The organism is Dietzia sp. B32 (genome assembly GCF_024732245.1).
Taxonomy (GTDB): Bacteria; Actinomycetota; Actinomycetes; order Mycobacteriales; family Mycobacteriaceae; genus Dietzia.
Genome location: NZ_CP093845.1, coordinates 1885266 through 1940321 on the forward strand (window position 1 = coordinate 1885266; position 55056 = coordinate 1940321).

Annotated in this window: 59 protein-coding genes and 1 pseudogene (1 of these 60 cut by a window edge); 29 read left to right on the plus strand and 31 right to left on the minus strand. The window is 71.0% G+C overall.

Annotated features, from left to right (window positions below):
- From L8M95_RS08975 to L8M95_RS08985, 3 genes and pseudogenes are all read left to right on the plus strand, one after another.
- Positions 1-588 carry the 3' portion of an alpha/beta fold hydrolase gene (locus L8M95_RS08975; protein WP_260485807.1) on the plus strand. 216 nt of this gene lie to the left of the window's left edge, so 588 of the gene's 804 nt are visible here — the last part of the coding sequence; the start codon falls outside the window, past its left edge; its stop codon occupies positions 586-588.
- A 37-nt stretch (positions 589-625) separates the two neighbouring features.
- Positions 626-1444 (plus strand): annotated as a pseudogene (gene nadE, locus L8M95_RS08980) (ammonia-dependent NAD(+) synthetase); the annotation flags it as partial.
- Complete coding sequence (locus L8M95_RS08985; protein WP_260489211.1) at positions 1424-2026, plus strand: cysteine hydrolase family protein; 603 nt, start codon at positions 1424-1426, stop codon at positions 2024-2026. The pseudogene nadE and the gene L8M95_RS08985, both read left to right, overlap by 21 nt.
- On the opposite strand, the gene L8M95_RS08990 is transcribed toward L8M95_RS08985, so the two are convergent.
- The 3 genes from L8M95_RS08990 to L8M95_RS09000 form a co-directional block, all read right to left on the minus strand.
- Positions 2023-3030: a pirin family protein gene (locus tag L8M95_RS08990; protein ID WP_260485808.1), complete on the minus strand. Its 1008-nt coding sequence runs from the start codon at positions 3028-3030 to the stop codon at positions 2023-2025. The two genes, L8M95_RS08985 and L8M95_RS08990, sit on opposite strands and share 4 nt — an antisense overlap.
- A 57-nt stretch (positions 3031-3087) precedes the next feature.
- Complete coding sequence (locus L8M95_RS08995; protein ID WP_260485809.1) at positions 3088-3693, minus strand: DedA family protein; 606 nt, start codon at positions 3691-3693, stop codon at positions 3088-3090.
- 74 nt (positions 3694-3767) lie between these two features.
- On the minus strand, positions 3768-4400 hold the full coding sequence (locus tag L8M95_RS09000) for a YdcF family protein (protein ID WP_260485810.1): 633 nt from the start codon (positions 4398-4400) through the stop codon (positions 3768-3770).
- Between the two features lie 112 nt (positions 4401-4512).
- Between L8M95_RS09000 and L8M95_RS09005 the strand changes: the two genes are divergently transcribed.
- The 3 genes from L8M95_RS09005 to tpx all read left to right on the plus strand — a co-directional run bounded on the left by L8M95_RS09005 (position 4513) and on the right by tpx (position 6562).
- A complete protein-coding gene (locus L8M95_RS09005) occupies positions 4513-5181 on the plus strand; it encodes a DNA-3-methyladenine glycosylase (RefSeq protein ID WP_260485811.1) in 669 nt (222 codons plus the stop codon).
- A gap of 12 nt (positions 5182-5193) precedes the next feature.
- The gene (locus tag L8M95_RS09010) at positions 5194-5997 is read left to right on the plus strand and encodes an adenylate/guanylate cyclase domain-containing protein (protein WP_260485812.1); all 804 of its coding nucleotides are present in this window, start codon (positions 5194-5196) and stop codon (positions 5995-5997) included.
- A 67-nt stretch (positions 5998-6064) separates the two neighbouring features.
- Positions 6065-6562, plus strand: a complete 498-nt coding sequence (gene tpx, locus L8M95_RS09015) for a thiol peroxidase (RefSeq protein WP_260485813.1) — start codon at positions 6065-6067, stop codon at positions 6560-6562.
- Positions 6563-6649: 87 nt separating this feature from the next.
- Here the strand turns inward: tpx and L8M95_RS09020 are convergent, their stop codons facing one another.
- Together L8M95_RS09020 and L8M95_RS09025 are read right to left on the minus strand one after the other, a co-directional pair.
- On the minus strand, positions 6650-7213 hold the full coding sequence (locus L8M95_RS09020) for an NADPH-dependent FMN reductase (RefSeq protein WP_260485814.1): 564 nt from the start codon (positions 7211-7213) through the stop codon (positions 6650-6652).
- Positions 7214-7282: 69 nt separating this feature from the next.
- Entirely contained in the window at positions 7283-8095 is an 813-nt protein-coding gene (locus L8M95_RS09025) for a PaaI family thioesterase (RefSeq protein ID WP_260485815.1), read from the minus strand.
- A gap of 78 nt (positions 8096-8173) precedes the next feature.
- Between L8M95_RS09025 and L8M95_RS09030 the strand changes: the two genes are divergently transcribed.
- The gene (locus L8M95_RS09030; RefSeq protein ID WP_260485816.1) at positions 8174-9670 is read left to right on the plus strand and encodes a cell wall metabolism sensor histidine kinase WalK; all 1497 of its coding nucleotides are present in this window, start codon (positions 8174-8176) and stop codon (positions 9668-9670) included.
- A 55-nt stretch (positions 9671-9725) separates the two neighbouring features.
- Here the strand turns inward: L8M95_RS09030 and L8M95_RS09035 are convergent, their stop codons facing one another.
- Together L8M95_RS09035 and L8M95_RS09040 are read right to left on the minus strand one after the other, a co-directional pair.
- Positions 9726-10412, minus strand: coding sequence for a response regulator transcription factor (locus L8M95_RS09035; RefSeq protein WP_260485817.1), 687 nt, complete (start codon positions 10410-10412; stop codon positions 9726-9728).
- Between the two features lie 11 nt (positions 10413-10423).
- A complete protein-coding gene (locus L8M95_RS09040; RefSeq protein ID WP_260485818.1) occupies positions 10424-11263 on the minus strand; it encodes a serine O-acetyltransferase in 840 nt (279 codons plus the stop codon).
- A gap of 92 nt (positions 11264-11355) precedes the next feature.
- On the opposite strand from L8M95_RS09040, the gene L8M95_RS09045 reads away from it, so the two are divergent.
- Complete coding sequence (locus L8M95_RS09045; RefSeq protein ID WP_260485819.1) at positions 11356-11679, plus strand: putative quinol monooxygenase; 324 nt, start codon at positions 11356-11358, stop codon at positions 11677-11679.
- Between the two features lie 115 nt (positions 11680-11794).
- Here L8M95_RS09045 and L8M95_RS09050 read toward each other — a convergent pair whose 3' ends face one another.
- Positions 11795-12613: a DUF1906 domain-containing protein gene (locus L8M95_RS09050; RefSeq protein WP_260485820.1), complete on the minus strand. Its 819-nt coding sequence runs from the start codon at positions 12611-12613 to the stop codon at positions 11795-11797.
- Between the two features lie 163 nt (positions 12614-12776).
- Between L8M95_RS09050 and L8M95_RS09055 the strand changes: the two genes are divergently transcribed.
- Positions 12777-13691 carry an SDR family NAD(P)-dependent oxidoreductase gene (locus L8M95_RS09055; protein WP_260485821.1) on the plus strand — a complete coding sequence of 305 codons (915 nt, stop codon included), beginning with the start codon at positions 12777-12779 and terminating at the stop codon, positions 13689-13691.
- 92 nt (positions 13692-13783) lie between these two features.
- Here the strand turns inward: L8M95_RS09055 and dapA are convergent, their stop codons facing one another.
- On the minus strand, positions 13784-14671 hold the full coding sequence (gene dapA, locus L8M95_RS09060) for a 4-hydroxy-tetrahydrodipicolinate synthase (RefSeq protein ID WP_260485822.1): 888 nt from the start codon (positions 14669-14671) through the stop codon (positions 13784-13786).
- A 152-nt stretch (positions 14672-14823) separates the two neighbouring features.
- Here dapA and L8M95_RS09065 point away from each other — a divergent pair, with 152 nt between their 5' ends.
- Genes L8M95_RS09065 through L8M95_RS09075 form a run of 3 tightly spaced genes read left to right on the plus strand, consistent with a single transcriptional unit; the run spans position 14824 to position 17580 of the window.
- On the plus strand, positions 14824-15141 hold the full coding sequence (locus tag L8M95_RS09065) for a hypothetical protein (protein ID WP_260485823.1): 318 nt from the start codon (positions 14824-14826) through the stop codon (positions 15139-15141).
- Positions 15142-15152: 11 nt separating this feature from the next.
- On the plus strand, positions 15153-16526 hold the full coding sequence (locus L8M95_RS09070) for a hemolysin family protein (protein ID WP_260485824.1): 1374 nt from the start codon (positions 15153-15155) through the stop codon (positions 16524-16526).
- Complete coding sequence (locus tag L8M95_RS09075; RefSeq protein WP_260485825.1) at positions 16519-17580, plus strand: hemolysin family protein; 1062 nt, start codon at positions 16519-16521, stop codon at positions 17578-17580. The genes L8M95_RS09070 and L8M95_RS09075 overlap by 8 nt, the downstream gene beginning before the upstream one ends.
- A gap of 66 nt (positions 17581-17646) precedes the next feature.
- On the opposite strand, the gene L8M95_RS09080 is transcribed toward L8M95_RS09075, so the two are convergent.
- The gene (locus L8M95_RS09080) at positions 17647-17772 is read right to left on the minus strand and encodes a hypothetical protein (RefSeq protein WP_256821000.1); all 126 of its coding nucleotides are present in this window, start codon (positions 17770-17772) and stop codon (positions 17647-17649) included.
- 237 nt (positions 17773-18009) lie between these two features.
- Between L8M95_RS09080 and L8M95_RS09085 the strand changes: the two genes are divergently transcribed.
- Positions 18010-18792, plus strand: coding sequence for a pirin-like bicupin family protein (locus L8M95_RS09085; protein ID WP_260485826.1), 783 nt, complete (start codon positions 18010-18012; stop codon positions 18790-18792).
- On the opposite strand, the gene L8M95_RS09090 is transcribed toward L8M95_RS09085, so the two are convergent.
- The 4 genes from L8M95_RS09090 to L8M95_RS09105 form a co-directional block, all read right to left on the minus strand.
- On the minus strand, positions 18789-20522 hold the full coding sequence (locus tag L8M95_RS09090; RefSeq protein ID WP_260485827.1) for a BCCT family transporter: 1734 nt from the start codon (positions 20520-20522) through the stop codon (positions 18789-18791). The two genes, L8M95_RS09085 and L8M95_RS09090, sit on opposite strands and share 4 nt — an antisense overlap.
- A gap of 70 nt (positions 20523-20592) precedes the next feature.
- A complete protein-coding gene (locus tag L8M95_RS09095) occupies positions 20593-21201 on the minus strand; it encodes a CAP domain-containing protein (protein ID WP_260485828.1) in 609 nt (202 codons plus the stop codon).
- Between the two features lie 118 nt (positions 21202-21319).
- Complete coding sequence (locus L8M95_RS09100; RefSeq protein ID WP_260485829.1) at positions 21320-22261, minus strand: diacylglycerol kinase; 942 nt, start codon at positions 22259-22261, stop codon at positions 21320-21322.
- A complete protein-coding gene (locus L8M95_RS09105; RefSeq protein WP_260489212.1) occupies positions 22258-23865 on the minus strand; it encodes an FAD-binding oxidoreductase in 1608 nt (535 codons plus the stop codon). The genes L8M95_RS09100 and L8M95_RS09105 overlap by 4 nt, the downstream gene beginning before the upstream one ends.
- Positions 23866-24021: 156 nt before the next feature.
- Here L8M95_RS09105 and L8M95_RS09110 point away from each other — a divergent pair, with 156 nt between their 5' ends.
- Together L8M95_RS09110 and L8M95_RS09115 are read left to right on the plus strand one after the other, a co-directional pair.
- Positions 24022-24618 (plus strand): TetR/AcrR family transcriptional regulator, encoded by a 597-nt coding sequence (locus tag L8M95_RS09110; protein WP_260485830.1) that lies wholly within the window; start codon positions 24022-24024, stop codon positions 24616-24618.
- Positions 24615-26261, plus strand: a complete 1647-nt coding sequence (locus tag L8M95_RS09115) for a glycerol-3-phosphate dehydrogenase/oxidase (protein ID WP_260485831.1) — start codon at positions 24615-24617, stop codon at positions 26259-26261. Before L8M95_RS09110 ends, L8M95_RS09115 begins: the two co-directional genes overlap by 4 nt.
- 34 nt (positions 26262-26295) lie before the next feature.
- On the opposite strand, the gene L8M95_RS09120 is transcribed toward L8M95_RS09115, so the two are convergent.
- Positions 26296-27072 carry an acetoacetate decarboxylase family protein gene (locus tag L8M95_RS09120; protein ID WP_260485832.1) on the minus strand — a complete coding sequence of 259 codons (777 nt, stop codon included), beginning with the start codon at positions 27070-27072 and terminating at the stop codon, positions 26296-26298.
- A gap of 101 nt (positions 27073-27173) precedes the next feature.
- Positions 27174-28637 carry an aspartate ammonia-lyase gene (gene aspA, locus L8M95_RS09125; RefSeq protein WP_260485833.1) on the minus strand — a complete coding sequence of 488 codons (1464 nt, stop codon included), beginning with the start codon at positions 28635-28637 and terminating at the stop codon, positions 27174-27176.
- A 107-nt stretch (positions 28638-28744) separates the two neighbouring features.
- Here aspA and L8M95_RS09130 point away from each other — a divergent pair, with 107 nt between their 5' ends.
- The 3 genes from L8M95_RS09130 to L8M95_RS09140 all read left to right on the plus strand — a co-directional run bounded on the left by L8M95_RS09130 (position 28745) and on the right by L8M95_RS09140 (position 30962).
- Positions 28745-29566, plus strand: coding sequence for a phosphatase PAP2 family protein (locus tag L8M95_RS09130; RefSeq protein ID WP_260485834.1), 822 nt, complete (start codon positions 28745-28747; stop codon positions 29564-29566).
- Positions 29563-30255 (plus strand): O-acetyl-ADP-ribose deacetylase, encoded by a 693-nt coding sequence (locus L8M95_RS09135; RefSeq protein WP_312027406.1) that lies wholly within the window; start codon positions 29563-29565, stop codon positions 30253-30255. Before L8M95_RS09130 ends, L8M95_RS09135 begins: the two co-directional genes overlap by 4 nt.
- Before the next feature lie 131 nt (positions 30256-30386).
- Positions 30387-30962 carry a hypothetical protein gene (locus L8M95_RS09140; RefSeq protein WP_260485835.1) on the plus strand — a complete coding sequence of 192 codons (576 nt, stop codon included), beginning with the start codon at positions 30387-30389 and terminating at the stop codon, positions 30960-30962.
- Positions 30963-31100: 138 nt separating this feature from the next.
- Here L8M95_RS09140 and htpG read toward each other — a convergent pair whose 3' ends face one another.
- Positions 31101-33152: a molecular chaperone HtpG gene (gene htpG, locus L8M95_RS09145; RefSeq protein WP_260485836.1), complete on the minus strand. Its 2052-nt coding sequence runs from the start codon at positions 33150-33152 to the stop codon at positions 31101-31103.
- Between the two features lie 108 nt (positions 33153-33260).
- Here htpG and L8M95_RS09150 point away from each other — a divergent pair, with 108 nt between their 5' ends.
- From L8M95_RS09150 to L8M95_RS09160, 3 genes are all read left to right on the plus strand, one after another.
- Positions 33261-33833, plus strand: a complete 573-nt coding sequence (locus tag L8M95_RS09150; RefSeq protein WP_260485837.1) for a maleylpyruvate isomerase N-terminal domain-containing protein — start codon at positions 33261-33263, stop codon at positions 33831-33833.
- An 86-nt stretch (positions 33834-33919) separates the two neighbouring features.
- Positions 33920-34348: a VOC family protein gene (locus tag L8M95_RS09155; RefSeq protein ID WP_260485838.1), complete on the plus strand. Its 429-nt coding sequence runs from the start codon at positions 33920-33922 to the stop codon at positions 34346-34348.
- 97 nt (positions 34349-34445) lie between these two features.
- Positions 34446-35222 (plus strand): SDR family NAD(P)-dependent oxidoreductase, encoded by a 777-nt coding sequence (locus tag L8M95_RS09160; RefSeq protein WP_067718885.1) that lies wholly within the window; start codon positions 34446-34448, stop codon positions 35220-35222.
- 129 nt (positions 35223-35351) lie between these two features.
- Here the strand turns inward: L8M95_RS09160 and L8M95_RS09165 are convergent, their stop codons facing one another.
- From L8M95_RS09165 to L8M95_RS09180, 4 genes are all read right to left on the minus strand, one after another.
- Complete coding sequence (locus L8M95_RS09165) at positions 35352-36182, minus strand: amino acid ABC transporter permease (protein WP_260485839.1); 831 nt, start codon at positions 36180-36182, stop codon at positions 35352-35354.
- Positions 36179-36841 carry an amino acid ABC transporter permease gene (locus L8M95_RS09170; protein ID WP_260485840.1) on the minus strand — a complete coding sequence of 221 codons (663 nt, stop codon included), beginning with the start codon at positions 36839-36841 and terminating at the stop codon, positions 36179-36181. Before L8M95_RS09170 ends, L8M95_RS09165 begins: the two co-directional genes overlap by 4 nt.
- Before the next feature lie 112 nt (positions 36842-36953).
- Positions 36954-37769, minus strand: coding sequence for a glutamate ABC transporter substrate-binding protein (locus tag L8M95_RS09175; RefSeq protein WP_260485841.1), 816 nt, complete (start codon positions 37767-37769; stop codon positions 36954-36956).
- 59 nt (positions 37770-37828) lie between these two features.
- On the minus strand, positions 37829-38563 hold the full coding sequence (locus tag L8M95_RS09180) for an amino acid ABC transporter ATP-binding protein (RefSeq protein WP_260485842.1): 735 nt from the start codon (positions 38561-38563) through the stop codon (positions 37829-37831).
- Between the two features lie 112 nt (positions 38564-38675).
- Between L8M95_RS09180 and L8M95_RS09185 the strand changes: the two genes are divergently transcribed.
- Together L8M95_RS09185 and L8M95_RS09190 are read left to right on the plus strand one after the other, a co-directional pair.
- Entirely contained in the window at positions 38676-39914 is a 1239-nt protein-coding gene (locus L8M95_RS09185) for a fatty acid desaturase (protein ID WP_260485843.1), read from the plus strand.
- 2 nt (positions 39915-39916) lie between these two features.
- Positions 39917-40390, plus strand: a complete 474-nt coding sequence (locus L8M95_RS09190) for a hypothetical protein (RefSeq protein ID WP_260485844.1) — start codon at positions 39917-39919, stop codon at positions 40388-40390.
- 43 nt (positions 40391-40433) lie between these two features.
- Here the strand turns inward: L8M95_RS09190 and L8M95_RS09195 are convergent, their stop codons facing one another.
- The 3 genes from L8M95_RS09195 to L8M95_RS09205 all read right to left on the minus strand — a co-directional run bounded on the left by L8M95_RS09195 (position 40434) and on the right by L8M95_RS09205 (position 42556).
- Complete coding sequence (locus tag L8M95_RS09195) at positions 40434-40712, minus strand: WhiB family transcriptional regulator (RefSeq protein ID WP_260485845.1); 279 nt, start codon at positions 40710-40712, stop codon at positions 40434-40436.
- 238 nt (positions 40713-40950) lie between these two features.
- On the minus strand, positions 40951-41982 hold the full coding sequence (locus tag L8M95_RS09200; RefSeq protein WP_260485846.1) for a glycosyltransferase: 1032 nt from the start codon (positions 41980-41982) through the stop codon (positions 40951-40953).
- A 13-nt stretch (positions 41983-41995) separates the two neighbouring features.
- On the minus strand, positions 41996-42556 hold the full coding sequence (locus L8M95_RS09205; protein WP_260485847.1) for a type 1 glutamine amidotransferase domain-containing protein: 561 nt from the start codon (positions 42554-42556) through the stop codon (positions 41996-41998).
- Positions 42557-42666: 110 nt separating this feature from the next.
- Here L8M95_RS09205 and L8M95_RS09210 point away from each other — a divergent pair, with 110 nt between their 5' ends.
- Complete coding sequence (locus L8M95_RS09210) at positions 42667-43404, plus strand: DUF2993 domain-containing protein (RefSeq protein ID WP_260485848.1); 738 nt, start codon at positions 42667-42669, stop codon at positions 43402-43404.
- 6 nt (positions 43405-43410) lie between these two features.
- Here the strand turns inward: L8M95_RS09210 and L8M95_RS09215 are convergent, their stop codons facing one another.
- Entirely contained in the window at positions 43411-44967 is a 1557-nt protein-coding gene (locus L8M95_RS09215) for an adenylate/guanylate cyclase domain-containing protein (protein WP_260485849.1), read from the minus strand.
- A gap of 248 nt (positions 44968-45215) precedes the next feature.
- Here L8M95_RS09215 and L8M95_RS09220 point away from each other — a divergent pair, with 248 nt between their 5' ends.
- Complete coding sequence (locus L8M95_RS09220; protein WP_260485850.1) at positions 45216-46871, plus strand: DEAD/DEAH box helicase; 1656 nt, start codon at positions 45216-45218, stop codon at positions 46869-46871.
- 118 nt (positions 46872-46989) lie between these two features.
- Here L8M95_RS09220 and L8M95_RS09225 read toward each other — a convergent pair whose 3' ends face one another.
- The 3 genes from L8M95_RS09225 to L8M95_RS09235 form a co-directional block, all read right to left on the minus strand.
- Positions 46990-47814 (minus strand): thioesterase family protein, encoded by an 825-nt coding sequence (locus L8M95_RS09225; protein WP_260485851.1) that lies wholly within the window; start codon positions 47812-47814, stop codon positions 46990-46992.
- 22 nt (positions 47815-47836) lie between these two features.
- Positions 47837-49039, minus strand: a complete 1203-nt coding sequence (locus tag L8M95_RS09230; RefSeq protein ID WP_260485852.1) for an acyl-CoA desaturase — start codon at positions 49037-49039, stop codon at positions 47837-47839.
- 92 nt (positions 49040-49131) lie between these two features.
- Positions 49132-50145 (minus strand): LLM class flavin-dependent oxidoreductase, encoded by a 1014-nt coding sequence (locus tag L8M95_RS09235; RefSeq protein WP_260485853.1) that lies wholly within the window; start codon positions 50143-50145, stop codon positions 49132-49134.
- A gap of 70 nt (positions 50146-50215) precedes the next feature.
- Between L8M95_RS09235 and L8M95_RS09240 the strand changes: the two genes are divergently transcribed.
- The 3 genes from L8M95_RS09240 to L8M95_RS09250 all read left to right on the plus strand — a co-directional run bounded on the left by L8M95_RS09240 (position 50216) and on the right by L8M95_RS09250 (position 52330).
- Positions 50216-51106 carry a hydroxyethylthiazole kinase gene (locus tag L8M95_RS09240; protein ID WP_260485854.1) on the plus strand — a complete coding sequence of 297 codons (891 nt, stop codon included), beginning with the start codon at positions 50216-50218 and terminating at the stop codon, positions 51104-51106.
- Positions 51103-51834 (plus strand): thiamine phosphate synthase, encoded by a 732-nt coding sequence (locus L8M95_RS09245; protein ID WP_260485855.1) that lies wholly within the window; start codon positions 51103-51105, stop codon positions 51832-51834. Before L8M95_RS09240 ends, L8M95_RS09245 begins: the two co-directional genes overlap by 4 nt.
- Positions 51835-51976: 142 nt before the next feature.
- Positions 51977-52330 (plus strand): VOC family protein, encoded by a 354-nt coding sequence (locus L8M95_RS09250; protein ID WP_260485856.1) that lies wholly within the window; start codon positions 51977-51979, stop codon positions 52328-52330.
- Between the two features lie 66 nt (positions 52331-52396).
- On the opposite strand, the gene L8M95_RS09255 is transcribed toward L8M95_RS09250, so the two are convergent.
- A complete protein-coding gene (locus L8M95_RS09255; RefSeq protein ID WP_260485857.1) occupies positions 52397-53236 on the minus strand; it encodes a sigma-70 family RNA polymerase sigma factor in 840 nt (279 codons plus the stop codon).
- Positions 53237-53358: 122 nt separating this feature from the next.
- Positions 53359-53859: a carboxymuconolactone decarboxylase family protein gene (locus L8M95_RS09260; RefSeq protein ID WP_260485858.1), complete on the minus strand. Its 501-nt coding sequence runs from the start codon at positions 53857-53859 to the stop codon at positions 53359-53361.
- Positions 53860-53971: 112 nt separating this feature from the next.
- Here L8M95_RS09260 and L8M95_RS09265 point away from each other — a divergent pair, with 112 nt between their 5' ends.
- A complete protein-coding gene (locus L8M95_RS09265; protein ID WP_260485859.1) occupies positions 53972-54598 on the plus strand; it encodes a DUF1707 domain-containing protein in 627 nt (208 codons plus the stop codon).
- 1 nt (position 54599) lies between these two features.
- Here the strand turns inward: L8M95_RS09265 and L8M95_RS09270 are convergent, their stop codons facing one another.
- Positions 54600-55025 (minus strand): hypothetical protein, encoded by a 426-nt coding sequence (locus tag L8M95_RS09270; protein WP_260485860.1) that lies wholly within the window; start codon positions 55023-55025, stop codon positions 54600-54602.
- Positions 55026-55056 lie beyond the last annotated feature (31 nt).

Consider the following 55056-nt stretch of genomic DNA (forward strand, 5'->3'; position numbering starts at 1 on the left):
ACCGATCCGGACGACTACACATGGCCGGCGCTGGCCCGCGACCTCCTGGGCCTCCTGGACGAGGAGTTCCCCGGTCAGCGCGTGCACGGGGTGGGGCAGTCGATGGGGTCGGCGACCCTGATCACCGCGGCGGTGGCCGAGCCTGGGCGGTTCGCCTCGCTCACCCTGGGCATCCCGCCGACGGTGTGGCGGTGGCGGCGCGAGCAGTCGCGGCTGTACGACCTCGCCGCGCGGCAGGTGGAACGCTGGGGCGGGGCCCGCTGGTCCGAGCTGACCCGGCAGCCGCCCACCTCGCCGGCCATCGACCCCGACCGGCCCGTCACCGCCCCCGACGTGGCGGACGAGTGGCTCCCCGCCGCGTTCCGGGGCGCGGCCGCCACCGACCTGCCGTCGCCGGAGGAGATCGGTCGGCTGGGGATGCCGGTGCTGTTGCTCGCGTGGCCGCAGGACGCCTCCCACCCGCTGGAGGTGGCCGAGGAACTGCTCGACCTGCTGCCCCACGCCCGGCTCGAGGTGGCACGCACGCCCGCAGAGGTGGCCGCGTGGCCGCGGCTGGTGGGCGACTTCGTGCACGACTGCAGCGGGTAGCGGTGGCATAGCGTCCCGGGCCTCGCACAATGGGGCCATGCGCGAACTACAGCGGACGATCATCGACACACTCGGGGTCAAGCCCGACATCGACCCCGCCACCGAGGTGGAACGTCGGGTCCGGTTCCTCGTCGACTACCTCGCCACGAGTGGCGCCAAGGGCTACGTGCTGGGCATCTCCGGCGGCGTCGACTCCTCGCTGGCCGGGCGGTTGGCCCAGCTCGCGGTCGAGCGGATCCGCGCGGACGGCGGTGACGCGGTGTTCGTGGGGATGCGTCTGCCCTACCGTGTGCAGCACGACGAGGCCGACGCCGCGGCCGCGGTGGAGTTCGTCGACGCCGACGAGACCGTGACCGTGAACGTCGCTCCGGGGGTCGACGCGCTCAACGCCGCGATCCGGGAGGGCACGGGCGCCGAGCTCACCGACTTCACCAAGGGCAATGCCAAGGCACGTCATCGCATGGTGGCCCAGTACGCGCTGGCCGGGGACCGCGGGCTCCTGGTGATCGGTGCCGACCACGCCGCGGAGAACGTCACCGGGTTCTTCACCAAGTTCGGGGACGGCGCCGCGGACGTATTGCCACTGGCGGGGCTGAACAAGCGGCAGGGCCGGGCCCTGCTCCGTCAACTGGGGGCGCCGCAGCAACTGTGGGACAAGGTCCCCACCGCCGACCTCCTGGACGAGAAACAGGGTCAGACCGACGAGGACGAGCTCGGCCTGCGGTACGACGACATCGACGACTACCTCGAGGGCCGCGACGTCCCCGGGGAGGTCGCGGAGACGATCGAGTCGGTGTGGCACCGCAACCGGCACAAGCGCACCACCCCGGTGGAGATGGCCGACACGTGGTGGCGGCCGGGTGAACAGACGGCCCTGGTGGTGATCGACATGCAGAACTCGTACTTCGAGTTCCCCGCCCTGGCCGAGGTGCGTGACGAGCTGGTCCCGCAGGTCAACGAGCTGATCCACGCCGCCCACGACGCCGGCCGCCCAGTGATCCTCGTGCGCACCGAGCACGCCCGTGACAGGTCCACGTGGACGATCAACATGTGCGAGGACGACCAGGGGTTCGCCTTCCCCGGCACCGAGCAGGCACGGTTCCTCGACGAGCTGGCCACCGGCGACCACGTGGAGGTGATCAAGACCCGCGACAGCGCCTTCTTCGAGACCGACCTCAAGGCCCGGCTCGACCAACTCGGTGTGGACCACCTGCTGCTGTGCGGGGTGTCGACGCACAGCTGCGTAGCGCAGACGGCGATCGACGGGTTCGCCGAGAACCTCCACGTGGCCGTCGCCCGCGGGGCCATCTCATCGGACAACTCGGCCCTCTCCGAGGCGCTGCTCGACTTCTGCGCCGACCAGATGCGCCAGCCGATCATCGATCAGGAGGCGAGCCTGGCGTTGCTGCGGACGGGCGAGTGGCCCGACGCCGATTAGCCCACCGGCCGCGTCAGGGTGCCGTCCGGGTAGCGGGCGAACCGGGTCTCGTCCCGTGCGTGGACGGGATCGTTCTGCGGCAGGTCCCAGGTGCCGAACACGCCGGCGCGATACTCCTGCATGGCGGTGACGATGTCCTCGCGGGTGTTGCCGACGAACGGCCCCTGCTGGACGACAGGGGCGCCGATCGGCCGGGCCTGCAGGACGAGGAACTCCGCGCCCTCGTCGCCGGCGGTCACGGCGACCGTCTCCGGGGCGAGGACAGCGGCGTCGTACCCCAGCTGCTGGTCGTCGACGGTCGCCGGGCCGCCGTAGTTGTAGAGCACCCGGTTCACGGAGGGGTCGGCGCCGGGCAGCTCCGTGGTCACGCCCGGGTCGACGGTGACGATCCAGATGGCCAGGTGGTTCTCCAGCCGTGCCGCCCAGGAGTGCGGCGGCGGGTCGAGGGCGCGCACGCCGTCGACCTCCCCGGCGATCACGCGGAACCGCGCGGCGGCGCCGTCGGCGCCGCGGACGACGACCGGGGTCTGCTCGGACCAGAACATGTCGAAGTGCGGCTCGGCGGACTTGTCCTCGGGGGCGAGGTTGAGCCAGATCTGGAACAGCTCCATCGTGTTGGGCCCCTCGGTGTCCAGCAGCGGGAACATCTCCGAATGCGAGATGCCGGAGCCCGCGGTGAGCCACTGGGTGTCGCCGTGGCCGAAGCGTGCGGCGGCTCCGAGGGAATCAGCGTGGTCGACCACCCCGTCGAGCACCACGGTCACCGTCTCGAAGCCGCGGTGCGGATGCTGGGGGAACCCGGGGACGGTCTCCCCGTGGTACATCGACCAGCCGTCCTTGCCGGAGAAGTCCTGCCCCAGTGAGCGGCCCGCGAGCGAGGCGGCGGGGCGCATGGTCTCGCCGTCGGCCGGCGGGAACTCGTCGCGGTGGTGGACGGCGAACAGGAACGGGTCGAGGCCCGGCCACTGGCCTCCGAGCGGGACGACCTGACGGATGGCGGACATGGGTTCCTCCTGCGGGACGCGGGTGCGATGACGAGAGACGTTTTGCTGTCACATCATTTACCCGCGCGTGGCGTCCCGGTGTTCCCGCCGCTCCTTCCGCTCCAGGTGGGCGCGCCGACCCAGGAACACCGCCACCAGCACCACGATGACCGCCACGACGGCGTTGGAGAACCATCCGGCCACGGACTCGATCCGGTGCCACTGGCCGCCCAGGAGGTAACCGCCCACCACGAACAGCGAGTTCCAGAGCAGACTGCCGGCGGTGGTGAGCAGCAGGAACAGCGCCGGGTTCATCCGCTCCACGCCCGCCGGGATCGAGATGAGGCTCCGCACCACGGGCACCATCCGACCGAAGAAGACCGCGCTGTTGCCGTGGCGGGAGAACCAGCCCTCGGCCTTGTCGAAGTCCTCGACCTGGATCAGCGGGACCCGGCGGAACAGCGTGCGAACCCGCTCGGCGCCGAGCCAAAACCCCAGGCCGTAGGCCAGGAGCGCGCCCAGCACGGACCCGAGGGTGGTCCAGAAGATCGCGCCGGCCAGGGTGAACGTGCCCTGCGCCGCACTGAACCCCGCCAGCGGCAGGATGACCTCGCTCGGGATGGGCGGGAAGACGTTCTCGAGGCCCACGATGATGGCCGCGCCGGGACCACCGAGGGCGTCCATGACCCCCACGGCCCAGCCGGCGATCCCGCCGAGGTCCCCCTCGGCGGCCAGTACGACGGGAGCAGCGACCTCGATCAGCCCCGCGCCACGACGCCGGTGACCGGGATCCGGCCGTCCACGGCCTGGCGGAAGTTGAGCACCGCGCGCTTGACGTGGTCACCGGTGGTCACCACGACGGCGCCGGTGGTGCCGCGCTCGCGGAAGATCCGGTCGGTGAACTGGGCGTTCTGCACCGTGGAGGCGGAGTCCCCCTCCTCGGTGATCCGGTGCGCGGCGATCCCTGCGCCACGCAGCCAGTCGCCCATCGCGCGCGCCTCGGTGCGTCCGTTCTGCGGCACGCCGCCGGTGACGATGATGCGGGCGGTCGGGTACGCCTGCGCCAACCGGTAGCCCGTCCGCAGTCGCTCCTCGAGCACCGGGCGGATGCCGCCGTCGGGGAACAACCCCGCGCCGAGGATGACGATGTCGGTGGTGAACGGGTTGACGGTGAGCACCGCGGGATCGTCCACGGTGGGGATCTCGAAGTCGCCACACAGGGCCAGCATGGACGGATCGATGTTCTGGCAGCCGAGCATCGTCAGCCCGCCGTAGAGCGCGACTCCGGACGGCATCTCGGCCGAGCCGGCGGAGGCGGTGCCCGCTCCGGCACCCAGCGCGAGAGCGGCGGCGGCCGCCACGGCGGCGAGACGCCTCTGAGTTCTACGCACGATAACGGTCCTCTCCCAAGCAGTGTCGTGACCAGATGGTTATCGCATTGTGCGTGAAGGTCGTTACCCGAGGCACGGAGCGGTCACGAACGACCCGCGTACCCTTCACGTCATGCCGGAAGGATACGACAAGGTCACGGCCGTGCGGTACCTCCACGGTGCCGACCCACACCTACGCGCGCACATCGACGCCGTGGGCCCGTGCACGCTCACCCCGGCGCCGGACACCGGGCCGCACACGCTCTTCGACCGGCTGGCCTCGTCGATCCTGTCCCAGCAGCTCTCGGTCAAGGCCGCCGCGACGATCGCGGGGCGGCTGCGCGGGCGGGCGTCGAGCCGGGCGCAACTCGACCCCGCGCTCGTGGCCGCGTTGTCCGACGAGGAACTGCGGGCGTGCGGGATCTCGCGCCCGAAGGTCGCGGCCCTGCGCGACCTGTCCGACGCGGTGCGTTCGGGTCGGATCCCGACGCTGACCGAACTGAGGGACTACGACGACGACGAGGTCATCACCTCCCTGACGACGGTCCGCGGGATCGGCCGATGGACCGTGGAGATGCTGTTGATCTTCCTGTTGGACAGACCCGACGTGTTCCCCGTGGCGGATGTCGGGGTGCGGCGGGGATTCGAACGGGTGCTGGGCCTGGACGACAAGGCCTCCCCCGCGATGATGCTCGACCACTCGGCCGGCTGGGCCCCGTACCGGTCGGTGGCGTCCTGGTACCTGTGGCGGGCGGTGGACCAGACGGGCGAGGCGGCCCCTGCGCCCGCCCCCGCGTCCTAGGCTCTGCAGGCCATGGCGAACCTCAACTGGGAGCGGGTGCGGGCGACGGCGGCCCGCGCCGCGGCGGGCGCGCGCGACGTCAACCGTCATCCCACATCGGTCGAGATGCTGCGGCGCGCCCGGCGGGCCCTGCCCGGTGACGCCGGATTCGGTGACCCGCTCTCGGCCGCCGGCCGCGACAGCGCGGGAACCATCGCCCGCGTGGCCGGGCGACTGTTCGACGAGCAGCCCACCGCCTCCCGGGAGGTGACCCTCGGCGGATTGCAGGTGTGGCACGCGGTCCTCGAGCGGACGGGCCGGGCCGGCGGCGGGAGCGAGGTGACGATCGTGTTCACCGACATCGTCGGGTTCTCCGACTGGGCGATGCGCGCCGGAGACGAGGAGTCGCTGGCCCTCCTCCGCAGGGTCGCCGCGGCCACCGAGCCCGAGGTGCTCGCGCACCGGGGGACGGTCGTCAAGCGTCTCGGCGACGGACTCATGGCCGCCTTCCCGTCTCCGCAGTTGGCGCTGGACGCGGCGGTCGCCTGCCTGGACGGGGTCGCCGGCGTGGAAGTCGCGGGATGGCACCCGCGGCTGCGGGTCGGTGTCCACACCGGGCGCCCCCGCCGGATCGGGGACGACTACCTCGGCATGGACGTCAACATCGCCGCGCGGCTCGCGGAGAAGGCCGGCCCGGGCGAGATCCTCGTCAGCGAGACCACGCGCGCGGGACTCGACCCCGGCCGCGTGACGACCCGCCCCAAGCGGACGTTCCGGTGGGGTGGGGTCAAGGGCGTCCCCGACGGGCTCATGGTCCACGTGGCGACCCCGCGCTGACCACATCCGGCCCACCCTCGCCGCGGCCGGGACGCCGCCGACCACCGGCGTCCGGTAGAACGGACACATGGCAACCACCAATTTCAAGGGCAATCCCGTCACCACGTCCGGCGAGCTCCCCGCCGTCGGATCGACCGCTCCGGCGTTCGACCTCGTGGGCACCGACCTGGCTCCCGTGACCTCCGAGTCGCTGGCCGGCAAGAAGCTCATCCTCAACATCTTCCCCAGCGTCGACACGGGCGTGTGCGCCCAGTCGGTGCGCACCTTCCACGAGAAGGCCTCCGGCCTGGAGAACACCGAGGTCGTCAACATCTCGGCCGATCTGCCGTTCGCGCACAAGCGCTTCTGCGCCGCCGAGGACATCGAGAACGCCACCGCCGGCTCGACCTTCCGCAGTGACTTCGCCGCCGACTACGGCGTCAAGATGACCGACGGCCCGATGGCGGGGCTCCTGGCCCGCTCGGTCGTCGTGGTCGACTCCGAGGGCAAGGTCGTCTACACCCAGCTCGTCGACGAGATCACCACCGAGCCGGATTACGACGCCGCGCTCGCCGCCGCGAACTGAGCGCACCCGAGACGGCGACGAGGCCCGCCCCCGACGAACGGGGGCGGGCCTCGTCATTTCTCCGACTCAGGGCGCCGGCGCCGGGCGTCAGGCGTTCGCGACCGCCAGCGAGAAGCGGCGGGTGGCCTGCTCCAGCTGATCGAACAGGGTCGTCAGCTCGTCGGCGCGCCGTTCCGCCGGCTGCACGCCCTCGGGGCCGAACTCGGTGAACAGGCTCAGCGAGATCTGCTGACGCACGCCGTACATGTGGAAGTTGGCCACTATCTGCCGCCAGTGCTCCACGGCGCGCACACCACCCTCGGCCCCATAGGAGACGAACGCGACCGGCTTGTTCGCCCACTCGCTGCCGAGGGAGTCGAAGGCGTTCTTCAGGCCGCCCGGAACGCTGTGGTTGTACTCGGGGGTGACAAAGACGAACGCGTCGTAGGAGTCGATCGTCGAGCTCCACCGCTGCACACGCTCGTCGTCGTACTGCTTGTTCGCCGCGCCCGGCACCGTGGCCGAGGTCAGCAACGGGACGTCGAACGACTTGAGGTCGACCAGCTCGTAGGTGGCGTCCTGCCGCGCCTGCGACTCCCGCGCGACCCACTCGGCCACGGACTGTCCCGAACGTTCCTCGCGGATGCTGCCCAGAATGATGCCGATCTTCACGGTCTGCTCCCTCTCGTCGTGCGGACTACTGTCGATCGCACCCACCCTACTAGATGACGTGACACCAATCTAACGGCGGCCGTAGACCGTGACCGTCGCCACGGCGCAGACCCGTCCGCGCTCGTCCCTGGTGGTCACCTGCGCGATGCCCCAGCTCCGCCCGTCGTGCAGGACCTCGGCCCGGAGCAGCACCGGCTGCACGAGGGGGATCTGACGCACGTACCGCACGTCGAGCGAGGACGAGCTGACCTCCCGCTCGTGCGGGAACACCACCGAGCCGGCGACCTCCGCAGCGGCCGCGAACACGCCGCCGTGCAGGTTGCCGAGCGGGTTGGCCAACGTGGGCTCCGGAGCGATCACGCCCTCCACCACGCGGCTGCCGCCCGGGCCGTCCTGCCGCTCATCCAGGGTCAGGCACAGGACCTCGGCCAGCGTCCCCGGCACCAGCCTGGACGGCCACGGCGGCTCCTCGTCGTACCCGTCCGGGTCCACGGCTCCCGCGATCTCCATGGATTTGACCAGTCCAGAGGCGATCACCTCGCCGTCGTCGTCGACGACCTCGCCGCGCGTCGTGAGGCAGTGACCGTCGTCGCCCAGGTGGTCCGTGCGGATGCCCAGTCCCGTCGATCCCGCGCGCGGGCGCGCCAACAGGTCCATGCGCAGCTCGGTGGTGACCGTCCACATCCCCTCGGGGCGGCGGCGGTGGTTCTCCGAGCCCAGGCCGGAGTCGACCAGGACGGCGAGCCCGCCGGCGGCGAAGCGACCCGACGGGTCGACGAACTGGTCGGCGACCGGCTGGTGCCAGCTCACCGACCCGTCCTTGTTCGGGCTGAAGGTCAGGCCCAGGCGGGGCTCCGGGCCGTCGTGCTGAGATTCTCTCACCCGCCGACGCTAACACGTGTTCTCGTTCACATCCGTCGCCGTTCACCGCCGGAGCCGGTGCCCCCGCACAATGGAGAGGTGTCCCTGACCCACGAGGTCCTCACGACCCCCCGCCGCTGGCCCATCCGTGTCGCGACGACCGTGATCGCCACCGCCATCGTCATCCTCGTGCTGGCCGCGGCGGCCGGCGGCGCGTGGCTGCTCCTGCGCTCGGCCGTGCACGGCGCGATCGACTCCGCCGACCGGGCCCGGGCGGTCGACGTCGCGGGAGGGCTGGCCGCCCAGGGCCCGCAGGCCTCGCTCGGGCTGGTCTCCGAGCCGCTGTCCGGGGTGGACATGGTGCGCGTCGTCGCGCCCGGAGGTCGGATCCTCGCCGGTCAGGTCACCCGCGGTCTCGAGGACGTCCCCGCACTGCCCGCGCCGGCACCCGGTCAGATCATCAGGCGCGACCTCGACGCCCCGAACGGCGCCGATCTGCGGATGACGTCCGTCGGCGTGGAGGCCCGCGGGGTGACGCTGGCCGTGGACGTGGCCACCGATACGGGCCGCTACGACACCGTGCTCGTCACCGGCGCGGTGCTGTTCCTGTCGTTCGTCCCCGTCGCGGGCCTGGCCACGGCGGTGTTCGTCCACTACGCCATGGGCCGGGTGCTGCGGCCCGTCGAGTCGATCCGCTCCCGCGTCGCGGAGATCTCCGCCTCCGGCCGCGGCGAGCGGGTCCCCGTACCCGAGGCCGAGGACGAGATCTCCCGGCTGGCCCGCACCATGAACGCCATGTTGGCCCGCCTGGACGCCGCCCGCACCGCGCAGGTCGCCTTCGTCGGCGACGCCTCACACGAGCTGCGCAGCCCGCTGTCCACGCTGTCGACGATGCTCGAGCTGTCCTCCACCTCCGGCACCCCGGTGGACGTGGAGACCGTCGACGAGTTGCTCCTGCCCGAGGTGCAGCGGATGCGCACGATGGTCGAGGACCTGCTCCTGCTGGCCAAGAACGACGAGCGCGGCCGGCCGCTGCGCCGCGACGACGTGGACCTCGACGACATCGTGCTCTCCGAGGCCGCCCGGCTCCGGGGTCTCGTGGGCGGGGTCGGCGGGGCGGGAGGCGCGGGTGCCCGCGGGGCGGGAGGCGCGGGTGCCGGCGGACTCGAGGTCGCGGCCTCCGTCGAACCCGCGCGCGTGGTCGGCGATCCCGAGGCCCTCCAACGCGTGGTGCGCAATCTCGTCGACAACGCCCGCCGCCACGCACGCCACCGGATCGCGCTGCGACTCACCGTCGACCGGACCGACCCCGGGGCGCCGCGCGCGGTGATCCGTGTCGACGACGACGGCGAGGGCGTTCCCCCTGATCAACGGGATTCGGTGTTCGACCGCTTCGCCCGCCTGGACGCGGACCGCGCGCGGGGCACGGGCGGATCGGGCCTGGGTCTGGCGATCGTCGCCGAGATCACCCGCTCCCACGGCGGCTCGGTCCGGGTGGAGGATGCACCCGGCGGCGGCGCCGGGTTCGTGGTGGAGCTGCCGGTGGAGATCATGGACGACGCCGCAGACGACTTCCCCGACGGCGGGGCGGGGTGAGGCGGGGAGGGGTGAGGCGTGGGCGCGGTGAGGCGTGGGCGGGATGGCGCCCGGATCAGGGACGGGCCGCGACGCTGTCCACCAGCCGGTAGCCCTGCCCGCGGACGGTCTCGATGGCGCGGGCCCCGAACGGGGTGTCGATCTTGCGCCGCAGGTAGCCGACGTACACCTCGACGATGTTGTCGTCCCCGTCGTACGCGGCGTCCCACACTGCGCGCATGATCTGGGCCTTGGAGACCACCTGATTGCGGTGCCGGACGAGGTACTCGAGCACCGAGTACTCGCGGGCGGTCACGCTGATCCGCGTGTCCCCGCGGCGGACCTCGCGCGCCGCCGGGTCCACCACCAGGTCCCCGGCCTCGAACGATGCCGGGCGCTCCGGTGCCCCCCGCCGCACGAGGGCCCGGAGCCGTGCCTCGAGGACGACGAACGAGAACGGTTTGACGAGGTAGTCGTCGGCACCCAGGTCGAAGGCGTCGGCCTCGTCGTACTCGCCGTCCTTGGCGGTGAGCATGAGCACCGGGGTCCAGACCTCACGGCGACGCATCTCGCGGACGACCTCGTACCCGCTGAGGCGCGGCATCATGATGTCCAGCACGACCACGTCGAAGTCGTCGGCGCAGGCCATCTCGAGGCCCTTCTCGCCGTCCGCGGCGGTCTCCACGGACCACCCTCCCGCGACGAGCCCCCGGCGCAGGCTCTCCCGCAGCGCCGGCTCGTCGTCGACCACCAGGATCCGCACGGGGTGTCGCCCTACCGCTCGGGGTCGATCTCCTGGTCCATCCGCTCAGCGGGGACCAGCGAGTCCGCGTGACGGCGGACCACCTTCGCGGGGACCCCGGCCACGGTGGTGTGGGGCGGGACCTCGTGCAGGACCACCGATCCCGCGGCCACCTTGGAGCAGTCGCCCACGCGGACGTTGCCCAGCACGATCGACCCGGCCGACAGCAGGACACCCGAGCCGATCTTGGGGTGACGGTCGCCGTCCTCGTTACCGGTTCCCCCGAGCGTGACGCCCTGCAGGATGGACACCCCGTCGCCGATCACGCACGTCTCCCCGACCACGATCCCGGTGGCGTGGTCCACGAGGATGCCCGAACCGACCCGGGCGGCCGGGTGGACGTCCATGGCGAACACCTCCGAGATGCGGCTCTGCAGGAACGACGCCGCCATGACGCGCCCGGAGTTCCACATCTCGTGGGCCACCCGGTGCACCTGCAGACCGAGGAAGCCCTTGGCGAAGAGGTAGGGCACCAGGTAGTTGGGGTACGCCGGGTTGCGCTCGTAGCTCACCACCAGGTCGGCCGCGACGGCCTCCAGGACGTGGGGATGCTCGACGAGCACCGCCCGGATCTCCTTCTCCAACACGTGCCGACCGATCTCGGGGGTCGCGACCCGGGAGGCGGCGAGGCGGGCGAGGGATTCACCGAGGTCGTCGCAGCCGTCGATGAGGTCCAGGACCAGTCCTGCGATCAGCGGTTCGTTCCTGCTCGAGGTCGCGTCCTGCGACAGGCGGTCCCAGACCGCGCGAACGGAGGAGTCGGCCTCCGCCCGCGGGATGCACGGGTTCTCGATGCTCAGCTCGATGGTCACCTGATACAGCGTAGGCCCGTCCCGTCGATCGGGGCGAGTCACACCGGTCCCGGCGGGTCGACGGCCCGCCCCGGGCGCGGCAGGATGGGGCCATGATCCTCATCAACGTGCGTTTCGACGTCAAGCCCGAGTTTGCCGAGTCCTGGCTCGAGTTCACCCGCGAGTTCACCGAGGCCACTCGCGCGGAGCAGGGCAACCTCTTCTTCGACTGGTACCGGTCCCCGGAGTCCCCGAACACCTTCCTGCTGTGCGAGGCCTTCCGGGAGGGCGACGCCCCCGCCGAGCACGTGAACTCCGAGCACTTCGTCGCGTTCACCGGCTCGGCCGCCCGGTACCTCGAGCGGACCCCGCGGATCATCAACACCACCGCCGAGGGCGAGGAGTGGGGGACGATGGGCGAGATCACGGTCGGGTAGGCGCGGGCCGGACCCGCACGACCCACCTCACCACGCAGCCGCGCGCTCCAGAGTCATCCGCACGGGATATATCGCATGCGGATGACTCTGGAGCGCGCGGCTGTGGTGGGTCGGGTCAGATGGAGCTGCCGAGCGCCGACTGCGCGAGGGCGATCGGATCGATCGGCCACCACTGGCCGTAGTCGAGCGCGTAGACGCGGTTGAGGTCGGACACGACACCACCGACGGTCACCTGCTGGCGGACCGGCAGCTGGTGGATGGTGGCGAACGGGTTCAGTCGCCCGCCGGAGCCCCAGTCGTGCTGCCAGAAGTACTGCCCGAGACCGCGCTGGCGGCACCAGTCGATGGTGGGGGCGTTGGCGTACACGCCGAGCTTCATCCCCGCACGCTGCAGCTGAGAGCGCCAGCGCTCGAGGTAGGGCGCGATCTGGTTGTCGAACTGCCACCGGGTGGGGTTGTCGTCGATCGCCACGTACATCGGCACACCCGAGGGACCGCCGGCGGAGCGGTGGATACCGATGCCGATCGGAGCGTGGCGGTCGCCACCCGCGGCCCCTTCCTTCCAGTCGGCGGTCTCGGCACGCCCGAACTGGTAGCAGGAGACCATGTTGAGGCCGTGGGCGCGGAAGTCGTCGACCTCGCGGCGTAGCAGCGGCTTGCCGGTCATCCACCCGGCGTCGGGACGACGGTTGGAGCAGTAGCGCACGGCGCCCATGTGGCCGGCCGCGCGGATCGACGCCGCCGACGGCGGGCCGGAGGCGTAGTCGAGCAGGGTGCCGATCGGGACCCCGGCGCCGGCGCCCGGAAGTGCACCGATCTCGGCGGGGAGGGAGGACTGTGCACCCACGGAGGGCGTGATGCCCGCGGCGAGGGCGCCCGCCCCGGCAGCACCGAGGCCGGCGCGGCGGAGGAAGGTTCGGCGGTCGAACGTCATGGAGCTACTCCGGGATCTCGAGGAAGGGGCACGCGGGGGCACGTGTGACACGTGGGACTCGCGCACCCCGACGAGTGTGTCACAAGAAGATCGCGGATGATATCCCGGCGTTACCACACGGGTGGACCACCGTAGAGCAGGCGCGGCTGGTTCACTGATGTTCATGACTCGATCGCACAGATGGTCCGCCGCCGACATCCCCGACCAGACGGGCCGGACCTTCGTGGTCACCGGCGCCAACGGTGGTATCGGCCTGGCGACCACGGCGGCGCTCACAGCCAGGGGCGGCCGGGTCATCATGGCCTGCAGGAACGAGGAGAAGGCGGAGGAGGCGCGCGCGACGCTCCCCACCGGAGCGCGGGAGCTCGCGCAGGTGCGCCTGCTCGACATGGCGGACCTGGACTCGGTCGACGGGTTCGTGGCGGCCACGACGGAGGCGGGCACACCGATCGACGTGCTCATCAACAACGCCGGCCTCATGAACATCCCCCACGCCCGCACCGCGCAGGGGCACGAGATGCAGTTCGGCGTGAACGTGCTGGCCCACCACGCGCTCACCCGGGGGCTGGAGCCGATGGTGACGGACCGGGTCGTCTGGCTGGGTTCGCTCGCCCACCTGCGCGGACGACTCGATACCGACGACCTCGGCATGGACCTGCGCGGATACCGTCCCATGGCGGCGTACGCGAACTCCAAACTGGCCTGCATCATGCTGGCCTACGAGTGGCAGCGTCACTTCGAGCGGACCGGCAGTGGGCTCTCCTCCGTCGCCGCGCACCCCGGTTACACCGCGACCGACCTCATCCGCCAGAGCGGCAACCCGCTGGCGGACCGCTTCTTCGAGCTCGGCAACTCCATCACGTGGGCGGGCCTGACACCGGAGATGGGCGCGCTGTCCGTCCTGTACGCCGCGACGATGCCGGATGTCACGGGCGGCGCGTTCGTGGGTCCCGATCGCCTGGGGGGCCTGCGCGGGCACCCGAAGCTCACCAGGTCGAGTCGCCGTTCGTACGACCGGGCCACGGCCGCCGCGCTGTGGCGACGGTGCACGGAGATGGCCGCGTTCCAGCGGGCGTAGCGGCGCCGACGTCAGCCCCGACGACGATCCCCGACGACGACGAGGTCATCCCCTCCCGGGTGGGACCGTGGTCGGTCGGTGGCCGGGATGGGTCAGCCGAGCCCGGCCGCCGCCAGGCCGTCGCGCAACCTGGTCAGGTGCTCGGGCGGGCCCTGTAGGAGGGGCATGCGCAGGCGGTCCGAGCCGATGAGACCGGCCGTCTTCAGCGCGGCCTTGACCTGGATGGCGCCCTGCGAGGTGTGCATGATCGCGTCCACGGCCGGGATGAGGCGGGTGTGGATCTCGCGGGCCCGGGGCAGGTCGCCGGCGTCGACGGCGTCGATCATCGCGCGGTAGTCATCCCCGGCGACATGGCCCACCACGGAGACGACGCCGGTCGCGCCGAGAGCCAGGAACGCCAGGTTGAGCACGTCGTCGCCGGAGTACCAGAGCAGGTCCGTCTCGGCCATGAGCCGGCTCGCCTCGAACAGGTCGCCCTTGGCGTCCTTCACCGCACGCACCTGGGGGATCTGCGCCAGCCGCCGGATCGTGTCCGTGGCCAGGGCCGTGCCGGTGCGGCCCGGGATGTCGTAGGCCATGATCGGACGGTCGGTGGCCTCGCCGATCATCCGGAAGTGCTCGACGATCCCGTGCTGGGTGGGCTTGTTGTAGTACGGGGTCACCACGAGCAGCGAATCCGCGCCGCGCGCGACCATCTCGCGGGCCGCGCGGATCGAGTGGGCCGTGTCGTTGGTACCGCACCCCGCCATGACCTTCACCCGGTCGCCGACCGCCTCGACGACGGCGGCCACGCTGTCGTAGTCCTCGTCATCCGTGGTCGTTGCCGACTCGCCGGTCGTGCCGTTGACCAGCAGACCGTCGTGACCGTGGTCGGCGAGGTGGACCGCGAGCCGCTGCAGGCCGTCGAAATCGATCGAGCCGTCGTCATGCATGGGGGTCACCATCGCGGTGATGACCCGACCGAAGGGATTGTCCGACATGCGCACCACACTAAGCCACGACGATGCCGTGGCGAGAGCCCGCTGGCCGCGCGGGCGCAGGATCCCGACGGGCGCGCGCTCACGCGACTAGGGTCGTCATCACCTCGGCGACGGGTGACCGGCGCCGACCCACGAGACCACCGGAGGCGACCGTGACCGACTCGACCCGACCCGAGGACAGCGCACGCATCCCCGAGGAATCGCCCGAGGAACTCGGCAACACCGTCGACGGGTCCGGTGCCGGCGACGGGAGCACCACCCGCGGCGCGGACGAGGCGGACTCCGCCGCCGGACCCGGCCGGGACGCCGGCAGCGCCGGTGGCCACGGCGAGGCGGCGGGCTCCGGCGCGACCTCCGGGACGGCCGGGGACGGCGCCGCCCGACGCGACGAGCAGAAGAAGGTGTACCAGACCCCTGACCAGCCGGATCACGCCGTCGGCGGCTCGGACGGCACCGCCGACGGTCAATAACCGGGCCTGACGTGGCACTCGCGCTCGCGCTCACGCTGGCGCTCGTCCTGCTCATCGGTGCCAACGCCCTGTTCGTGGCGGTCGAGTTCGGGTTCCTCACCGTCAACCGGGACGAGGTGCGCGCGGCCGGATCGGAGGGCGACCGGATCGCCAGGGCCCTCGACGGGTCGCTCGCCAGGACGTCGACCAACCTGTCGGGCGCCCAGCTGGGGATCACGGTCAGCAGCCTCGTCGCGGGGTACCTCACCGGCCCCTCCGTGGGGGAGCTGCTCACCGGCGCCCTCGGCCTGTCGGGCATGCCCGAGCCGGCGGCCCGCGGTATCGCGATGACCGCGGCCTTCGTCGTCGTCACGTTCCTCCAGATGGTCCTCGGCGAACTCGTCCCCAAGAACTGGGCCATCGCCGCGCCGATGCGGGTCGCGCGGCTGGTCGTAATCCCCCAGAAGATCTTCATGGCGGGGTTCGGCTGGCTGGTCACGGGGCTGAACTCCACCGCCAACGTCGTGTTGCGGCTGCTCGGGTTCACCCCGCAGGAGGAACCCGGTGGGGCGCACTCCCCCGAGGAACTGCGGGCGTCCGCGGCGCGGTCGGGCCGTGAGGGCGCCATGGACCCGCACACGGCCGAGCTGGTGACCCGCTCGATCTCGTTCGGTGAACACCGCGCGGCGGACGCGATGGTGCCCCGCCCCCTGGTGACGTTCCTGCGGGACCACACCGCGCAGGATCTCCTCGACACCGTGGCGGCCACCGGCCGGTCGCGGTTCCCCGTCCTCGGCGCGACCGTCGACGAGGTGGTGGGCGTCGTCCACTACCGGCAGGCGTTGGCCGTGCCTGTCGACGAGCGCGCCCGGACGCCGGTGCGGGAGATCGCCACCGAGCCCACCGTGGTGTCGGCGGTGATGACCCTCGACCCGCTCATGCGCCTGCTCCGGCAGACCGACCTGCAGATGGCGGTCGTCGTGGACGAGTTCGGCGGGACCGCGGGGATCGTCACCCTGGAGGACCTGGTCGAGGAGATCGTCGGGGAGATCGACGACGAACAGGACCGGGCGTCACGCACCCACGAGTGGGTCGACGACGACACGGTTCTCGTGGACGGGATGATGCGGCCCGACGAGCTGGGGACCGTCCTGCGGCTGGAGATCCCGCCGCCCGGGGCCGTGTCCACGCTGTCCGGACTGCTGTCCGAGGCCGTGGACCGACTGCCCGAGGTCGACGACGAGACCGAACTGGACGCGCACGACCATGAGAACCGCGACCGCGACGACCTGCCCACACGGGCGCGGGTGCGGTTGCGGGTGGAATCGCTGCGCGGACACCGGGCCGGGCGTGTCCGGGCCACCGTCGTGCGGGACGTTCCCGGGGCGGAGGACCCGGATGAGTGACGGCGTCGCACTGCTGATCCTGGTGGCCCTCCTGCTCGGCAACGGGTTCTTCGTCGCCGCGGAGTTCGCCATGGTCTCCGCGCGGCGCGACACCCTGGAACCGCACGCCGCCGGGGGCAGCACCCGCGCACTGTGGTCACTGCGAGGTGTGGAGAACGTATCGCTCTCGCTGGCTGCCACCCAGCTCGGGATCACGGTCTGCTCACTTCTCATCGGCGCGGTCGGCGAGCCCGCCATCGCCCACCTCATCGAGCAGCCACTGGCATGGCTGGGGGTGTCCACCGGGTTCGCGCACCCGATCGCGCTGGTGATCTCGCTGCTCATCGTCACGTTCCTGCACATGGTGCTCGGCGAGATGGTGCCCAAGAACATGGCGATCGCCCGGCCGGCGGCGGCCGCGCTCCTCCTCGGCCCGGTGCTGCGGGTCTTCGTGCTGGTGTTCCTGCCCGCGATCTGGCTGATGAACAAGTCCGCCGACGCCGTGGTGCGGTACGTGTTGCGGGAGGAACCGCGCTCCGAGGTGGAGACCACCTTCACGGTGGACCAGATGCACGGGATGGTCGCCGCCGCCGGGGAATCGGGATTCCTCGACGAGGACGAGACGCTGCTACTCGAAGGGGCGCTGGCGTTCGACCACATCAGCGCGGCCGACGTGCTCCGTCCGATCGAGGAGGTGGACTCGATCGACGAGGACCGGACCACCGGCGAGGTGCAGGACCTGTGCGTGCGGACCGGCCACTCGAGGTTCCCGGTGCGGCGCGGCGACACCTACATCGGCTACGTCCACGTCAAGGACATCCTGGCCGATGACCCGTCCCGACCGCTGCGCCGCGAGCGGATCCGCGAACTGGGGGTCGTGCCGTCCGGGACGCCGCTCGACGACGTCCTGTCGGCGATGCAGCGGGCGCGTGCCCACCTGGCGATCGTCGATGACCGGGACGCGGGGGCGTCCGGCCCGCGGGGGCTACTGGTCCTCGAGGACGTCCTGTCCAGGCTCGTCGGAGAGGTCAGGGACGCCACGCCCGGAACCGAGCAGGCGTCGCCCGGGGCCTGATGTGTTCCGGCCGCCGTCCGGCGGGGGCTGGCGGACCCGGTCAGCGGACGTTCTCAGCGGACGTTCTCAGCGGACTTTGTCGGGGTTGGTATCGAGAACCCGGCCGAGCGTGTTGTCCACGACGATCTGCGCCACCCCGCTGTACGTGGCCACACCCACCCGCACCGTGGTGGCCAGCGCGTTCTGCAACATCGTGGAACCTCCTGCTAGTCGGTGTGACACCCGTCACTCTACGCTCGTCGGCGGCGTGCCGCTGACAGATAAACAAACTTTCTGGACAGCTGTTCTGGACGCCTGCCCGAGCGGCCGTTCCGGACATTAATGCACCACCTCACACCCCGCCACCGTTCGCGCTGGCCCGGCCTCCGCCCATCCGCCCGATGGTATAGTTGATACATCATCGACTACTGACGAAGGGCAGCGACGCACATGTCCGAGATCCGAATCCACCGGTCCCGCGCCCGCTCGCACGACGCCGGAGGGTGGCTGGACTCCCGGCACTCGTTCTCGTTCGGCCGGTACCAGGACCCGATGAACACCCACTTCGGGCGCCTGTTGGTGAACAACGACGACCGCATCGCCGCCGGCTCCGGGTTCGACACGCACGGCCACCGCGACATGGAGATCGTCACCTGGGTCCTCTCCGGCTCGCTCGTACACCAGGACTCCGAGGGACACAGCGGCGTCATCTACCCCGGACTCGCACAGCGGATGAGCGCGGGCTCGGGCATCCTGCACTCCGAACGCAACGATGGCTGGCGCGACGGCTCGGTCCGCAGTGAGCATGCCCCCGTGGACCCGGTCCACCTCGTCCAGATGTGGGTCGTCCCGGACACCGCCGGCGGGGAGCCCGGGTACGAACAGCTGGAGATCGAATCACCGGAGCTCGAGAACCAGCTCGCCGTCGTCGCCGGAGGGCTACCCACCTACTCGGACCGCGCCGCCATCCGGATCCGCAACCGCGCGTCCGCGCTCCTCGCGGCGCGACTGGACCCCGGCCGGTCCGTCCAGCTCCCCGACGCCCCCTACCTCCACCTCTACGTGCCGCTGGGCTCGGTGGCGCTGGAGGGCGAGGGCGTGCTGGACACCGGCGACGCCGCCCGCATGACCGCCTCGGGCGGGCGGCGCGTCACCGCCGGTGACCACGGGGCCGAGATCCTCGTGTGGGAGATGCACGCGGGCATGACGATGCTCGACGTGCGCGGGCACTAGTCCTTCTCGGCCGTCGCCTCCGCGCCGTCGGCGACCGTCACCGGGGCGCCGTCGTCCTGCTCGCCCTCGTCCGGGATGTGGTACAGCGGGTGCACCGGCTCGGGTGAGGGCGCCTCCTCGTGCTTCTCGAGCTCCTCGGCCGAGTACGCGCGGCGCCACTGCCGGGTGACCGTGGGGGGCCGCTCCCCCATGTCGCTGCTGATCCCGCGGACCAGGCTGTACATCATGACGAAGCCCATGATGAAGAACGGCAGTCCGATGACGGTGATGACCTCCTGCAGCGCGGTGAGCCCACCCTCGCCGGTACCGGCGAGGATCGTCGCACCGACCGCGCCCATGAGCACACCCCAGATGACGCGCTGGTGGGTCGGCGAGGCCTGGACCTCGTCGTCCTTACCGGAGGCGATCATGTCCACGACCATCGATGCGGAGTCGACCGACGTGGTGAAGAAGATGACGACGAGGACCACTGCCAGCCCGGAGATGAAGGTCGCCAGCGGGTAGTTCGACAGGAACGCGAACAACGCACCCGGGATGTCGCCGTCGTCGACCACGGCCTCGACCAGACCACCGGAGCCGAAGAGCTCGATATGGAACGAGGCCATGCCGAAGATCCCGAACCACAGCACCGAGAACGCCACCGGCAGGCCGAGTACGCCGAAGACGAACTGACGAATGGTGCGGCCACGACTGATCCGGGCGATGAAGATGCCGACGAAGGGCGACCACGTGATGGTCCAGGCCCAGTAGAAGACGGTCCAGGTGTTCTGCCACGACGCCAGGTCGTCGGAGGCCGGGAAGACGTTGTTCCACAGCGCCAGCTCCGGCAGGGTCGAGAGGTAGACGCCCAGCGACTCGACCGTGCCCTTGAGCAGGAACAGTGTGGGGCCGGTGACCAGGACGAAGATGAGCAGCGCGACGGCCATCGCGATGTTGAGATTGGACAGGCGCTTGATGCCCTTCTCCAGGCCCAGGGCCACGGAGATGCAGGCGACGGTGGTGACCACCGCGATGATGAGCACCTGCACGACCGGTGACATCGCGATCCCGAACAGTTCGTTCAGACCCGCGTTGATCTGCAGCGTCCCCAGACCGACCGACGTCGCCACGCCGAACACGGTGCCGACCAGTGCCACGATGTCGATCGTCTTGCCGAGCGGGCCGAAGATCTTGTCCCCGAGCAGCGGGGCGAAGATCGAGCTCACCCGCGGCGGCATCTTGCGCTTGTAGATGAAGTACGCGAAGGCGAGTGCGGGCAACGCGAAGATCGTCCAGGTGTGCAGGCCGAAGTGGTACAGCGTGAACGCCATCGCCTCGCTCGCGGCGTCCGTGCTGCCCGGTTCGACGCTCCCACGGGGCGGGGTGGCGAAGTGCGAGATCGGCTCCGCCACGCCCCAGAACATGAGGATCGTGCCGATGCCCGCGGCGAACAGCATCCCGAACCAGCTCAGCGTGGAGTGCTCGGGGAGCTCGTCGTCCCCACCGAGACGGACGTGGCCGAATCGGCTCAGGGCGATCCAGATGAGGAAGCCGAGGAACGCGGTGACACCGAAGATGTAGAACCAACCGAGGTTGGTCATGATCCACCCGGAGGCGGAACCGAAGACGCTGCCCACCCACTCGCCGGCGAAGAACGTCACGACGACGAAGAGCAGGATGACCCCGACGGTCGTGAAGAACACCCCCGGATCGGTCTTGAGCCTCAGCGCTCGCAGAATCCGTTCGGACATGTTCCCCCCGTCGTCTCGGCGCTACGAGAGCGCCGCTGCCGGACCGTGTGGCTCAGTCAGAGTTGGTGTGTCAGTACGCGAAATTGTGTACCACGAAAACTTTGCCGCCGCGCGAGTAGGCGATCCCCATGCCGGCCGACCGGTACCCCGGATCGAGGAGGTTCTCGTTGTGGCCCGGCGAGTTTTTCCACAGGTCGACCAGGCAGACCGCACCGCAGTGGGTCCCGGCGGCGACGATGTTCTCCCCGTATCCGCGGCCGATCAACGCGGTGTTGTGGACCACCTCATCGCGGGCGGCCAGACGGTCGGCCCACGCCTGGGCCTCGCGGTCGAGGTCGGGGTTGGGAGCCAACGCCCCACGCTTGTGCGCCACGCGGTACGCGTCGATCTCGCGGACGATGCCCTCGCGCAACCCGCCGCCGACGGCCAGGGCGGAGATGTCCTGGTAGGCCATCTCGCTGGAGCCGACCGCAGCCCACGCCTCGGGGGGCAGTGCGGCTCGCACCTGGGAAACGAGACCGTCCACCTGGGGGACCAGGTGGGCCGGGATCAGGTGCTGTGGGATGAAGGACGGCAATCGGGGCGGAGCCGTCTGGGCAGAAGCCGTCGCGGCGCCACCCAGGAGGGTGGCGGAGGTGACGGCGATCGTCGCGAGTGACGCGGTAAGCCTGGTGCGCATGGTGGTGATCATGCCGTCTCGGCGTGCCTGAAGCTAACCGATTGGCCAATGAGGTAACAGCCCGGCCCCGGTTCGGTTGCAATGCTGTGACCAGCGAATATCAATGGTGCTGGTGTGACTAATGGGGCGCGCGGGGGACCAGGAATCGACCCGCCCCGGGAAGCACCTCGACGGTCACCGGAAGGGGCGCCACGGCGTCCCCGTCGGCGAACGCCTCGACGTCGGAGGCCTCGAGGCGGACCGTCCGACACCTCCGGGTGGTCACGCCCCGCAGACCCACGTGGGACCCGGAGTAGATCTTGGGGAAGTGGCGCACGAAGCGAAGTTTGGAGATCCTCTCGACGTAGCAGACGTCGAACAGCCCGTCGCCGCGATCCGCGTCGGGCGCGATCCTCATGTCCCCGCCGTAGCTGCGGGTGATCGCGAACGCACTGAGGAGCACCTCGGTCTCGACGGTGTCCTCGGTGGGCAGGCCCGCGTCGAAGACCATCCGGAAGCGCCGGGGTCGGTAGGTCGGGAACTCGATCATCGCGGCGAATACGTAGCGCAGGGGCCCGCGGAGCATCCGCATCTCGTTCACCCGCCTGTTGACCGCGGAGTCCAGCCCCGCACACAGTACCGACGCGAACACCTGCGGCTCCCCGCCGTCCGGGGTGGCCAGACCGAGGTCGACCCACTCGACACGGCCACCGGCGACGATGTCCGCGGCCGCCTCGGGATCGCCCACCGGGACGCCGTACTCGCGGGCCAGGTCGTTGCCGGTGCCCGCCGGGATGATGCCCACCGGCACGTCGGTGGACACCTGCGCCTGTACGGCGATCGAGACCATCCCGTCACCGCCGCACACCACCAGGGCGTCGGTACCGTCCGTGATCGCCTGCCGGGCCAACGCGAGGGACTCCCCCGCCCCGGAACCGGCCAACCGGGTGACCTCGAGCCCGTGGGCGCGCAGCCGGCCGGCGGCCCGGTCCGCCACCTTCTCGCCTCGCCCGCCGCCCGCGGCCGGATTGACCAGCAGGGTGACCGCCCGGATCCGGCGGTCCGACAGATGCGCGCTCATGGGATGAGTGTCCCCGGGTTGCACACGCCCCGGGGGTCGACGGCGCTCTTCACCGCGCGCAGCATCCGGACGCCCACCTCGCCGATCTCCGACTCCAGGTACGGGCGGTGGTCCACGCCCACGGCGTGGTGGTGGGTGATGGTGCCACCGGCGGCGACGATCGCCTCCGAGGCCGCGCGCTTGGCCTCGGCCCACTGGGCGACGGGGTCCGCTCCGCGTTGGCCGGCCACGACGGTGAAGTACAGGGACGCCCCCGTGGGGTAGACGTGGCTGATGTGGCACATGACCAACGCCGGGGTGCCGCTGGCCTCGAGCGAGGAGGTCAGCGCCTCCGCGACCGCGGCCCGGAGCCCCGGCAGGCGAGACCAGTCGGTGGCGGTCTCCAGGGTCTCGACCAGGGCCCCGTTGTCCAGCAGGGCGTCACGCAGGACCGGGGCGCCGAAGCGGCCGTGCTCCCACGACCGCGCGGGGCCCGGGCCCAGCGAGGTGCCACCGTGGGCGAGCAGGACCTCCCGTGTTTCGGCGTGCCGTGATTCGGCGTGGGCGGCCGTGCCCTCGAACAGGCAGAGGCACAGGCACCCACCCGTCCCGGAGTCGGAGTCGGGTCCTGCGCCGGTCTCGCCGATCGAGTCGGTCGCGGTGGCGAGGTTCACCATCGTCTCGGTCTCGTCGGACAGGCGGATGACCGTGGGGCCGGTCCCCTGCTGCTCGACCGCGCGCAACGCGGCGGCGCCCGTGGCGAAGTCGGGGAACCGGAACGCCTCGTGCCGTACGACCTCCGGCACCGGATGGATCCGCACCCGCACCCGGGTGCACACCCCGAACGCACCCTCCGACCCCAGGAGCCACTGCCGCAGGTCCGGGCCCGCGGCCGACGCCGGGGCCCGGCCCGCCTCGATCACGCCGACCGGGGTGACCACCGTCAGCCCGCTGACCATCTCGTCGAAGCGCCCGTATCCGGCGGAGCTCTGTCCCGAGGACCGCGTCATGGCGTAGCCGCCCAGCGTGGCGTAGGGGAAGGACTGCGGGAAGTGGCCGAGCGAGAACCCGTGCGCGGCCAGCAACTCCTCGGCCCTCGGGCCGGTCACGCCCGCCCCGAGGACCGCCTCGCCCGACTCCGGGTCGATCGACTCGAGACCGTTGAAATGCGCCAGGTCGACGCTCACCACGGCCCTGTTCGTCCCGGCGCCCGGGGTGAGGCCTCCGACGACGGAGGTGCCACCGCCGAAGGGGACCACCGCGACCTTTTCGGTGGTGCACCAGTTCAGGAGGGCGGCCACCTCGTCGTCGTCCCCCGGGGCCACGACCGCGTCAGGGCAGTCCACCACCGGCCTGGTCCGCCACGCCAGCAGGTCGGGCGTCGACTTGCCGCGGGCGCGCGGCAGGCGCTGGGCGTCGTCGGCGGAGACGTTGCCGGCGCCCACGATTCCGGCCAGCGCGGCGAGGTCGTCGTCGGTCAGTCGCGACGGCGACGCGGTCACCGCGGTCGGATCGAACCTCCGCCCGGTCTCCGCGGTCACGCCGAGCACGTCGCGGAGGAGGGTGCGGATGCTCTCGCTCAGGTCCCTGGCCTCGGCGTCCGTTCCCCAGCGGGACAGGGACATTGGCGGCAGTGGCAGGTGACCCGATCGGTGCTTGTCAGCGGGGTTCATCTCGCTCATACTGGAACACTAGAGCACAATCTGTTCCGTTCGAGGGCTTTCGGTCGCGCGTTCCGGCACCGGCCCGCACCCCGGCGGACCCGTTGCGAAGGAGGCCCGGTGACCGTCTCCGCCCCGCCACGCCACACCACCCGGGACCGCGCGCTCGCCGCCGCCCACGCCTCGATCCTCGAGAACGGCCCCGGCCGCACCACGATGGTCGAGGTCTCGCGCCGCTCCGGCGTCGGCCGCACGACCCTCTACCGGCACTGGCCGGACATCACCGCACTGTTCGCCGACCTGCTCACCCGCGAACTCACCGCCGTGGTCGGGCGCGTCGGCCCGGATCTGCTCGACGGCGCGGTCCACGACGCCGCCGAACTCGCGCGCCTGCTCTGCGCGATGGCCGACGAGGTGCGCACCGACCCCCTGCTGGACGCGCTGCGGCGCCACGAGAGCGGCCTGCTCGCCGAGTACGTCTTCCACCGTCTCGGCACGTCCCAACGCCGACTCATCGAGTTCCTCCGTGGCCTCCTCGCCCGTGCCATCGCCGCCGACGACCGCCTCGGCGGCCGCGACCCCGACCACATGGCCACGATGCTCTACCTCGCACTCCAGGGCGCCGTCCTGTCCGCGCCGCTCGCCGACCCGCCGCTCGACGCGGACTCGTGGCGCTCCGAGCTGCACCTGCTCGTCACCGGGTATCTGGGCCTGTGACCGGCCACGCGGAGACGGACCCCGGACGCCCCGCCGGCACTGCCCCTCCAGCAGCCCCGTCCACCGCCCTGTCGGCCGATCGCCGCGCGCGCGAGCTCGCCGACCTGCGCGAACGCTCCACTCCCGTGGACCTCATCGTGATCGGTGGTGGCATCACCGGCGCGGGGATCGCGCTCGACGCCGCCTCCCGCGGGCTCGAGACCGTGCTCCTGGAGGCCCACGACCTGGCCTTCGGCACGAGCCGCTGGTCCTCCAAGCTCGCCCACGGCGGACTTCGGTACCTGGCGACCGGCAACGTCGGCATCGCGCGCCGCTCGGCGGTCGAGCGCGGCATCCTCCTCGAGCGGACCGCCCCGCACCTCGTGCGACCGCTCGCGCAGGTGGTGCCCGTCTTCCGCGACACCCCGCCGGTGGGGACCGTGCTGCCCGGGCTCGGGTTCGTCGCCGGCACCGTCCTCTCCCGGATGGCCGGAACCCATGCCGACCGCCTACCGGGCGCGCGGGTGCTGGGCCCGCGCCGGGTCGCCGAGTACGTCTCGGGCGTGCGCCGCGACGGCCTGCGGTTCGGCCACCTCAACTGGGACTGCCAGCTCGTCGACGACGCCCGCCTGGTCACCGCCGTCGCGCGCACCGCGGCCGGACACGGGGCGCGGGTGATCACGCGCGCGCGGGTGATCGAGGCGAGCGGCACGCAGGTCACCGTCCGCGACGAACTCGGTGCGAGCGGGGCGGTGGCGGCCGGCGCGGCGCGGAGCGACGACGACGACGAGTTCACCCTCTCCGCGCGAGCCGTCATCTCGGCGACCGGAGTGTGGGCCGGCCAGACCACTCCCGGGGTGCGCGTGCGCCCCTCGCGTGGCACCCACCTGGTCCTCGACGCGGCCACGTTGGGCCATCCCGTCGGCGCCCTCACCGTGCCGGTGCCGGGCGAGACCAACCGTTTCTGCTTTGCCATCCCGGCCGAGTTCGGGCGCCTCCACGTGGGGTTGACCGACGTCGACGCCCCCGGCCCGGTGCCGGATGTGCCGGAGTCGACCGAGGAGGAGGTCGACTTCCTGCTGGACGTGGTCAACCGGGCACTCGAGGTGCGCCTGACCCGCGACGACGTGCTGGGCACCTTCGCGGGCCTGCGCCCCCTGGTGGACTCCGGCGACGGTGACACCGCCGACCTCTCCCGGGATCACGCGTTGCTGACCTCGGACAACGGCCTGGTCACGATCACCGGTGGAAAGCTCACGGAGTACCGGCTCATGGCCGAGCAGGCTGTGGACCTCGTCGTGCGGCGCGCCGGGCTCCCCGCCGGACCGTGTCGCACCACCGACCTGCCGCTCGTCGGTGCGCCGGGACATCCTGTGGCCACCACCTCCTCCGGATTCCTGCCCGCCTCACTGGTCGCGCGCTACGGACAGGAGGCCGGCGCCGTGATCGCGGCCAGCCTGCTGGACCGGCCGCTCGAGGCGGTGGCCGAGGACCTCGACGTCACCCGAGCCGAGTTCTCCTACGCCGTCACCCACGAGGGGGCACTCACCGTCGACGACGTGCTGGACCGCCGCAGCCGGGTCGGCCTCGTGCCCGCAGACCGGGCCGCTGCCGAACCCGCAGCCCGCGAGGCCCTCGGAGCGGTCGATCGCCAGAAACGGTGAAGGGTCCGCGGGCGGGCGGTCACCCGATCCGTCGTCAGCCGATCGGGGCGGGCGCCCGGAACTCGGCCACGAACTTGCCGTAGGAGAAGGTGGCGAGGGCACGGGCGCGGTGGAGCCCGAGTTCACGCACGGCCCCGGCGAACCGCGCGACATCGGCGTCGCCCTCGTCGGCTCCCGGGGCGATCGTCACGCGGGCGCCGCTCAGCGGACGCATCCGCCCGCCGCTGGCCGTGGCCTCGGCCGTGACCACCACGGGCTGTCCGTCGAGGACCTGCACGCAGTTCATGGCGAGCGACTGACTACCCGGGACCGGGACACCGATCCGGGTGTCCAGTTTGAGGTCGACCCCGCCCGTTCCCGTCGAGCCGACCGCCCCGAGTCGGGCGTCGTCGAGGGCCCCGCCGGCCGTACCGACCATGTCGGCCTTCCACTTGGGAAAGCCCCACAGCTCGTTGCCCGCAGCCAGGGTGAAGTCCTGGTCGACAGGCAGTTCGTGGATGTGCACCAGCGTCCCGTGACCCGGCACCTTGAGCTGGAATGCCAGTCCCATCTCGTGGTAAGCGCCCAGCACGTTCCCGGGCACATCGTGGTACCGGACGTGGATCATGATCGCGGGGGTCCGGCCGCCGGGAAGAGCGACCGGCTCGGCACCCCCGGCGTCGAGGAGTGCGGACTGGGGGCCACCGGCGATGAGCCTGCGGACGACTGCCGCCCGGGTGAGGAAGGCCGCGCCGGAGACCGAGGCGGACACGACGGGGACCGGAAAGGTGATCTCGCGCCCTGCGACGACACGGGATGTGGGAGAGGTCATAGGGAGACGGTAGCGGTCGGGCGCTCCGTCTTCACCCGCTTGGATGGCTAACTACCCTGCCCTGCCTCGCCTCGTTTCCGCCACAGCCCGTGGCGGCCGCCTCAGCCCGTCGGGCCGGTCACGTCCTGCCCGGGCTGGGCCACGGCGGAGTTGGCCGCGCGGCCCTTGTACTTGGGTCGGAGCAGGTTGGACGGCGACAGGATGTCGTCGAGCTCCTCCGCCGACAGCAGGCCCATCTCCAGCACCACCTCGCGGACCCCGCGGCCCGACCGGGCGCACTCGCGGCCCACCTGGTCGCCGTTGTGGTGACCGATGATCGGGTTGAGATAGGTGACGATCCCGATCGAGTTCATCACGTTCTGTCTGGCCACCTCGACGTTGGCGGTGATCCCCACGACGCACTTTTCGGTCAGCGTCTCGATGGCCCTGGTCAGTAGCGAGATCGACTCGAACATCGCCTGGGCGATCACCGGTTCCATGACGTTGAGCTGCAGCTGACCGGCTTCGGCCGCCATGGTCACCGCGACGTCGTTGCCGATCACCTTGAAGCACACCTGGTTGACGACCTCGGGGATCACCGGGTTGACCTTGGCCGGCATGATCGACGACCCGGCCTGCAGCTCCGGCAGGTTGATCTCGTTGAGACCGGCGCGCGGCCCCGAGGACAGCAACCGCAGGTCGTTGCAGATCTTGGAGACCTTGACCGCGGTCCGCTTGAGGGCGGCGTGGACGTTGACGTAGTCACCGGTATCGCTGGTGGCCTCGATGAGGTTCATCGCGCCGGTGACCGGCAACCCGGTGACGGCCCGCAGATGCTTGATCACGGCGCGGCGGTAATCGGGCGGGGTGTTGACGCCGGTGCCGATCGCGGTGGCACCGAGGTTGACGTCGAGGAGCATCCGGGCGGCCGCGCCGAGGACGTGGAGTTCCTCGTCGAGCGTCACGGCGAAGCCGCCGAACTCCTGGCCCATCGACATGGGGACCGCGTCCTGCAGCTGGGTGCGGCCCATCTTGAGGACCTCGCGGAACTCCTCCGACTTGTCGTAGCAGGCCTCCCGCAGCGCGACGATCGCCGGCTCCAGCCGCTCGAGCGCGTGCCACAGTGCGATCCGGAATCCGGTCGGGTAGGCGTCGTTCGTGGACTGCGAACGGTTGACATCGTCGTTGGGGCTGATGATGTCGTAGGCGCCCCTGGGGTGGCCGAGTCGTTCGAGGGCGAGGTTGGCCACGACCTCGTTGGTGTTCATGTTCACCGAGGTGCCGGCGCCGCCCTGGTACTGGCAGGACGGGAACTGGTCCATGCAGCGGCCGTCGACCAGGATCTCGTCGCAGGCCCCGACGATCGCGTCCGCCACCGTCTCGTCCAGGACGCCCATCTCGAGATTCGCCAGCGCTGCGGCCTTCTTGACCATGACCATTCCGCGCACGAAGTCGGGGATGTCGCTGATGGTGGAGGTGGCGATCGGGAAGTTCTCGACGGCCCGGACCGTGTGGATCCCGTAATAGGCCTCCGCCGGGACCTCCTTGGTGCCGAGCAGGTCTTGTTCCACACGGGTGTGACTCATTCGTCCTCCGCCTCTCGGGTCGCCTGCGGCCCACCCTAACCGGGCGGCCGGAGTGCTCGCCGCGATCCGCGGGCGAGAAGGCCACCGCACTGCCTAGTGTGGGGGGCATGTCCCGCACGACGCTGTCCCGTCGCACCCGAGTGCTGAACTCTGCGCGGGACATCCTGCGACAGCTGCACCCGTCGGACGGGGTGCTGGGCAGCATCGTCGACCGTCGCGAGATGCCGCTGCCGCGGGGGACGTGGCCGATATTCGGGGTGGCGTTCGTCGGGTTCGCGACCCCGGTGATCGGGTTCGTCGAACTGGCCGAGCGCATCCGTGGGGACGCGGGACTGCCCTTCGACCGCCCCGTCATGTTGTGGCTCCAGCGCCGGCACTCTCCCCGCAACACCCGCATCGTCCGCGCCGTCACCGAGCTCGGCGGTGTCACGGCGGTGCCCTTGTTCGCGCTCGCCACCTCCGCCTACCTGGTCTCCGTCCGGGGCAGCCGACGGCCGGCAGCACTGCTGACGGTGTCCCTGGTGGGGTCGACGATCATCAACTCCGTCCTCAAGGCCCTGTACCGCCGGGGGCGCCCCACGTTCTTCACCCACATCGTGGAGGAGAAGAGCTACTCGTTCCCGAGCGGGCACGCCATGGCGAGCGCGGCGTTGGCCGGGTGTGCCTGCGTCCTGGCGTGGCCGACACCGTGGCGGTATCCGGTGATCGCCGGGTCGGCGGCGTACGTCCCGGCCATCGGCGTCACCCGCATGTACCTGGGCGTGCACTTCCCCAGCGACATCCTGGCCGGCTGGTGCGTGAGCCTGGCGTGGGTGGGTGAGGTGGCCACCATCATGTGGTTGATGGACCGCCTCGACGACTCCCCCACCCCGATGATCACGCGCCGCAGGACACCCCGCGAGGCCGTCACCCGCGAGGTCTCGGCGTGACGACGACGAGGCGCGCCCGGATCGAACTGGGCCATGGCGACATCACCCGGATCGCCGTGGACGCGGTCGTCAACGCGGCCAACAGTTCGCTGCTCGGGGGCGGCGGCGTGGACGGGGCGATCCACCGCGCGGGCGGGCCGACGATCCTGGCCGAATGCCGGGAGCTGAGGGCGGGTCGTCTGCGCGGCGGGCTGCCCACCGGGCAGGCCGTGGCGACCGGCGCCGGGGACCTGCCCGCCCGCTGGGTCATCCACACCGTGGGGCCGGTCTACGGGCGGGACGGTGGCGCGGACGGCGGAGCGGACGGCACCGGCAGGTCGCTCCTGGTCGACTGCTACCGCAACTCCCTGGCCGTGGCCGATGACCTCGGGGCCCGCTCCGTCGCGTTCCCGTTGATCTCCGCCGGGGCCTACGGGTGGCCGCGCGAGGACGCGGTCCGCACCGCCCTCCGGACGCTGGTCGAGACCGAGACCGAGGTGGAGGCTGCGACGCTCATGCTGTTCGACGCGACACTCTCGGCCTGGCCGAGCAGTGCCTCGCCGAGATCCTGCCCCGCTGACCACGCCGCCCCCGCCCGCATCCCGCACTCCGCCCCCGCCCGCATCCCACACTCCGCCCCCGCCCACGTCCCGCACTCCGCCCCCGCCCGCATCCCGCCGGATCCGCTACCCTCCCTCCGGATCTGCTAGTCCAAACCGACCAGCGGATCCAGATTTGGCATAGCGGATCTCTGTGAAGGGGGATGGCGGAGGGCATGACGGTCGAGAGCGGTGGACCAACGCGTGGCGCGGTCGCGGCGGATAGGCCGACGCGTGGCGCGGTGCCGGCGGCCGCACTGACGGAGATCTGCGCCCCGTGGGTGATGCTCACGGTCGGGTCGGTGCATCTCGGCCGGGCGGTGGGGTCGACCGGGTGGGGCGTCGCGACCGCCGCGGGCCTGGGCCTGGTGCCGCAGGCGGCGATCACCTGGCGGGTCCGCCGGAAGGCACTGTCGGACCATCACGTCACCAGGCGGGAGGACCGCCCCCTGGTGATCGCCGGCATCGCCGGGTCCGTGGCGGCACTGCTGGCGGCCCAGCAGACGCGCGGCGCCCCCGATGAGTTGCGTCGCATGAGCCGGGCCGCGCTGGTGGCGTTGGGCGTGGCCGGCACCGCGACCCTGAAGGTCAAGGTCTCTTTCCACACCGCCGTGCTCTCCGGGGTGGTGGCGGTCCTCGCCCGGGAACTCTCACCCCGCTACTGGCGACTGCTGGGGCTCGTGCCGACGGTGGCCTGGGCGCGCGTGCGGATCAGCCACCACACCCCGACCGAGACCGCGCTCGGCGCGATGATCGGACTGGCCTGCGGATCCCTCGGCACCGGCCGCGTCAGCACCGGCCGCGTCGGCCGCGTCTGAGCCGGCCGCGTCTGCGCCGGCCGCGTCGGCACCGGCCGCGTCGGTGCCGGCCGGAGAACGCCCGCCGCCCCGCGGGAGCCCTGAGAGGGGTCCGGCGGGGCGGCGGGGCCAGCGGCGCGATCGGCCGATGGACCGGCGTCAGATGCGGTCGACCAGCAACTTGGCGAACGCGGCCGGATCGGCGAGCGTGCCACCCTCCGCGAGGACGGCCGCGCCCGAGAGCAGCCGGGCGGTGTCGCCCAGGCCGGGCGCCGACGGGTCCTCGGCGTGCTGGGCGCGCAGACGCTCCACGAGCGGGTGACCGGGGTTGAGCTCGAGGATCCGCTTGCTCGTGGGCAACTCCATGCCGGAGGCGCGGTACATGGCCTCGAGCTGCGGCGTCATGTCGAACTCGTCACCGACCATGCAGGCCGCCGACTCGGTGAGACGATGCGACAGGCGGACCTGCTTGACCTCGTCCGACAGCTCCTGGCCCAGCCAGGTGAGCAGATCCGCGAACTCGGCCGCGTCGGGCTCGTCCTTCTTCTCCTCACCCTCCGAGCCGATGCCGGACAGGTCCACGTCGCCCTTGGCCACCGACCGCAGGCGCTTGCCGTCGACCTCGCCGACCGCGTCCACCCACACCTCGTCGACGGGGTCGGTGAGGATGAGGACCTCGACGCCACGGGCCCGGAATGCCTCCAGGTGCGGGGAGTTCTCCACCGCCGCGCGGGAGGTGCCGGTGAGGTAGTAGATCTCCTCCTGCCCGTCGGCCATCCGGGAGATGTACTCGGCGATGGTGGTGCCCACCTCGTCGTCGTTCCCGGTCGACGTCTCGTCGCCCTCCGACGCGCTCTCCGGGGCCTTCTCCGACACGGGCCGGGTGGACGCGAACGTGCTCACGGCCAGCAGCTGCTCGCGGGAGTCGACGTCGGAGATCAGGCCCTCCTTGAGGACAGCACCGAAGTTGGCCCAGAAGCTGCGGAACTCCTCCGGGCGGTCGGTCCTGATCTGCTCGATCGTCTGCAGCACCCGCTTGACCAGGCGCTTGCGGATCGCCCGGATCTGGCGGTCCTGCTGGAGGATCTCGCGGGAGACGTTGAGCGACAGGTCCTGGGCGTCGACGATGCCCTTGACGAAGCGCAGGAATGGCGGGACCAGCTCCTCGCAGTCGTCCATGATGAACACCCGCCGCACGTACAGCTGCACCCCGCGCTTGGTGTCCGGGGAGAACAGGTCGAACGGGACCTGCGTGGGCAGGAAGAGCAGCGCCTGGTACTCGAACGTGCCCTCCGCCTTGAGGGTGATGGTCTCCAGCGGCTCGTCCCACGCGTGCGAGACGTGGCGGTAGAACTCGGCGTACTCCTCGTCGGTGACCTCGGAGCGGGGCCGCGTCCACAACGCCTTCTGGGAGTTGAGCGTCTCCGTCTCGGTAACCGTGCCACCGGCCTCGGACGGGTCGGCGTCCCCGGTGGTGTCGGCGTCCCCGTCACCCGGCTCGGGCGACGGCGCCGGTCGCTCGACGTCCATACGGATCGGCCAGGCGATGAAGTCCGAGTAGGTGCGCACGACCCGGCGCAGCGTGTGCTCCTCGGCGTAGTCGGGGAGCGCCGCATCCCCGCCGGCCGGCTTGAGGTGCAGGATCACCGAGGTGCCCTGCGGGGCGTCCGGGGCCTCCTCGATCGTGTACGTGTCCTCGCCGCTCGAGGTCCAGCGCGTCCCTACGTCCTCGCCCGCCTTGCGGGTGACCAGGGTGACCGTGTCGGCGACCATGAACGTCGAGTAGAAGCCGATGCCGAACTGGCCGATGAGGTCCGCGGTCGCCTGCTCGGAGATCTCTCCCGACTCCTGCGCCGCCCGCGCGGCGGAGAGCGCCTCCCGCATCTGTCCGGTGCCGGACCTGGCGAGGGTTCCGATGAGGTCCACCACCTCGTCGCGGGACATGCCGATGCCGTTGTCGCGGATCGTCAGCGTCCGGGTGGCGGCATCCGGGATCAGCTCGATGTGCAGATCCGAGGTGTCCACGCCCAGCGAGGAGTCCTGCAGCGCGGCCAGCCGGAGCTTGTCCAGCGCGTCGGACGAGTTGGAGATGACCTCGCGCAGGAAGGTGTCCGGATTCGAATAGATCGAGTGGATCATCAGATCCAACAGCTGCCGGGTCTCGGCCTGGAACTCCCGGGTCTCGGCTGCACCGGAGGTCTGCGGGCTCATGGCGGGTATCGGTCCTTTCTCGTCACACTCGGAAGGCGTGACCGGTCTGTGCACGCCGTCTCGATCAACCTAATGTGGGGCTCAGACATTCCTTCAGGTGAGGTGCCCGTGACCGCTACCCCGCTCAGCCCGGAGGACCTCGCGGTCCTCGACCGGGCCACCACCTTGTTCGGCCGGGCGCTCGCCGGTGGGCTCGACGGTGACTGCGCGGCCTGCCCGGGCTGGACCCGCCGGGACTGTGCCAACCACGTCCTCGGCGGCGGGCTGCGCTATGCCGCGTACTTCCCGCGGCTCCCGGAGTCGGAGATCGCGTGGACCCGCACCGCCGACCACGCCGGGGAGAAACCGGTCCCCGCCCTGCACCGCACCTCCGCCGGCCTGCGTAGAGAGCTGGCGCGGGCCCGGGACGCCGATGCCCTCGTGCAGCACCGCCTGGCGGAGATCCCGGTCCGCGATCTCCTCGCCCTGAGGGTCTTCGAGCTACTCGTCCACGCACACGATCTCGCACCGGAGACGTGGGAGTCGGAGGACACCGAGGAGCTCGCCGAGTGGACCCTCGCGCACGCGCGGAACGTGGTGGAGCTGATGCGGACCTTCGACGTGTTCGCCGACGCGGTACCGGTCCCGATCGGGGCCGATGCCCGCTCCCGGCTCCTCGCACTGTCCGGCCGCCGGATTTAACGTGACTCGGACCACACTGCGGGACTAGCGTTACCCGTACCGGGCGGCATCGGATGGCGGGCGCCCACGACGAGAGACCGCGTCAGATGGCCATGACATGCAGCCCGTACATCTCCTTCCCGGGCAACGCCGGGGAGGCGTTCCCGTACTACCGCGAGCTCTTCGGCGGGGAACTCAGCCTGATGACATACGACCAGTTCCCGTCGACGGACGACTTCCCGTTCGACCCTCCACACGGCTCGGTCGCGCACGCGACCCTCGAAGCGCCGGGAATCACCCTCACCGGCGGTGACGCCATGGGAGAGTCTCTCCCCGAGACGAGAAGCGACGTCTACTCGTTCCTCCTCGGATTCGACGCGGAGGACGACGCCCGCGCATTCCTCGCCAAGGTCACCGACAGCGGGGGCCAGATGGCGATGCCGTTCGAGGTCGCGCCGTGGGGCGACCGGTACGGCCAGGTCCACGACCGGTTCGGCGTCCGCTGGGACGTGGTGGTCCCGGGGACCGGCGAATAGCCGGCAGCCCGGCGGAACCCGGGACCCAGGGGCCATCTGGCGTCGAGACTGGCGGAAGCCACCCATATCCATCGCCCGTGCTTGTTAACGTTCAGGCATGGAAATTTCTGGAGCAAGTGCCATCGTCACGGGCGGTGCGTCGGGAATCGGCGCCGCCGTCGTCCGTCAGCTCGCCGCCAAGGGCGCCAAGGTGGTCGTCGCCGACCTCAACGCCGAGAAGGGTGAGGCCCTGGCGAACGAGGTCGGGGGCGTGTTCGTCTCCGTCGACGTGACCAAGACCGACCAGAACGAGAAGGCCGTCGCCGCCGCCCTCGAGCTGGGCCCGCTGCGCTACCTCGTCAACTCGGCCGGCATCGGCTGGGCGCAGCGCACGATCGGTCGCGACGGCGAGTACTCGTCGGCGTTCGACATCGATTCGTTCCGCAAGGTCATCGACATCAACCTGATCGGCTCGTTCGACATGCTGCGGCTCGCCGCCACCAAGATGAGCACCCAGGAAGCGGACGAGGACGGACAGAAGGGCGCCATCGTCAACATGGCGTCCGTCGCCGCGTTCGACGGCCAGATCGGCCAGGCCGCGTACTCCGCGTCCAAGGGCGGAATCGTGGGCCTCACCCTGCCCGTCGCGCGTGACCTCTCGGCCGCCGGCATCCGCCTCAACACGGTGGCCCCCGGCCTCATCGACACCCCGATCTACGGCGAGGGCCCGGACTCGGAGGCGTTCAAGGCCAACCTCGGCTCGAACGTCCTGTTCCCGAAGCGTCTCGGTTCGGGCGACGAGCTGGCGTCCATGGTCATGGAGCTGCTCACCAACCCGTACATGAACGCCGAGACCATCCGCGTCGACGGTGGCATCCGGATGCCACCGAAGTGAACTGATCCCGCCCCATCCAACGAGAAGGACGTTCCGCGCACTCCCCTCTCGGGCGATGTGCGCGGAACGTCCTTTTCCACGTGCGGGCTTCGACGTGCGGGCTTCGACGTGCGGACTTCGGCGGGGCGGTCAGGCCTTGGCGCGGCGCTTCTTCATCCGGCCCTCCAGGTAGACGGCGAACTTGGTGAGCGAGTAGTTGATGATGATGAACAGGATGCCCGCAACGATGTACGCGGGAACGGTGTTCGCGTACGCCGACCCCAGGGTCTTGGACCAGTTGAGCAGCTCGAGGTAGGTGATCCCGTAGCCGAGCGCGGAGTCCTTGAGGACGACGACGAGCTGGCCGACGAGGGCCGGGAGCATCGCCGTGAGCGCCTGGGGGAGCTGGATCGAGCGCAGCACCTGCCCGGGGGTCAGCCCGACCGCCAGTCCCGCCTCGGACTGCCCCTTGGGCAGTCCGTGGACACCCGAGCGGACGAGCTCGGCGATGACCGCGCCGTTGTAGAGGGTCAGCGCGGTGACGACGGCGGCGAGCGGCGCGTGCTGGTTGGGCACGATGTTGGAGGTGGCGAAGTAGCCGAAGTAGGCGAAGACCATCATCAGCAGCACGGGAACGGCGCGGAAGAACTCCACGATCACGCTGCAGAACCAGCGCAACGGGGCGAACGGCGAGAGCCGGCCCATGCCGAAGAGCAGACCGAAGATCACGGCGAGCACGATGGAGATCGCCGCCGCGGTGAACGTCCCCCGCAGACCGGGTATGAGGTAGGACGTCCACACCTCGGGGTCGGTGACGAACGGCTCCCACATGAACAGCTTGAGCTGCCCGGCCTTCTCGAACTGCAGGTAGATGAAGTAGATGAGGCCGATCGCGAGGATCGCGCCGACCACCGTGAGGAGCTTGTGGCGCAGCCGGGCCTTGGGGCCGGGTGCATCGAACAGGACGGCCTGGGTGCTCATCGCTTCACCGACAGCTTCCGGGAGAGGGAGGTGGTCCACAGCCCGATCGGGAGGGTGAGGACCACGAAGACCATGGCGAAGAAGAAGAACGTCGGGAGGCTGGCGCCCTCGTTCTCCGTGATGACCTGGAGCAGACCGGCGGAGTCCCCGACGCCGATGACCGCGGCCACCGTCGAGTTCTTGATCAGCGCGATGATCACCGACCCGAGCGGCGCGATGGCGCCGCGGAACGCCTGGGGGAGGATCACCTCACGCAGCGACTGGCCGAAACCCAGACCGATCGAGCGCGCGGCCTCCGCCTGCCCCACCGGCACCGTGTTGACACCCGAGCGCAGGGCCTCGCAGATGTAGGCCGCGTGGTAGATCGCCAGCATGATCGCCGCCCACCAGAAGGCGTTGCGGGCGAAGTCGTCCGACACCGAAAGCTGGAGGATGAAGGACAGTCCCAGGATGGAGAAGACCATCAGCAGGGTGAGCGGCATGTTCCGGAACGTGTTGACGTAGGAGGTCCCCAGTAGACGCAGGACGGCCACCGGGGATACGCGGAGGACGGCGATGATCGTCCCCAGGACCATTGCCCCGATGGTGCCGAGGACCGAGAGCTGGATCGTCACCCAGACCGCCCCGAGGACGTCGTAGTCGGCGAAGATGTCGCCCATGGTCCACCTTCCGTGTGGGGGTGCCCGCCTCCCTCCGCGCTCCGACTGGTCGGGGCGCGGAGGGTGCGGCGGTGGGTCGGATCAGGTGCTGAGCCGACCGGGTCGGATCAGGTCAGGAGCAGGCGTCCGGCTCGGGCGGGTTGCCCTCGCCCGGGGTGAAGCCCGCGGCGCCGAGGTTCTCCTCGACCGCGGTGTCCCAGCTGCCGTCGGAGACCATCTCGCGGATGGCCTCGTTGATCTGCTCGCACTTTTCCATGTCGCCCTTGGCGATGCCGATGCCGTACCGCTCCTCGGTGAACGGCGAGCCGACCACCTTGAGCTGGCCCTGGTACTGGTCCTGGGAGGCGTAGCCAGCCAGGATCGTGTCATCGGTGGTCAGGGCGTCGACCGCGTTGGACACCAGAGCGGAGACACACTCGGAGTACGTGCCGAACTCCTGCAGGTTCACGCCCGGGACCTGCTCCTTGACCGTCTGGGCCGAGGTCGAGCCGGTGACCGAGCAGAGGCGCTTGCCGTCGAGGGAGTCCGGCCCGGTGATCGAGTCGTCGTCGGCGCGGACCAGCAGGTCCTGACCGGCGATGAAGTACGGACCGGCGAAGCCGACCTTCTCCTTGCGGGAGTCGGTGATGGAGTAGGTGGCCACGATCATGTCGACCTGGCCGGTCTCCAGCAGCGTCTCGCGCTGGGCGCTGGGCGCCTGCACCCACTGGATGTCGTCCGCGGAGGTGCCGAGCTTCTCGGCGACGTAGCGCGCCACGTCGACATCGAACCCGGTGTAGTCGTTGCCCTCCTTCAGACCGAGACCCGGCTGGTCGAACTTGATGCCGACCTTGAGCTCGTTCCCGCCGCCGTCATCACTGCTGCACGCGCCCAGGCCCAGGGCCAGGGCGACGGCCGCCGTGGCGGCTCCGATCCGTCGGATATTCATGGGTTCTCCTCGTGGGATGGGTGGATGGGTCTCGTACGGGTCCGCGGACGGTCCCTGGGTCAGTTGGTGAGGATCTTGGACAGGAAGTCCTTGGCGCGGGAGCTCTGCGGGTTGGTGAAGAACTCCTCGGGGGTGGCCTGTTCGACCAACTCCCCGTCCGCCATGAAGATCACACGGTCGGCCGCCTTCCGGGCGAAGCCCATCTCGTGGGTCACCACGACCATGGTCATCCCGGTCTTGGCGAGCCCCGTCATCACGTCGAGGACCTCGTTGATCATCTCCGGGTCCAGGGCCGACGTCGGCTCGTCGAACAGCATGACCTTGGGATCCATGGCCAGCGACCGGGCGATCGCCACACGCTGCTGCTGCCCTCCGGACAGCTGAGCCGGGTACTTGTCGGCCTGCTGCTGGACCCCGACCCGTTCCAGCAGTTCCATCGCCCGCTTCTCCGCCTCGGCCTTCGACTGCTTGCGGACCTTGATGGGCCCGAGCGTCACGTTCTCGAGGATCGTCTTGTGCGCGAAGAGATTGAACGACTGGAACACCATCCCGACGTCGGCACGCAGCTTCGCCAGCGCCTTGCCCTCCTCGGGCAGGTGGTTGCCGTCGATGGTGATGGAGCCGGACTCGAAGGTTTCCAGCCTGTTGATCGTGCGGCACAACGTCGACTTCCCGGACCCCGAGGGTCCGATCACCACGACGACCTCCCCCTGCTCGATGGACAGGTTGATGTCCTTGAGCGCGTGGAAGTCACCGAAGTGCTTATTGACGCCTGAGATCTCGACGAGAGCCATAGTGGGATCATAAAGGTCGGGTGAACGGTTGCGTCCCAACTCGGCCGGACCAGTCCACCGCCGCGAGGACTTTGCGGTCGACACGACCCACGACGCTGCGTACCGTCATGCCATGGCGATATCTGATGTTAGGGAATACGCCCATCTCTCCGCCGAGGACGTCGATGCCATCGGTGAGGAACTGGACGCGATCCGCCAGGAGGTCGTCGACTCCCTCGGGGACGACGACCGCCGCTACGTCCAGAACACCATCCGCCTCCAGCGCGGACTGGTGACCGGCGGTCGTGTCGTCCTCCTCTTCTCCGGGTACCGACCCGCGTGGCTGATGGGCACCGGACTGCTGGCCGCCGGCAAGATCATCGAGAACATGGAGCTCGGGCACAACGTGATGCACGGGCAGTGGGACTGGATGAACGACCCCGTCATCCACTCCAGCTCCTGGGAGTGGGACATCGTCGGCACCTCCGAGCACTGGAAGGCGACCCACAACTACCACCACCACAAGTACACCAACATCATCGGCATGGACGACGACGTCGGGTACGGCGTGGTCCGGGTGACGCGTGACCAACCGTGGCACCCGGCGAACTCGCTCAACCTGGTGTGGAACACGATTCTCGCCCTCGCGTTCCAGTGGGGTGTGGGGGTCCAGCACCTGGAGATCGCACCGGCGACGATCAACTCCTCCGGGCGGGACGAGCGCAAGAAGCGGATCGGTCAGTTCCTGCGCAAGGCCCGACGCCAGGTCGGGAAGGACTACGTGTGGTTCCCGCTGCTGTCGGGCCCCAACTGGAAGTCCACCATGAGTGCCAACATGACCGCCAACGTCATCCGGAACCTCTGGTCCAACGCCGTGATCTTCTGCGGCCACTTCCCGGACGGCGCCGACAAGTTCACCCTCGAGGACCTCGAGTCCGAGACGCAGGCGCAGTGGTACCTGCGTCAGATGCTCGGCTCCGCGAACTTCACCGGCAGCAAGCTGACGCACTTCATGTCCGGCAACCTGTCGTTCCAGATCGAGCACCACCTCTTCCCGACCATCCCGTCGAACCGGTACGCCGAGATATCAGAGAAGGTCCAGGACGTCTGCCGACGGTGGGACCTCCCGTACACCACCGGGCCGCTGTACAAGCAGTACTGGCAGTCCTGGCGCACCATCGCCAAGCTTTCGCTCCCGAACCGCTTCCTCAAGGCCACGCCGGACGACGCGCCGGAGACCCGCTCGGAGAAGATGTTCGCGGGCGAGCCCAAGACCTACGAGGATGCCACGGGACCCCGCTCGGGTCTGGTCACCGCCCTCAAGCACCGGACCGATCCCACGCAGCTCCGTCGACTGACGCGGACCGTCTGAGCGTGGCGGGCCGCGCACCGAGCGACCGGACACCGAGCGTCGACGAGACGCATCGGCGACCGGAGGGGGCGTCCGACGCCGAGATCGAGGCCGCCGGCACCGTGGGCGAGGCGATGGAGTACATCGAGCGTGCCCGCGGTCGCCTGTACGACCTGCACCAGTTGATCGGTCGGGCGGACATCCTGTTCCAGGACGCCGCCGACCAACTGGAGCAGGTCGGCCGAACCGAACTCGCCGAGCGGATCCGCAGCGAGATGGTGGGGATCAACGTCCTCCACGGTCGCTGGACCTTCCAGATGGTGGAGGAGTTCGACGACGGGTTCTGGAGCACCGCCCGCGCGCTCGACGGCGCGGTGCGCGACGAGCTCACCGGTGGGCGGCGGCATGTCCACGAGGCCGAGATGAAGGAGGCCAACCGGACCGGCGGCCGCCGCGGTCACGAGGCGACCCCGCAGGACCGGAACCCGGGCCGGTGAGCCCACCCGGGAGGTGGGTGCGCGTCGCGGCGGCGTCCCCCGGTCAGCCCGTCCGGTGTCGACCGGAGATCTTGTGCCTCTCGGCCTCGGTCAGCCCGCCCCACACGCCGTAGAGCTCACCGACGCTGAGGGCGAACTGCCGACAGGTATCGAACACCGGGCACGTCGCACAGACCGACTTGGCCTGCTCCTCCTTCTTGCGCCGCTCCCCCTTCGACTCCTCCTCCAGGCTGTAGAAGAGGTCCTCGTGCCCGATGCACGCGGCATGGTCCCGCCAGGACCAGAAGTCCGAGGTGGGTTCGAGGTTCCTGTATCTCGGCAATTCAGCCTCCGTCCCTGCGCCTCGCGAAGTGCCCTGCCTCGAGCCCTGAGAGTTCGTCGTCCGCAGTCGTCAACGCAATACTGTCAGCGTTCGACGTCCGCGGTTCCGCACTCTGCTGGGCCGTCAGGGTGATTCTCCCACCGCCACCGCGCGTACGCAGCGGTTATCAGCACTGCTGATATCCGGGTGAGAAAACGCCTACTCGCCCATCGGGAGACGGTGCGCACCCGAGACGGGACTACCTCGTCGTCGTCACCGCTGACCGGATGACCTCCGCGGCGCGGGACGCCGCCCCGTCCACCCCCCACCACGTCCGGATCCCGGCGGCCTCGCCGTCGAGGGAGCGGTCCACCTGTTTGCGCACCGCGTGCGCGACGGCCGTCGGGCCGTCGCCGTACCGCATGACGGTCGCGCCGGGGATCGAGTCCAGAGCCTCCGCCGTGGCGTCGTACTCGCCGTAGGCGTGCTTGCCGGGGACCACCACCAACGGGACATCGGCGCAGGCGGCATCCGCGACGGACGCCTGCCCGGCGCCGGTGACCACGACATCGGCCGAGCTCAGCACGGGCCAGGGGTCCTCGTGCCACTCGCCGTCGGGTCCCCCCAGCTCGACCCAGTCCGCCACGCCCAGCTCCGCGGTGGTGGTGCGCACGGCACGCCAGAAGCGGTGGTCGCCGTCGGTGCCGGAGGCGTTGAGGTGGACAACACGGGGACGACGACGAGCCCGCGGTTCGCGACCACGCCGCTCGAACCGGGAGACGCCGCCGATCTCGCTCACCCGCGAGTCGGTCCGCGCCACCGTCTCCCGGTGCACTCCCGGCGGCCAGGCGCCGATCAGCCTCTCGGCCGCCCGGCATCTCAGCAGGTGCGGTTCGTCGTCGCGCACCCCGGGGGGCAGCGTGCTCACCATGGGCGTGCCGGTCATGCGGGCCGCCAGCGACATGCCCGGGGACGAGTCGACCCAGAACGCGCGCGGCTGCACGCGGTCGATCCACGCCACGGCGGCACGGCGCGCGCCGAGGGTGATGTCCTCCGGCCCCGGCCCATCCAGCGACCCCGGCCCCTGCGGCCCGGGCCCCGCGGGCCGACCCCGCGGCGCGTCCTCGACCGGCAGGTGGACGACCCGCGTGCCGCGGGGCCGCTGGGAGTCGTCGAGGGGGCCGGTCACCAGCATGGTGACCTCCTCACCCCGGTCGCGGAGTGCGGCGACGACCGGCAGCACCCTGTGCAGGTGCCCGCGCCCACGGTTGTGGACGTACACGCCGATCATCGCGGAGGCGTCTCTAGGCCGACCCCCGGGCCGCACCGAGGATCGCCTCGCAGAAGGCCGGCAGGTCGTCGGGTCGGCGACTGGTGAAGATCCCGTCGTCGCTGACGAGTTCGGAGTCGACCCACTCCGCGCCGGCGTTGACCAGGTCGGTCCGCAGGCTCGGGTAGGAGGTGACCTTGCGTCCGCGGACCACGTCGGCCTCGATGAGCACCCACGGCGCGTGGCAGATGGCGAACACCGGCTTGCCGGCCTCGACCATCTCGCGCACGAGGGTCACGGCGTGCTGGTCGCGGCGCAGGGCGTCCGGGTTGGCCACGCCGCCGGGCAGGACGAGGACGTCCACATCGGCGGCGGAGATGTCCGCGCTCGTGCGGTCCACCGGTCGGGTGCCGGCGGGGCTGAGATGATCGACCAGCTCCACCTCGCCGTCCTCCGTACTGACGAGGACCGGCCGGTGGCCGGCGTCGGAGACGGCGTCCCACGGTTCGGTGAGCTCGACGCGCTCGATGCCCTCGGAGGCCACGAGGAAAGCGACGGTACGGGGGTCGGTGCCTACATCCTGTGTCTCGGTCATGACCCCGATCGTGAGGTCCTGCCCGCCCCGCCGCAACCGGTCCGATTCCCCCCGCGACGGCCGGCCCGACGTCGGTGGCCCCGGCGGCGCGCGTCCGGCACGATGAGCCCATGAGCAGACGAGATCGCATGGACCGCAACCGGCGTGGCGGCGGCAGGCGTAGAGGCTGTGGCGGGTGCGGGTGTTCGCTGATCGTGTTGCTCCTGTTGCTGGTGGGCCTGGTCGTCGCGGCGGAGTTCGGCGCGCGCTGGTACCTGTCGGACCGGGCCGAGCGCGAGGCGTCCGCGAAGCTCGGCGCCCCGGTGTCGGTGGGGTTCGGTTCCAGTCCCGTGTTGTGGGACCTCGCCACCGAGCGGGCCGTGGACTCGGTCCGCCTCACCTCCCCCGGTGACGCCACCGTGCCCCGGATCGACGTGACCGGGTACTCGGTCTCCCTGGTGGACGGCGCGATCCGTGCCGCGACCGCCGACGGCACCGCCACCCTCAGCGGGGAGCAGCTCGCGGCGGCCGCCGCGGAGGGCAACCCGGCGGAGGGCTCGCCGGTCGCCGGCCTGACGGAGGTGCGCGCGGTCCGTCCCGACGCGCCGGCCGGCCTGCTGCGCGCCGACGTCGGCGGCGTCGCCGAGATCGGGGTGGTGCCCGGCGTGTCCGACGGGCAGCTCACGCTCACCCCGCAGGAGACCGCGCTGCTGGGGTTCCCGCTGCCGGACGGGCTGTTCTCCGGCATCACCGGCACCGTCGACTCGACCATGGCGTCACTGCCCGAGGGCGTGGTGATCGAGGACGCGCGGGTGGTCGACGACGGCCTCGAGGTGATGCTCGGCGGGCGTGACGTGGTGTTGCGCTAGGAGTGGTCAGGCGGGCGTCGGCGCGCACAGCCGGGTGGGCTGGTCCCGCCCACGCACGACCTCGGACCCCACCTCCTGCCAGAGCCGCCGCTCGGACTCCGCGGCGGCGTCGGCGGCGACCCCGGAGGCCAGCACGAGGCCGGGCTGCTCCTTGGCGAGCTCACACAGTCGCGAGGCCTCGTTCACCGCGTCGCCGATGACGGTGTACTCGAACCGGTCGTCCGAGCCGACGTACCCGGCCACCACGTCCCCGTAGGACGCCCCGATGCCGGCGCGGCAGTCCGGCACCCGGGAGGGCAGACGCTCACCCAGCGCCCGCGCGCAGGCCAGCGTCGCGGTCGCCGGGTCCGCCATCGACCGGGGCGCGCCGAACACCACGAGCGCGGCGTCGCCGAGGAAGCTGTCCACGATGCCGTCGTACTCCTCCACGGTCTCCACGACCACCGAGAAGAACCGGTTGAGCACGTCCACGACCTCGGACGCGTCGGACCGCACGGCCATCTCGGTGGACCCGATGAGGTCGACGAACACCACCCCCACGCGCGAGTCGCGCCCGCCCAGCTCGGGATCGTCCAGTTCGGCGGCCTCGGCGACGTCGCGACCGACGTGCCGACCGAACAGGTCCCGCAGCCGCTCGCGCTCCTGCAGCCCGGCCGCCATTTGGTTGAAGCCGCGTTGCAGCTCGCCGAGCTCGGTGGCGTCGTAGACCACCACGCGTCGCGACAGGGTGCCGTCGCTGATGTCCTGCATCGCCCACCGCACACTGCGCAGCGGCCCGAGCATCGATCCGGTGGCCAGGGAGATGAGCAGGAACCCGGCCAGGAGGGACGTGACGCCCAGGACGATGACGACGACGGCGAGGCGTTCCAGTGACAGGGCACGACCCGCGAGTGTGTAGATCGCGACGATGATCAGGCCCGTGATGGGCACGCCGCTGCCCAGGGCCCACACCACCCGGAGCCGCGTCATGGCGCCGAGGAACCGGGTCCGCGGCGCACGTCCCGTGGACAGCGCGACCGCCGCGACCGGACGCAGGCCGAAGTCGGCCAGCAGGAACGCGGCGCCGCACACGACCATGCCCGCGAAGACGATGGTGAACCCCACGACCGGGATCGACGACGGGTCGACCAGGCCGTACGCGGGGGTGACGACGGCCGCGCCGAGCAGCCACAGGAAGGCCTGGATGACGGTGACCCGGCCGGGCAGACGCAGCGTCGCGACCCGCTCGCGGTCGGTGGGGTCCCGGCCGTCGAGGAACCACCGGACCCGGCGATAGACGACGGTGGTGACCCAGACCGTGCCCACGATGATCGCCAGCGTCACGTACACGGGCACCACGATCACGGAGGGGACGAGGAACTCCCGGGACAGCACCGCCGGGCCGGGCAACACGAAGAAGACCAGCACCACCGCCACCGCGACGCCCACCAGGTTGGAGGCGAGAAGCGTCAGGACCAGCAGGACGCGGACACGGATCGCACGCAGGCGACCGGACTCCTCCTCCCGTCCGAGCAGCACCGATCCCAACTCGGGGCGGCGCAGCAGGGACAGGTCTATTCGCACGCCTCGTATGGTGCCATCACGCGTGGACGAACGTGATGCCCTCGTCACACCTCGGACGCGGGGCTGGGGTGGGAGGCCCGCTACGCGTAGGGTGGTCCGTGGACGGCCCGCACCACTCTTGCCTCGGGCCGTGCGGTTGTCGACCTCCCCGTGGTCGCGCACCGGGCGCATCGCTCATCGAAGTGGATGCGGCTCCCCGAGAGCGCGCCGGGCAAGACGCCATTCCTCTATGTACGGAGCTATCTCCCTTGTCACGTTCTTTCGCCGATCTCGGCGTGCCTTCCCCCCTGCTCGACGTCCTGAACGGCGCGGGCATCACCACCCCGACGCCCATCCAGTCCGCCACGCTCCCGGACGCCCTGTCCGGCCGTGACGTGCTGGGCCGCGGCCGGACCGGCTCGGGCAAGACCTACGCGTTCTGCCTCCCGCTCGTCGCCCGCCTGGCCGCGTCCGGCGGCCGCCGCGCCCGCAATTCCCCGCGCGGACTGATTCTGGCGCCCACCCGTGAGCTCGCCCGGCAGATCGACGAGACGCTGGCGCCGCTGGCCAATTCCATGGGCCTGAAGACCACCGTCATCTTCGGCGGCGTCTCGCAGGGCCGTCAGGTCGAGGCGCTGAACCGTGGTGTCGACATCGTGGTGGCCTGTCCGGGCCGGCTCGAGGACCTCATGGGCCAGAAGCACTGCCGCATGGACTCGATCGAGGTCAGCGTCCTGGACGAGGCCGATCACATGGCCGATCTGGGCTTCCTGCCCGGTGTCACCCGCATCCTGTCTGCCACCCCGGCCCGTGCGCAGCGGCTGCTGTTCTCCGCGACCCTGGACTCCGGCGTCCAGAAGCTGGTCACCAAGTTCCTCACCGACCCCGTGGACCACTCGGTCGACGACGGCACCGCCACCTCCGGCCCGACCGCCCACCACGTGGTGCATGTCGATGCCGACGACCGCGTCCGCGCCCTGGCCGATCTGGCCGTGGCGCATCCGCGGACCGTGATGTTCACCCGCACCAAGCACGGTGCGAAGCGTCTGGCCAAGCAGCTCACCGGCCGCGGGGTGGTGAGCGTCGACCTGCACGGCAACCTGTCGCAGAACGCCCGTGTGCGCAACCTCGACGCGTTCTCCTCCGGTGAGGCGACCGTGCTCGTGGCCACCGACATCGCGGCCCGCGGCATCCACGTCGACGACGTCGGGCTGGTCGTCCACGCCGACCCGCCGGCCGAGCACAAGGCCTACGTCCACCGCTCGGGCCGCACCGCCCGGGCCGGGGCCGTCGGCACCGTCGTCACCGTCGCCACCTCCGATCAGGTCCGCGAGGTGCGGTCGCTGCTGCGCGCGGCCGGGGTCACCGCCGGCGAGATTCAGCTGCCCGTCGGCGCCGATGCCGCGGTGGCGCTGGCCGACGCCCCCGAGCCGCCCGCCCACGTGCCGTCCGACGACGGCGCCGAGGGCCAGTCCGTCCGTGGGCAGGCCCGTCGCAGCCGCGGCCAGGGCCGGCAGAGCCAGAACCAGCAGCGTCAGGGCCGCGGAGGCGGTGGCGGTGGCGGTGGCGGTCAGAGCCGCGACGGCGGGCAGGGTCGTTCGGGCGGTCAGAGCCGCGACGGCGCCGACCAGGACCGCCAGGTCCGGGCCCGTTCGGACCGCGACGGCGCAGAGCGCGGTGGCCGCGACCAGCAGGGTTCCGGCAACGGCGGCGCTCGTCGTCGTCGCCCCCAGACCGCCGACGCCCACGGTGCGGGCCGTCAGGGCTCCGCGCGTCAGGGCTCCGGCGCCCGCGGCACGGGTGGGCAGCGCTCGGGCGGTCAGGGTTCCGCGACCCAGGGCTCCGGCGCCCGCCAGTCGGTGGGCCAGGCGGCCGGACGGCCCCGCAGCGACCAGCGTCGCCGCTCCACCCGCACCGCCGGCTGACCCGCGGGGAGCCACCCCTCCCCACCCGGAAATCCGCTACTCGAAATCCGGATCGGCTACTCCAATCGGACTAGCCGATCCGGATTTCGAGTAGCGGATTTTGGCGTCGAGGGGCCGGTCAGCCGAAGACGGTGATGGTCTGCCGGCTGATCGCCGCCAGCTCGCCGTCCGGCCGCCACAGCATCGCGTGGGTGTGCGCGTATCCGTCACGGGCGGCATCGGTGGCGGCGGCGTAGCCGAGGATCGACTCGGCCGGGAACGTCTCCGGCCCCACCTCGGCGATCAGCTCCAGCGTCCACGTCAGGCTGCTGCCGGGCGCGAACCCGTCGAGCATCTGGATCGGCGCCGGCGGCCACGCGTCGGCCAGCACAACCAGGTGCTCCTCCTCGAACCGGTCCGGGGCTTCGCGCAGTGACGCCCACCCCGACAGGTCCGCCGTCTCGGAACCGGAGAACGGCAACTGGCCGCTGACCTGCCGCAGTTCGACGAACCGGTAGAACTCCGGCGTGAAGTTCTCGACGTAGGGGAACGCCTCGATCGCGGTCGGATCCCCCAGCGCCGGCATCGGGTGCGCGGGCGGGACCGAGATCGCCGACTGGCGATGCTTGCCGAACGCGGCCAGAGCAGTGGCGACGATCGCGCCCTCCTGCCGCACGGTGGCCTGGCACTGGACGACGTTGGAGCCCACGCGCAGGATCTCGGCATCGATCTCGACGGGGCCGGTGGCCGCGGGGCCGATGAACGACACGGTGATCGAGCGCAGCGGGTGGACGACGGGTGCCGAACCGTCGCCGGTGTCCCGGCTGCGCAGGCACCCCTTCATGGCGGAGAGCAGTAGAGCGCCGGTCAGGCCCCCGAAGATCGCCCTACCCTGTGTCCAACCCTGCTCGACCTCGACGGTCCCGCCGCGCGCAGCGGCCTCCAACATGCTCGTCAGCGACATGCGGTCATTGTGTCACCGGGGCTCAGCTGCTCTGGTGGGCGCGTCCCTTCCTGACCCCGGCCAGCGCGGTGGCCAGGCCGGGCATGCGCGGGCCGAGGGCGAACATCTTCTCGCTACGGGTCTCCGGGGCATCGTCGGCGGTGCGGCGCAGGAAGCGGTCCGGCAGTGACAGCCGCGCGATGGTGCGCCACGACTGCAGGTACTGCTTCCACAGCGGCCCGCTGACGTACGGCAGGTCGTAGCGGTCGCAGAGCTCGCGGACCTTGAGGGAGATCTCCGAGTACCGGTTGGACGGCAGGTCCGGGAACATGTGGTGCTCGATCTGGAACGACAGGTTGCCGGACATCAGGTTCATCGCCGGACCGCCGTCGAGGTTGGCGCTGCCGAGCATCTGCCGCAGGTACCACTCCGCCTGAGTCTCGGTCTCGATGTCGGACAGGGTGAACTTCTCGGCGCCGTCGGGGAAGTGCCCGCAGAAGATCACGGCGTTGGTCCAGATGTTGCGGATGATGTTGGCCGTGATCGTGGCGGTGAGGGCCTGGCGGCCGCTCGGTCCGGCGAGCACCGGGAAGAGGATGTAGTCCTTGAGGATCTGCTGGCCGGCCTTCCGCAGGAACGCGCGCGCACGGCGGCGGTCGGCCGGGGACGCGTCCGGGTCGAACGCGTCGGACGTGTCGACCGCCTGCAGGCCGATCCCCCACTCGAAGCCGAGCATCAGGATCGTGTTGACGAGGATGTTCCCGGCGAACCGGGGTTCCCACGGGATGTCCCGGGTCACGCGCAGGACGCCGAACCCGACGTCGTCGTCGACGCCGACGATGTTGGTGTACTTGTGATGCAGGTAGTTGTGGGTGTGCTTCCAGTCGGCGGAGCTGCCGACGAGGTCCCATTCCCAGTTGGTCGAGTGGATCTCCGGATCGTTCATCCAGTCCCACTGGCCGTGCATGATGTTGTGGCCGAGTTCCATGTTCTCGAGGATCTTGGCCACGGCCAGGGTCCCGGTCCCGAGGGCCCACACGGTGCGGTTGCGGGCGCCGAAGTACAGCAGCGCGCGGGCACCGAACTCCAGGCCGCGCTGGAGTTTGATGATGCTGTGGATGTAGCTGTAGTCGCGTTCTCCGCGGGAGGCGATGACCTCGGCGCGGATAGCATCGAGCTCCCGCCCGAGCTCCTCTATCTGGTCGGAGCTGAGGTGGGCGTATTCGCCGACATCGGAGATCGCCATACAGCCAGAATAGGCCGGTTCAGGTGCCCACGGCTACGGCTGCGATCGCGGCAGCCCTGCTTTCGTGACCAAGTGCACCCGATCCGACCACTTCAGTCACTCCAGGCCCGGCGCAACACTTCCAGGGAGCCGTGGATCCGTTCGACCGTCGATCCCACCGGCGCGATCATGAGTTCGTCGGCCCCCGCGGTGCGCGCGAAGTCGGTGAGGTAGTCGCGCACGGCCGGCCCGTCGCCGACCGCCGTGAAGTGGATCATGTGCAGGATCTGGCGGCCGCCGGCGGACTCCATGATCATGTCGAGTTCCTCGTCGGAGAACTCGCGTCCGCGGCCGGCCATGAGCTTGACCCGCTGGCGGCGGTACCACTGCAGTTCCCGCTCGGCCCGCTCGGTGTCGTCGTCGGCCACCACGTTGACGGCGGCGATCATGTACGGCTCGGACAGCTGGTCGCTGGGCTGGAACCGCTCGCGGTACACCTGCGAGGCCTGCTCGAGGGCGTCCGGCGCGAAGTGCGAGGCGAACGCGTACGGCAGACCGTAGGCGGCGGCGAGCTGCGCGCCGAACAGGGACGAGCCGAGGATGTAGAGCGGCACCTTGGTGCCCCGCCCGGGAATGGCGGCGATCCCGCGCGTGCGGGCGAAGTCGGAGGGCGAGTCGCCGAGGAACGCCTGGAGCTCGCGGACGTCGTCGGGGAAGCTCTCGGCCGCCGACGGCTCGCGGCGCAGCGCGCGGAGGGTCTGCGGGTCGGTGCCGGGCGCGCGGCCCAGCCCGAGGTCGATGCGTCCGGGGTGCAGCTCGGCCAGGGTGCCGAACTGCTCCGCGATCACGATCGGCGCGTGGTTGGGCAGCATCACGCCGCCGGAGCCGAGCCGGATCCGCTCGGTCTGCGAGGCGATGTGCGCCATGAGTACCGCCGGCGCGGAGGAGGCGATCGACGGCATGTTGTGGTGCTCGGAGTACCAGACCCGCTCGTAGCCCAGTTCCTCCGCCTTCTGCGCCAGTGCGACCGAATCCTGCAGGCCCTCCCCGATGCTCTGGCCGGGGCGGACGGATGCGAAGTCGATGACGGACAGGGGCAGGGCGGTACCGGACTGGGGGGAGGTCATGCCCCGTGCAACCCGGGTCCCCGGCACGCTATTCCTGTCGGCGACCGGGCGGGGGCGGCAGACTGGGGGCATGTCCCCCGCTGCTGACCACCCCGTCGACGTCGCCGCCCTGGTGACCGTCATGCGCGAGACCGGCCCGCTCGTGCACTGTCTCACCAACTCGGTGGTCCGGCAGATCACCGCGGACGTCCTGCTCGCCGCCGGTGCCGCGCCCGCGATGGTCGACCACCCGGAGGAGGCCGGGGACTTCGCCGCCATCGCCTCCGGCGTGCTCATCAACGTGGGCAATCCGACGGCCGAGCAGGTCGAGGGCATGCACGCCGCGATCGCCGCCGCCCGCGCCGCGGGGACCCCGTGGGTGCTGGACCCGGTGGCGGTCGGCGGACTGGTCCTGCGTACCGGGCTGGCCACCGACTGGTTGGAGGCCGGGCCCGCCGCGATCCGGGCGAACGCGTCGGAGACCATCGCGCTCGCCGGCACCGGGGCGGGCGGCCGGGGCGTGGACTCCACGGAGGATGTCCTCGCCGCCGAGCCCGCGGCCCGGGACCTCTCGGCCCGATCGGGAGCGGTGGTCGCCGTGACGGGACCGCGGGACCTCGTCGTCTCACGGCGTGTCGTCACACAGCGTCCCGGTGACCCCACCACCGACGCCGACACCACCGACGCCGCCACCGTCACCCGCGCGACGTGGATCGAATCGGGCCACCCACTGCTGCAGAAGGTCATCGGCACCGGGTGCGCCCTCGGCGCGCTCACCGCGGCCTACCTCGGGGCGGCGCGATCGGCGGGTATAGCGGACCACGACGCGGTGGTCGCCGCGCACGCCCACGCGGGCGCCGCGGGGACGGTCGCCGGGCGCACCGCCGCCGGGCCGGGCAGCTTCGCCGTGGCGTGGCTCGACGCCCTGTACACGCTGACCCCGGAGGAGATCGCGGACCTGGTCACGGTGACGGGGGCGTGAGCCGCGCGGTGTCCGGCCGCGGCGCCGGCGTCGACTGGCGGCTCTACCTGGTCACCGACCCCCACCTGGGCGGCGGGCGCGACGCGGTGCCGGGGATCGTCTACGAGGCGGTTCTGGGCGGGGTGGGTGTGGTCCAGGTGCGGGACAAGGAGTGCGACGACGACGAGTTCGCCACCCACGCCGCCGCCGTCGCCGAGTCCGTCGCGAGGGCGTGCACCGGGACGGGCCGTGACGTGCCGGTGTTCGTCAACGATCGTCTCGACGTCGCGCGGGTACTGGGGCTGCACCTGCACATCGGACAGCGGGACGTGCCGTTGCCGCGGGCCCGCGCGGCGCTGCCGGATGAGTTGATGCTCGGGTTGTCGATCGAGTCGGATGCGCAGTTGGCCGCGGCGGTCGCGGGTCCCGGGCCGGCGCCGGACGTGATCGGGGTGAGTCCGGTGTGGTCGACGGCCACCAAGACCGACACCGCCGCCGCGCTGGGCCCCGAGGGTGCGGACCGGTTGGCCCGGGCCGCGCACTCGTACCGCCGGCCCGGGGGCGTCCCCGGCGACCCCGGCGCGGGCATCCGCGCGGTGGGCATCGGCGGGGTCACGCCCGCGACCGTCGCGCGGTTGGCCGCCACCGAGCTGGACGGGGTGTGCGTGGTCTCCTCGATCATGGCCGCCCCGGACCCGCGGACCGCGGCCTCGGACCTGCTCGCGCGCTGGGACGCCGCCCGCCGCTGACCCCGGGGCGGTCGTACGAACGGCCGACATCGCTCTTCCGCCGGACGTGATGGGATCGAGCCGCGAGGCTTGATGAAGAATTGGTGACAGAGGGTCAGGAAAAGTCGAACTGGACGCCGTCAACACCCGTAGCGTCTGCGGCATGCGCCGGATCCCTCTGGAAATCACGCTGGTCGAGTTCCCCAGCACCTCGATGGCAGCCACGACCGAGTTCCTCTCGACGGTCTGCGGCTGGGAGCCCACCGTGTACGGGCAGTCCTATACGAATCTCATCCGCGGCGGCATCGACGTGGGAGTGCAGGGGGACGACGACGAGCAGTCCCCCGCTCCGCTCATGGTGATCCGCGTGCCCGATCTCGACGAAGCCCGCGAGCAGGTCGAGGCGGCCGGAGGCGTGCTGACCTTCGGTCCGTTCGACTTCCCCGGCGGCCGCCGCTTCCACTTCCGCGAACCCGGTGGCAACGAGATGGCCATGTGGGTGCCGGCGCCGGTCTAGCGCGGCGCCGGTCTAGCGCGGCGCCGGTCTAGCGCGGCGCCGGCTCGTCCGGGCCCTGACGCTGCGTCAGTGCCTCGCGGACGCGGCGAACCCCTCGGGCAGCGCGAGCCGGGTGAGCTTGTCCGGGTTGCAGTGGAAGTAGAGGCGCGCGATCCGCCCGTCGACCACGGCCACCTGCGCCACACGCAGCACCCCCCGCGCGAGGATGGCCAGCGCGAACTCGCGGTTGACCTCGACGGGCGCGATCATCCCGCCCGAGAGCTCCGCGGACTTGATGAGGAAGTACGCGCACTTGCGGGCCCCGACGATGTCCCGCCGGGCGGCGTTGACCTTGCCGCCCCCGTCGGAGACCACCCGGGCATCCGCGGTGAGGGCGGCGATCGTCTGTGGGAGATCTCCGGCCAGCACGGCCTCCACCAAGCGCGTGATCACCGCGTCCGAGGCGGGCTCGGGCGGACGCAGGTCGGTCTGCAGTCGGTGCCGGGCCCGGCTCACCCACTGGCGGACCGTGGCCACCGCGGCGCCCAGGGTGTCGGCGATCTCGGCGTAGGGCAGGTCGTACGCCTCGCGCAGGACGAAGGCCGCCCGCTCGTCCGGGCCCAGTTGTTCATAGGCCAGCAGCACGGCGATGCGCAGGTCGTCGCGGCGTTCGGCGCGATCCGCCGGCAACAGGGCGGTGTCGACGGGCTCGGGCAGCCACTGACCCACATAGTCCTCCCGCCTGCGCCGCCGAAGCCGGTCCAGGCACAACCGGGTCGCGACGGTGGTGAGCCATGCCTCGGCGTTGCGGGGAGCGGCTGCCGGGTCGAGCACCGCCCACCGCGCCAGCGCCTCGTCGGCGGCGTCCTCGGCGTCGGCCCAGGTGCCGGTGATGCGGTACCCCACCCCCAAGAGCCTGCCGCGCACCCGCTCGAGGGCGTCGCGGTCGAACTCGGGGCCGAGGGCCGAACCGGACCGAGGTGCGGTCGCCGGGGCCGCGGCAGACGCAGCGGGACCGGCGGGCGCGGCAGGCGTGGCGGGACCGGCGGTCAGGGCCGGATCACCGGTTCGATGTCGCTCGGGATGAGTCCCCGCAGAGTCGCCGGGTCCTTGCGGGTGGCGATCGCGATCCGGTTCCATGCGTTGATCGTGACGATCTCCATGACCAGCTGTCCAGCCCCTTTTTCGCCCCGGTGGCGGACCACCTCGTCCCACAGGTCGTCGGGGACGGAGTCCTCGCCGTCGATGTGGGTGACGGCGTCCGCGAATGACAGGACCGCCCGCTCGGCCGGGGACACCTCCTCGGCGTGGGCGGGCCAGTTCTCGGCGGCGGCGATCCGGCTCTCGCTCCAGCCGTCCCTGCGCGCATCCCGGCGGTGCATGGCCAGGCAGTAGCGGCACCCGTTCACCGCGGAGACGCGGAGCCGGACGAGGTGACTGTCGTGCCGGGAGACCCTCGCTCGGGAGTAGGCCTCGAGTGCCAACATCGGCGCCATCGCGCCCGCGCTGATCTGTGTGCGTTGGTCGTTCTTCCCTGGTGATGTACTCATGCCTCTTCGACGCACGAGTCCACCGGAATGTGACACGGCGGGCGGGCGGACTGCGGCGAATCGGGGCGATCCCCTATGGCGCCGCGGGCCGCGCGGTCCTAGCGTTGATCCCATGGCCGACCCGGACGACCTCCTGCTCTCCGACGCCGAGCGGCTGCACGCCCTCATGGCCCTCGGGGACCACTACGCGTCCGGCCGACTGGACGACACCGAGTTCCACGCCCGCTCCGGCGAGGTGGCCACGGCCCGCACACTCGGCCAGCTGCGCGGCTTCTTCACCGACCTGCCCGGCGGGACGCCACTGACCTCAGTCGACGGCATGATCGTCGAGTCGGCGACGGCCCCCGGCGGCGAGCTGGAGCTCTCGTCGCCGTCGTCATCATCGCCGAGGTCCGCCGCCGGCGCGGCGACCCCCACCACCCGCGGCACCGACGCCGACCTGGAGGAACTGCGCAAGCGCGGGTCGCTCGTCGAGTCGCTGGACGGCGTGGTGCTCGGGATCACGCTCGTCACGTTCCTCGTGCTGCAGATCATCGTGGACTGGCAGTACGCGTGGATCGTGTGGCCGTCGCTCGCGCTCACGCTGGGGATCCCACGCCTGATCCTGCGGTACACGGATTCCGAGGAAGAGACCTACGAGAAGCTCAAGAAGGCCGACAGGAAGGCCCGCGAGGAGCGGCTGCGCGCCGCGAACGAACGGATCCGCGAGCTGGGTGACGGTCGGGAGAACCGCAGCTGAGCTACCGGGACTCGTCCGCGCCGCCGCGGCTGCGCTCGCGGGTCCCGCCCGTTTCCCCGCGCCTGGCCAGGGCGGTCGCCACCACGGGAAGCAACCCCATCCCCAACCCGACGGCGACGATCGTCGTCCCGATCCCCAGCGAGGCGAGCACCGGGACGCGGCGCTGGGCGAGCCCGGCGTCGCACGCCTCCTGCGCCTCCGTGCTGGGCTGGGGACGCTCTCCGCGCAAGAGGTCCTTCCAGCTCAGCGAGGTGAGCGCGTTGTCCTTGTCGCGGGCGTCGCTGTAGTCGGGACTGAAGTAGGTGCCACAATCCACCCGCTGTACGAAGCCGCCGGTCGACACGCCGATGCTGCCCAGCAGGATCCCGCCGAGCACCACGAGCAGGCCGAGGACGGCGACGAGCGCACCGATCACACGAGTGGTCACCGCGCCATCGTCACATCCCCGGCGCGGCACC

Excerpts from the sequence above, each read along its gene's own strand:
- L8M95_RS08985 (WP_260489211.1), top strand. The coding sequence starts at position 1,424 with ATGGCCGACACGTGGTGGCGGCCGGGTGAACAGACGGCCCTGGTGGTG.
- L8M95_RS08990 (WP_260485808.1), bottom strand. The coding sequence starts at position 3,030 with ATGTCCGCCATCCGTCAGGTCGTCCCGCTCGGAGGCCAGTGGCCGGGC.
- L8M95_RS08995 (WP_260485809.1), bottom strand. The coding sequence starts at position 3,693 with ATGGACGCCCTCGGTGGTCCCGGCGCGGCCATCATCGTGGGCCTCGAG.
- L8M95_RS09005 (WP_260485811.1), top strand. The coding sequence starts at position 4,513 with ATGCCGGAAGGATACGACAAGGTCACGGCCGTGCGGTACCTCCACGGT.
- L8M95_RS09010 (WP_260485812.1), top strand. The coding sequence starts at position 5,194 with ATGGCGAACCTCAACTGGGAGCGGGTGCGGGCGACGGCGGCCCGCGCC.
- tpx (WP_260485813.1), top strand. The coding sequence starts at position 6,065 with ATGGCAACCACCAATTTCAAGGGCAATCCCGTCACCACGTCCGGCGAG.
- L8M95_RS09045 (WP_260485819.1), top strand. The coding sequence starts at position 11,356 with ATGATCCTCATCAACGTGCGTTTCGACGTCAAGCCCGAGTTTGCCGAG.
- L8M95_RS09050 (WP_260485820.1), bottom strand. The coding sequence starts at position 12,613 with ATGACGTTCGACCGCCGAACCTTCCTCCGCCGCGCCGGCCTCGGTGCT.
- L8M95_RS09055 (WP_260485821.1), top strand. The coding sequence starts at position 12,777 with ATGACTCGATCGCACAGATGGTCCGCCGCCGACATCCCCGACCAGACG.
- dapA (WP_260485822.1), bottom strand. The coding sequence starts at position 14,671 with ATGTCGGACAATCCCTTCGGTCGGGTCATCACCGCGATGGTGACCCCC.
- L8M95_RS09075 (WP_260485825.1), top strand. The coding sequence starts at position 16,519 with ATGAGTGACGGCGTCGCACTGCTGATCCTGGTGGCCCTCCTGCTCGGC.
- L8M95_RS09080 (WP_256821000.1), bottom strand. The coding sequence starts at position 17,772 with ATGTTGCAGAACGCGCTGGCCACCACGGTGCGGGTGGGTGTGGCCACG.
- L8M95_RS09085 (WP_260485826.1), top strand. The coding sequence starts at position 18,010 with ATGTCCGAGATCCGAATCCACCGGTCCCGCGCCCGCTCGCACGACGCC.
- L8M95_RS09090 (WP_260485827.1), bottom strand. The coding sequence starts at position 20,522 with ATGTCCGAACGGATTCTGCGAGCGCTGAGGCTCAAGACCGATCCGGGG.
- L8M95_RS09095 (WP_260485828.1), bottom strand. The coding sequence starts at position 21,201 with ATGCGCACCAGGCTTACCGCGTCACTCGCGACGATCGCCGTCACCTCC.
- L8M95_RS09100 (WP_260485829.1), bottom strand. The coding sequence starts at position 22,261 with ATGAGCGCGCATCTGTCGGACCGCCGGATCCGGGCGGTCACCCTGCTG.
- L8M95_RS09105 (WP_260489212.1), bottom strand. The coding sequence starts at position 23,865 with ATGTCCCTGTCCCGCTGGGGAACGGACGCCGAGGCCAGGGACCTGAGC.
- L8M95_RS09120 (WP_260485832.1), bottom strand. The coding sequence starts at position 27,072 with ATGACCTCTCCCACATCCCGTGTCGTCGCAGGGCGCGAGATCACCTTT.
- aspA (WP_260485833.1), bottom strand. The coding sequence starts at position 28,637 with ATGAGTCACACCCGTGTGGAACAAGACCTGCTCGGCACCAAGGAGGTC.
- L8M95_RS09130 (WP_260485834.1), top strand. The coding sequence starts at position 28,745 with ATGTCCCGCACGACGCTGTCCCGTCGCACCCGAGTGCTGAACTCTGCG.
- htpG (WP_260485836.1), bottom strand. The coding sequence starts at position 33,152 with ATGAGCCCGCAGACCTCCGGTGCAGCCGAGACCCGGGAGTTCCAGGCC.
- L8M95_RS09155 (WP_260485838.1), top strand. The coding sequence starts at position 33,920 with ATGGCCATGACATGCAGCCCGTACATCTCCTTCCCGGGCAACGCCGGG.
- L8M95_RS09160 (WP_067718885.1), top strand. The coding sequence starts at position 34,446 with ATGGAAATTTCTGGAGCAAGTGCCATCGTCACGGGCGGTGCGTCGGGA.
- L8M95_RS09165 (WP_260485839.1), bottom strand. The coding sequence starts at position 36,182 with ATGAGCACCCAGGCCGTCCTGTTCGATGCACCCGGCCCCAAGGCCCGG.
- L8M95_RS09170 (WP_260485840.1), bottom strand. The coding sequence starts at position 36,841 with ATGGGCGACATCTTCGCCGACTACGACGTCCTCGGGGCGGTCTGGGTG.
- L8M95_RS09175 (WP_260485841.1), bottom strand. The coding sequence starts at position 37,769 with ATGAATATCCGACGGATCGGAGCCGCCACGGCGGCCGTCGCCCTGGCC.
- L8M95_RS09180 (WP_260485842.1), bottom strand. The coding sequence starts at position 38,563 with ATGGCTCTCGTCGAGATCTCAGGCGTCAATAAGCACTTCGGTGACTTC.
- L8M95_RS09185 (WP_260485843.1), top strand. The coding sequence starts at position 38,676 with ATGGCGATATCTGATGTTAGGGAATACGCCCATCTCTCCGCCGAGGAC.
- L8M95_RS09200 (WP_260485846.1), bottom strand. The coding sequence starts at position 41,982 with ATGATCGGCGTGTACGTCCACAACCGTGGGCGCGGGCACCTGCACAGG.
- L8M95_RS09205 (WP_260485847.1), bottom strand. The coding sequence starts at position 42,556 with ATGACCGAGACACAGGATGTAGGCACCGACCCCCGTACCGTCGCTTTC.
- L8M95_RS09210 (WP_260485848.1), top strand. The coding sequence starts at position 42,667 with ATGAGCAGACGAGATCGCATGGACCGCAACCGGCGTGGCGGCGGCAGG.
- L8M95_RS09225 (WP_260485851.1), bottom strand. The coding sequence starts at position 47,814 with ATGTCGCTGACGAGCATGTTGGAGGCCGCTGCGCGCGGCGGGACCGTC.
- L8M95_RS09230 (WP_260485852.1), bottom strand. The coding sequence starts at position 49,039 with ATGGCGATCTCCGATGTCGGCGAATACGCCCACCTCAGCTCCGACCAG.
- L8M95_RS09235 (WP_260485853.1), bottom strand. The coding sequence starts at position 50,145 with ATGACCTCCCCCCAGTCCGGTACCGCCCTGCCCCTGTCCGTCATCGAC.
- L8M95_RS09240 (WP_260485854.1), top strand. The coding sequence starts at position 50,216 with ATGTCCCCCGCTGCTGACCACCCCGTCGACGTCGCCGCCCTGGTGACC.
- L8M95_RS09250 (WP_260485856.1), top strand. The coding sequence starts at position 51,977 with ATGCGCCGGATCCCTCTGGAAATCACGCTGGTCGAGTTCCCCAGCACC.
- L8M95_RS09260 (WP_260485858.1), bottom strand. The coding sequence starts at position 53,859 with ATGAGTACATCACCAGGGAAGAACGACCAACGCACACAGATCAGCGCG.
- L8M95_RS09265 (WP_260485859.1), top strand. The coding sequence starts at position 53,972 with ATGGCCGACCCGGACGACCTCCTGCTCTCCGACGCCGAGCGGCTGCAC.